This is a genomic window from Lachnospira eligens (genome assembly GCF_009680455.1).
GTDB lineage: Bacteria > Bacillota > Clostridia > Lachnospirales > Lachnospiraceae > Lachnospira > Lachnospira eligens_A.
In genome coordinates this window covers 57,672-111,918 of the sequence record NZ_WKRD01000007.1, presented here as the reverse complement: position 1 = coordinate 111,918, position 54,247 = coordinate 57,672, and the positions used below count along the sequence as shown (strand labels likewise).

The following is a 54,247-nucleotide window of genomic DNA, read 5'->3' as shown; positions in this document are numbered from 1 at the left end:
GCTCATCATTGCTTAAGTCAGATACATCCATTCCCTCATCATCCATCACTTCTCTTAATTCTTTAATATCCTTGCAGTATACCGCCATACAGTCCTCTAAGAATTCCTTAGCTTCCTCTAAATCATATGCAACAGGCTCATCGAAAAGCTGTTTCTGATCTCTTAAAAACACCTTCGCACACTCATCAATATGTTTATCCATAACTTAAATCTCCTTATCTTATCTCTTTAAATTGCTCTCTTAATGTTCCTTCTACCCATCCTGTTACGAAACGCCCGTGTTTCTTAACATCTTCTACAGCTTTCTCCATAACATATGAATAATATACCTTATCCAACATAGCGATATCATTATAATTATCACCAAATGCCATGCATTGTTCAGGTTTTAGTCCAAAATACTGCTGAACCTGCTCAATTCCTCTTCCTTTATTAACATTAGTGTCCATAAGGTCTAAGTAAAGTTCTCCCGATACAAGTACTGAAGCCTTATCACTCCATTTGTTAATAAAATGTTCTTTAGAGTTCTTAATTCCTGTCATATCACACACAGCTATCTTTAATATATCCTCGTCAATGTCTGTGAACTTATCAACTAATGTAGTATGATAATTGACCACCTTGGTCATCCTGTAATAATATTCTTGAGACTTAGGCTTAATATATGACGTATGTTCTCCTGATACAAGCACCTCACAATTAGGCTGTTCAATTACATCCTCAATTATCTCTAACGCAAGCTTCCTATCCATCGCAGTCTTTCCAATAGTTTCACCCTTGTATTCCACAAGTGCACCATTCTCTGCAATATATGCAAGCTTATCACTGACAGCCCCAAAAAGTCTCTTAAGACTCGTTATCTGCCTGCCACTAGCCGGTGCAAATATAACGCCTTTATCAACAAGTTTATTGATATACTGTATCGTAGATTCATCGACGCTCTGTGCTCCGTTAAGAAGCAATGTCCCATCAAGGTCACTTGCTACGAATTTAACCATATATTTTCTCCTTAAAATGTTTTAAGCTCATGTACAAGTCTTGCAACAGGCAGACCGACAACATTATTATAGTCGCCTTCAATACCCTTAATGTATGCTGCGAATTTTCCCTGAATACCATATGCACCAGCCTTATCCATAGGCTCTCCTGTGCTTATGTAATCCCTGATTTCCTCATCAGTCATATCATATACCCACACATCAGTCTTTTCATAAAAACTTACATTCTTATGTGTGCTGCATATAGTTACACCTGTATACACCTGATGTATCTGACCTTCTAAAGACTTAAGAATTCTGAATGCATCCTCTTCATCCTTAGGCTTGGTAAGAATCTCTCCTTTATGATAAACAATAGTATCTGCACCTATAACGATTACAGAATCATCTTTATCTGCATATTGCTCTAATACAGACTGTGCCTTAATAGAAGATAATTCTCTTACATAATCTTCAGGCTCCATCTCTTTAATATTCTCATCTGCATCACTTGTAACAACAGTAAAATCAAGTCCTACCTGACTCATTAATTCTCTTCGTCTTGGTGAACCCGATGCAAGTATCAAATGTTTCATAAAACTTCCATCTCCTTGTTCTTCACTGTATTTTGTGTTCAAAGCCTACTTCGACTCATACATATTGCATTATAGCATAAAAAAGCAGAGTGCTTCAATACCACCCCAATAAAAAAGGCACAACATTACTGCTGTGCCTCTCTGATATCATTAACATTTATTATCTTTTATTGCTCTTTTTGCTTATCACAATAACAGTTCCAGAAATAACAGCTGCTGCTACAAGAATCACAATATATACCCATACATGATTATTGTCACCAGTCTTTACAACCTCTTCATCAGCCGCAACTTCACCAGCTTTTCTGACTCTTGAGCCATCAACAGTCTCATCTTCTTTTCCTGTAACTAATTCTTCATCTCCTGCAACTTCACCAGTCTTCTTTGTGACCTGAGTTGATGAAGTTGTATGTTCTTTTGTCTGTTTATTAGAATCTACTGTTGTTTCATTTGACTTTGTTGTCTCATTAACAGCTGTTGTTTCGTTTGATTCTGGTTTTGTCGGCTTAGTTTCCTTACCAGCATCAACTGTTGTCTCATTCGACTTTGTTGTCTCCTGCGCAACTGTTGTCTCGTTCGACTTTGTTGTCGCCTGCGCAGTTGTTGTCTCATTCGACTTTGTTGTCTCCTGTGCAGTTGTTGTCTCGTTTGACTTTGTTGTTTCCTGTGCAGTTGTTGTCTCGTTTGACTTTGTTGTTTCCTGTGCAGTTGTTGTCTCGTTTGACTTTGTTGTTCCCTGTGCAGTTGTTGTCTCTTCTGACTTTGTTGTTTCTGCTGAAGACTGTGCTACAGATGTTGTTTCCTTTTGTGTCGTCTCCTGCTGTTGATTATCTGATATAAAATGCATTTGTCCATTGACATTAACAAATGACTTAGAAATTGCTCTTCCATTACATGTAGATGTTAAGGTAATATCTGCTTTTGGTGCAACAACTATACCACATACCTCACCTATATTAATATTACCAGTTACATTAACAGCATTGAAAATAACCGTGTCTGATACATCAACATCTGTTAATCCGCCTGTATTCTTTCCATTAATGCTGAATCTTTTAATGTCTGCATCACCATCACCGCCAAGCAGATTAATGATAACAAACTGTCCCTGTGCTTTATTTGTTATGTTGAGCTGTCCTTCTCCATAATAAGATGAAACTTCTTTTCCCTGCCAGTCAATATAATTATTAGCATACATATTTACCACTACAATCTGCTTATTCTTAAATGAAGCAAGATCAATCTTTCTATCATCATAAGCACCAATAACTATATCAGCCTCCGAATCTGGTGTATCTGAATACGCCTTGAAATTATCGTATACATTATCAAGTGCTGCAGTTACATCCATATAATCCTCTGCATAATAAACATTGATTGTATCCTTGCAGTTAGCAACATTAATAACAGCACCTGTTCTTTTTCCGTTAGCATCCTTAATATAATATTTATTCTCTCTGGGTTCATAATCATAATCAGTTCCAAGCACAAGATTATTAAATGCATTCCTATCCACATTAACCTCTGATGAACCAGAATTATCAAAACTCTTGATATATGTTGTTCCAACGCTCATATCAAGCCATGCACTCATCCACTGATCTGTTATTACAAGCTTGTTAGTCGCGAAACATGTCTGATTGTGATTACCATTCTTAAATTCTTCAGCAACTACACCGTAAGGTTTTGCTGCTCCTAATAATTCATTAAGGACATCCTGTGTTTTTGAATATGCTCCAGCTCTTAAAGACGTACCAGCAAACACAGAACCTGCAACTATTGCAACCAAAAGAACGCCAACTGCAGTTTTCTTAATCTTTACATCCAAACCACTTAATCGTTTTCTAAAAAACATTACTATCCCTCCAAAAATGTCTGAACCAATAGTTTCCCCTTAACTATATTTCCCTCTCTCAGCGTATAATAGCATTAGTACCAAAGTACTGCTTCCCCCTTTTTTGGGGGGGTTTAATTCTACATTAATAAAACAACCCATATCCTGAATCAGTATCATTCTAGTATACGTTCCGGACATGGGTTATATTACACATTATTCAATTTAAATATTATGCTTCAAGGCTTCTGTTCATAGCTGACTCTAACGCATCAATAGAAGCTCTGATGATATCATGGTCAATACCAATACCAAAGTAATTCTTTCCATCCTCTCCTGTAATACCAACATATGCAATGGCACTAGAATCAGAACCCTTCTTTAATGAATGTTCTTCATAACAGAAGATATCACAAGGCTTTCCAAAATGACTGGCAAGAGCATTACTTACAGCATCAAGACGACCATTACCACCATCTTCAACATTGTACTTCTCACCATTCTCATTAATAGTTACGACTGTCTGTATTCCATTAATCTGCTTGAAATGTACTTCAGAAATCTTGAATACTGGTGTGTATTTCTTATATCTCTTCTCAAATATTTCAAGAACTTCATCTGCTGAAAGCTCCTTATGATTAACATCCGATACATCCTTAACAGCATAACCCAGATCTTCTCTCATAGCCTTAGGTACAACCATTCCATAGTTATGTTCAAGAACATAAGCAACACCACCCTTACCAGACTGGCTATTAATTCTTATAACATCTGAATCATATGTACGTCCTACATCTTCTGGATTAATTGGAAGATATGGAACTGTCCATTTATTAGGATCATTTTCAATTCTGTAATGCATTCCCTTAGATATAGCATCCTGATGTGAACCTGAGAAAGCTGCAAAAACAAGCTTACCACACCATGGATGACGGTCATCAATCTTCATCTGTGTAAGTCTTTCAAATACTTCTGCAAGATGTGGCATATCAGAAAGATTGAGTTCAGGATTAACACCCTGCATATACATATTCATCGCAAGTGTAATAATATCTACATTACCTGTTCTCTCACCATTACCAAAAAGTGTTCCCTCAATTCTGTCTGCTCCTGCAAGAAGTCCTAACTCTGCATCAGCAACACCTGTCGAACGGTCATTATGTGGATGAAGAGAAATAATAACATTTTCTCTGTTGTGCATGTACTTAGACATATATTCAATCTGGCTTGCAAATACATGTGGAAGTGACATCTCAACTGTAGCAGGAAGATTGATGATACATTTCTTATCAGGTGTTGGCTGCCAGATATCAACAACAGCGTTGCATACCTCAAGTGCATACTCTGGTTCTGTTCCTGTAAAGCTCTCTGGACTGTATTCAAAAAGGAAGTTTCCTCCATCAGCTTCAGCAAGTTCCTTTAATAACTTAGCACCTTCAATAGCAATCTGCTTAACTTCTTCCTTAGATTTCTTGAATACCTGTTCTCTCTGTGCTAATGAAGTAGAATTGTATACATGAACTATTGCTCTCGGAGCACCCTTTACGGCTTCAAATGTCTTCTTAATAATATGTGGTCTTGCCTGGGTAAGAACCTGAATTGTAACATCATCAGGAATCATATTCTTCTCAATAAGTGTACGGCAGAACTCATATTCTGTCTCAGAAGCTGCAGGGAAACCAATTTCAATTTCTTTAAATCCAACTTCAACTAACATCTGGAAGAATTCAAGCTTTTCATCAAGACTCATAGGTTCAACAAGAGCCTGGTTACCATCTCTTAAATCAACCGAACACCAGATTGGTGCCTTATCAACATACTCCTTGTTAACCCAGTCATTGCACTTAACTGGTGGCATAAAATAGCCTCTTTCATACTGTCTGTAATCAAACATTCCTAAAACCTCCTGAAAATATAAATATGTATTGTTAATAAGTAAAGGCTTCCTTAAAGATAAGCATAAAAAAATCTTTCGTCCATGGGCAATTCCACCCAAAGAGACGAAAGATAAATCTCACGCGTTACCACTCTTCTTCATAGCTATGCTATGCACTCACTGAATACGTACAACAAATGTGCTGCATTATATTCTGTCCACTATAACGGTTGGCTTCCGGCTACTCCTACTTCTCATAATGATTTCAGGTAGCAGCTCCAAGGCGAGTTCAATAAGTTCCTTCGACTGCCTCGCACCACCCGGCAGTTCTCTGACTCTGGTTCCTATCTAATAGTCCTCTTCACAGCATTTACTTATTATGTACGCTTATTATACTTGTCATTTTTTATAAAGTCAAGCATAAATTCAAGTTCTTCTTTGGAAATATTCTTATCAGAATATCTTGCTTTCTCATAACTTGCTGTAATTCTGTCTGCAGCATCAGCATCGTTAGTTATTCTGTTTATTGTTATGTCCTGTGGCTGCATATTTTCAAGTGATTTACCATCCGAATCCCTGGCTGCCTTTGATGATTTTATTGCTGCTTTTCTGAATGCCTTCCTGTACTGCATATTAACAGGCATATTCTTAGCTTCTTCTGCTCTCTGACGTCTCTTTATCCTTGCTTCTGTTCTTCTGTCATTGCCAATGAATTCAATCTCATCACCATTATTATCCTGTGACTTTTTGAAATTCTTGGCATATCTGATAATCATATAGACAATAAATACAACAAGTGCAATTACAAGAACTATTGCAAATGCTGTAAATAATGCACTCATAACAGGATTATCAGTAAATGCAAGGTCGTTATCTCCCTTTACCACATCATCATCAGTGACTGGATTCACGGAATCTTCGGGCATCGTAGAGACTTCTTCTTTCTCTCTTATAAGTCTTAAGAACAGCTTCAGCACTATCCTTACAACTGCTACAAAACCTGAACCAATCAGTGTAAATATATTGCCATAATCCCCACTATAGAACAGAATCATGCCAAGAATCATAAGTCCTGACACAACCATGACCATTATCATGTTAATTCCTGTAATTCTCTCAGCAGGAAATTCTGATTTGCCAGCATTACTTATAAACAGAGAATTAAGCTCTTTTAACTGGTTTGCAAGAAAAGCAAGCAGAACAAACAGCACAAATAATACTGTTTCATAGTTAACAAGCAGTCTGTTGCCTGCTGAACCGCCATAAAGACTTCCTGCGACCATAACCACACAATACAGAGGTGACATTCTCTCTCCTGCCTGCAAGGCAGCTTTCTTATCTTCCTGAGTCACATCAGCAAACTGATTCCCATAAAGCGGTTCATTCATATATTCAGTTTTTCTTGCATTAGCCACTCTTATGCTTACAGACCTTATACACACAGCAAGTACACTTACAAAATATGCTGTAGACTCTGCATCTCCATTACCAATTATAATGGCTGTTATAAGCAAAGCAGCATGAATCAGCATAAATAGAAAATTCTTATGTATATTCTTTCTTGCCACATAAGTTATAATAACCGGAACTGCCATAAGCAGTGTTGCAATAATATAACTGTCAGATTTATTCGTAAGTCCCAATATAACAAATGCAGAAAATGCGAACGCTACAATACACTGGCTTATTATATCTGTCAATGTTCTTATTGTTCTCAGTTTATTATACTTATAAACTTGTCCCGACTCATTCATATGTTATCTCCTGATAAACTTATTTCACTTCCCAGCCCTCTGGTCTGATACCACAATAATCAAGGCTGTATTCTCCACCAGTCATATATGGAACAATCCATATAACCTGTCCATACTTTTTCTCAAACTTCTGCATAGTCTGCTGCAGCTTCTTTCTTCTGCTCGCTGATATAACAACATATACACTGTTGTCACTACTCTGGACAGAAACATTTTCTATAAATGTTCTGTTAATAAGCGCTGCAAACTCTTCTTTTTCAAGCTTTAAATCCATTCTTGCAAGTACAGTATTAATACTTCCAAGATGTCCAACTCCTGCTCCTTCTCTTATACCAACTGCTTCCTTTGTGTCAACATCACATGCATTACTAATTAGAGAGACATTAATTCCCTGTCTGATGAACTCTTCTGCCACAGAAGCTGCAAGACTTATTGCTTCTTCATTAACCGAATCATATGTAAGCATTCCATCATCCTCAAGATTAAGAAGAATACATACATTACGGCTGACTGACTCATTATATTCATTAACACACAGATTACCTGTTCTCGCTGTTGCCTTCCAGTTCACATTCTTTAGGCTGTCGTTGCTTGTATAATCTCTTATTCCTCTGAACACAAATGGATCTTCAAGCATATATTTCTTACATTCTGCTTCTCCTGATATTCTGCTTCTTATAAAGCTGAATCTCTTACTATCCACAGTCTTAGGATAAACTGTTATCTCACAGGTACTACCCACTTTGAGAACATTAATCTCATTCATAAATGGTCCGGCAAATGTAAGCTGTACGCCTGATATTTTGAACACACCTCTGTGATTGCATTTAACAGGAATTCTTCTTGTAATTCTCTGATTAGCCAGAAATGAGAACACATCATTGCGGTATGCAAGGTCCGACACACTTGAATTAGTATCTGTTCCAGGAAATTCAAGTTCCCTGTCCACCTGAAACTTAAGATTCACACATGGCAGCGGCAGACGTTTTTCGTTGGATATAACCTCAACAACATTAACTGTTTCGCCATTTACAACATGTTTTTTCTCAAATTCAAGAGCGACACCCAGCCCCTTATTCCAGTTATAACGAAATACAAGCTTAATTGCCAGATATACTATAAGTACACCAATAAGCATCAATAATACATTCATTATCTCTTCCAATCTTCAGTAGGAACTGCTGTGTTATTAACAACATGTTCTATAATCTGTTCTTTATTATCCATATTCATGTAACCTGTCTGTAACACAATTCTGTGTGCCCATACTACAGGTGCAAGTATCTTGATGTCCTCTGGTACAACATAATCTCTGCCTGCAACATACGCATATGCTCTCGCCGCATTGAGCATACCAAGAGTTCCTCTCGGGCTTACACCGATTGATACATTATCCTGCTGTCTTGTCATCCTTGCCAATTCAACAATATAATCAATAAGCACCGGGTGAACATATACATTTTTCGCTTCTTCCTTCATTACAGCAATATCCTCACATGTTGCAACTGTTGAAAGTCCTTTAGAAGGATCTTCTTTTAAGAATCTGTTAAGAATAAGTACCTCATCATCTTTCTTTGGATAACCCATGTTAATCTTCATAAGGAATCTGTCAAGCTGTGCCTCAGGAAGCTGATAAGTTCCTGCTGTCTCAATAGGATTCTGTGTTGCAATTACAACAAATGGTTCTTCTAACTTAGAATATTCACCATCCACAGTAACCTGATGTTCCTCCATACATTCAAGCAATGCTGACTGTGTTCTAGGTGTTGCCCTGTTAATCTCATCTGCAAGAATAACATTAGCGAATACCGGACCTCTTCTGAATACGAATTCACCCTCTTTCTGGTTAAACACATGCACACCTGTAATATCTGAAGGAAGCAGATCTGGTGTAAACTGAATTCTTGAAAATTGTCCATCAATGCTCTTTGCAAATGCTTTCGCCATCATAGTCTTACCGGTTCCTGGAACATCTTCTAGAAGAACATGTCCACCGGCAATAATACTTGTCAGAACCAGTTCTGAAACATTTCTCTTACCCACAATCACCTTACTTACATTATCTAATATATCTGAAGCCTTACTCATAATACCTCCTCGTAACACGAAATTTAAACTCAGATAATTATAACAAAAACACTGCCAGAACAGCAAGTGTCTGACAGTGTTAATAGGTTAAATAATTATGAACTTTTGATGAATTTAATTATCTGTAGGCATCTCCTGATTAACATCAATACCTCTTGGAGCAACAGGTGTTGAGAACACAATCTGTGTACTTGTTCTTCCGAACTTCTGAAGCTGGCCGATAAATGTATCAAGTTCCATGGTACTTGGGAACATAACTTTTAATAGCATTGAATAATTGCCTGTTACACAGTTACATTCAACAACATTAGGGCATGACTTGATAAATGGATAGAAATCCGGTTTCTGCACAGGAGCAACTTCAAGATTAATAAATGCTGTTATATGATATCCCAGCTTTAACTGATTAATCTTAACTTCATATCCTTCAATAATCTCTTCCTTCTCAAGTCTCTCAATTCTTGCTGAAACAGCCGGTGATGAAAGGAAAACATTCTCGGCGAGTGCCTTTAATGGCATTCTTGCATTCTGCTGTAATAATGTAATTATCTTCTTATCGATTTTATCCATGGCGTGAACCTCCAGATTATAATATTCGTTGTAAATGCTATTAATTTAACCAAAAAGGGGACAATCCTAGCGTTGTTGCTAAAATCGTCCCCTTTGACTTAAATTATTAACTTATACATAATATACACCTTACATAATAAAATGACAAGTGTTTTTTCTTTATTTTCATTGCTTTTATACATAATATTTGTTAGAGTAGAGAAAATACTAAAGCCATTACTGGCAGAACGGAGACATTATGGAGAATAATAATCAGGAATATAACACAGTAACTCTTATGCTTGACGATAACACAGAATGTGAATGTGCAATAATACGCATATTCCCTGCTGGAGATAACGACTATATCGCACTTCTTCCACTTGAGGGTGAAGCTGCAGACAACGATGAGGTATATCTTTACAGATACAAGGTTGAAGGCGACAACGAACCTATACTTGAGAATATTGAATCTGATGAAGAATATGAGCTTGTATCTGAAGCATTTGACGAAGAATTAGATGCTATGGAGTATGAAGATCTGTACGAAGAAGAGGATAACGAGCAGTAAGAAGTTCTTCTATAAAGCGTGAACGGGTTGTATCTTTGTTGTACCTCTGCTTGGGGTACAGAAGATACAACTTTTCTTTTGCCCTTGTCATTGCAACATAAAAAAGTCTTCTTTCCTCTTCTATCTGCTCATCAAGAACTGCCTTATTATACGGTATTATCCCCTCACATACATCCATCACCATCACAATCTTATATTCAAGCCCTTTAGAGCCATGCATTGTAAGCATATGCACACCTTCCACCGTGTTGTTCCTACGCTGAGTATCACACTGCTTAAGGTATTCTGTAATACCATCAAGCCATTGTGAGAGGCTCATATACCGCGACGCCCTGTGTGCCAGTTCATCAAGCACATTATATAATTCTTCCTTATCAGCCTTATGTTCATATATATAATTTCTTATATATTCATCGTAGCCAATACCCTTTCTTATATAATTAACAGCTGCAAATGGAGACATATTTCTTATCATGTTAATATCAGATGCCAGCTTTTCCACCTGTTCACTCATCTGTTCATTCCCCTCATAGCCTCTCTTCAATGCATTAATATCTGCCGGCTGTGTAATATATGAACGGCTTATATATCGGAGCGGCTTATTAATAATCCGCAGAAAGTCTATTCTTTCCCTGCTGCCAAGTGCTATCCTTATATATGTAAGAATATCCTTACTTATCCAGTGCTCATATATATCCTGTACTACTGAATAATCGCAGCATGGAATTCCATCACTTTCAAGCCTTGACATATACATATTCCCAATTACATTAGTTCTTGATAACACAGCAATGTCATCAGCAGCTATTCCAGTATCAATCAGTCTTCTTATCTCTGATACAAGAAATGCTTTCTCATCATTCAGACTGTTAAATTCATATACAGACACAGTATCTCCTTGTGAATTGTACGTCGTTATATCTTTATAATAACGATGCTCATTCTCCTCTGCTACAGCCCTTGAAGCAAACACAATATTGCCCGTTGACCTGTAATTAATACACATGTCAATTCTCACTGCATCACTATAATACTTATTGAAATCTAACATTATCTGTGGAGCAGAACCCCTGAATCCATATATACTCTGGTCATCATCCCCCACCACAAAAAGATTTCTGTATTCATCAGCAAGAATCCTCACGACATCAAACTGTGCCTTATTAATATCCTGAAATTCATCTATCAGAATGTACTTATACTTATTCTGCCACGCCCTCCTGTAATCTTCTCTCTGCATCAGAAGCTCGCGGCACTGTACAATCATATCATCAAAATCAATCAGATGTTTTCTTACAAGCATATCATCATATGCCCTATACATTATTCTAAAACTCTGTGGTGGAATACATCTGCTCTCATATTCATCTATATTAACATCTTCACCCTTAACACAGCTTATCTCAGATAAAACACCAGCTACAGCTTCGTTCTCATCATCATACTCCAGTTCAAGCCTGCACATCTGGTCTTTCACGAATTCATGCTGTATCTGCGGCTTAATAATACAGTGTGCAGAATAATTATATGCTGCCTTAAGTATTGTAAAAAATACTGCATGAAATGTGCCAAACGTCACTGCAGAGTTTCTGCCCTCTGACAACCCCTTAAACTTAAGCTTCATCTGTTCAGCAGCAGCCTTAGTAAATGTAATAACAAGAATATCTGATGGATTAACGCCGTACCTCTCAATCAGATATCTCACCCTGTGTGTAAGAACCGTTGTCTTTCCTGAACCCGGTCCTGCAATTACCATGCACGGTCCTGTATTATGTTGTATAGCCTGAATCTGTGCTTCATTAAACTGCAAAAGCGGCACCCCTTATAATAATCTTACACAAACAAATGTATACTAAGATTATATAAGCATGCCGCCATTATGTCAACTTAATAATATATTTTTTATTTATTAATAACTTGTTATATTATCATCAGAATCATCAGTATTAGATATACTCTTGATAACAACATAATATTCAACCTGTGGATTTACCTGTACAAGCACCCTGTCACCCTTCTTATGCCCAAGAAGAGCCTTGCCAAGAGGCGACTCTATGCTGATCATACCGCTTAATGAATCAGCTCTGATTGTAGTAACAATCTTAATAGTCTCAGTACTTTCATCATCCTCATACAATACCTCAACCGTATTATTAACGCCAACCTCATCATCTGCTGATGAATCATCAATAACAGTCGCATTCTTAATCGTTCTCTGCAGATATCTTATTCTGCTTTCATTCTTATTCTTAAATCTTTTCGCTGCATGATACTCAAAATTCTCACTTAAATCCCCCTGAGCCCTTGTCTCCTTGACATCATCAAGTGCAGCCTTTCTTACCTCATGTATCCTGTACTCAATCTCTTCTTCCATCTTTTTGATATCATTCTTAGTAAGTTCGTGTCCCATATCTATCCTTCTTTCTTACATTTAATCAATGAAATAATACGAGTATATTTTGCCCTTTTAAGATACATTTTGCAAGTTTATTCTGTCTCGACTTTATTACTTGTCGGCTCATCAAGAAGCACGAATGGCGCGTCATGTAAAATGCTTTAGCAAGCCCGATTCTCTGCTTCTCTCCGCCTGATAACATATCTCCCAGTTCACCGACATTAGTGTCGTATCCATCAGGAAGCTTTGATATGAAATCGTGTACTGAAGCCTTTTTGCACGCCTCAATTATTTCCTCATCTGTTGCGTCAAGCTTTGCAATTGTTGATTTACCGCTTCCGCTTCTTCCTGAAATTCCAATAATGCTTGCTTTTAAAACCGGAATTGATACATCAGAAATTATAGTTTCCTCACCATATGAGAATGTAACATTTTCAGTAGCTGCACCATTAAATTCAACTTCCTCACAACCTGTGATATCCTTAGTTACCGGCTGTTCATCAAGAATATCCAACACTCTGTTTCCTGCTGCAAATGTGTTCTGCAATGTACTTCCAAGATTATCAAGTGCAACAACCGGTCCGAAAGAACTCATCATTGCAACTACAGACACTAATTATTTATCAATAGCCTTTATCGCTGCTTCAGCTTCTTTCACATCTTCTATCGATATCCCTAACATGTCTGCCGCTTCCTCATATGTTCTTCCTGATAGGATATTCACTATTAATCTATAATTTCTTTCAATTGCTTTGCCAGCTCTGCTCTCCGCTTCTTCAGCTTTTCGTTTTTCTTCTTCAGCTTTTTGTTTTTCTTCTTCAGCTTTTTGTTTTTCTTCTTCAGCTTTTTGTTTTTCTTCTTCAGCAAGTTTCTTTGCTTCATCTGCCAGTTTCTTTGCTTCATCTGCCAGTTTCTTCGCTTCTATTGCTTCCTGTATTGAATTCTTTGCATATTCTTTAGCATAATCTTCTACTATCTTGCACATTTCACTCTGACCTCCTTCTGTCTCCTTGAAATAGCTTATCGCATTGCTAATCTGTGGAAACTTATCATTATAAAATGCTTCTTTATTAAGCATTAACTGCAATAGTTCTGATTTGTCCGAGCCATCATTAACACAAGTGTTTGCAAATATTATATCTTCTCCATCTTTCACTGGAACGTAACTTTCATCATTCTTCATACACCTTGTTACATGCGTCACTGTCTGATTATTCTTTAAGACATCATACTCAGATATATATACAATTGTAACATCTGGAACATTCTTAAAATCAGCACCTTTAGGTGTATATTTTGCTGTCAACGCTGCCGCATGAAATCTTGTCCTTCTGATATCATCATTGGAATTTCCCTTCTGCACCTCAACATTGCAATATCTTCCATCTTGTGTCATGCATAACGCGTCTAATGTTATTTCTCTTTGAAAGCTCTGGACCACACTCTGTACAGAAACCTTCACAACCTGTAAATGTGGCATATCAAGAAGCGTTCTTAATATTTCTTCACATACACCCGGCTTTTCTCCCATCAATCTAAACAGTGCGTCATCTATAATTCTAAGATTAGCTGCTGTTTCTTTTATTTCTTTTGAATATTCTTTTAAATTCCCCATACTCTTCCCCTTTTTACTTACGGCAGGTAATACCACATATAAGGATAGAGTGATTTCATTTGTCTTATATATTTATTATATACTACTCTTAAACCTATTTGCAATAGCATTCCCACCTTATTATCGCATTGCGTAATGTTATTTATATAGTATATATCATATATCATTTCTAAAGTCAATACAGCAGTTATTTTTATCGTATAAATATATATAAATATATTTTATTCTTTCTCTTGCACTTCCTCATAAATACGCTATAATATATAAGTCACATTTAAATATCGGCGTGTGGCTCAGTTTGGTAGAGCGCGTGGTTCGGGACTACGAGGCCGCAGGTTCAAATCCTGTCACGCCGACTTATAAAAAGCTCATGCAGATTGAAGTAATCACATTTACCACAATCTGCATGAGTTTTTTATATTATTTATCCAATTATTCTATACAAGATTATTTTTAACATATGCCAGTGCTTTATTAACAGGAGGTAGGGATATAACTACAAGAGTTACCACTGCTTCAAGTCCAATATACGAGCCATTGTAAACAACTGAATAAAGTATCGCACTATTAAAAAAATCCGGTGTATACACGGCAAAGAATATCCAGCCAGACAAGAATGAACATATAAATCTGCCTATAACTCCTATAATATATCCCTTCACAAGACCGTGTTTTGATTTAGAAAATATTCCTGACAACCCAAGTGCTCCAAAGCCTAATATATAATCAAGAAGCACCTGAGGAATATTCAGGATATATGGATCAAGTAATAACTGCAAAACTCCATATGCAATAGCTGCTGTCAGACCAGTCTTTATTCCATACCAGTATCCTATAAGCACTATGAATAACATACTGAACAGTGTTACAGAACCTCCCATTGGCAGTTTAATAACTTTAATCATGGAAGTCGCAACCGCAAGAGCTATAGCCATTGCTGCAAATGCAATATGTTTTACATTCAGTTTACTATTATTATCTCTTGCAAAACATCCTATAGTCATTAATAAGACACAGACAATTATTAATACCACATATCCTGAGCCTGTAAGACCATATGAAACGCTGCCATCATCAAGTATTTTATTAACTAAAAAATTCATAATCTTCCTTTCATTATCTCTCAATATTTTTATTCCGTAAAGAATATCCACATTTCCACTAAAAGTCAAGCATTAAAAAAGAGAGCAACAGGTTTTTATCACCTGTTGCTCTCCAATATTTTGTCAATTACTTTTTATTAGAACTTACCGTTCTTAGCAGCTTCCTCAATGTAAACTGTAGCCCCGCTATTTACTAGGTTTACAAGCCCTTTTGCGTGTTACGTGACTATTACCCAGCCGCAGCGGTGCTATTCTGTACTTACTCGCTAAGCTGTCCTCGCAGCGTTATAAGTGCCTCTCTAACACTCTCTGCGTTAATAGCCTCTTGGCATATGATTACCCCATACGCTCGTTTACGATAGCCTGTGCCGCCTCATACGCTGCCGCTCCGTACTGCGCTGTGATATTCTCGCGGCGTTCTGGGTTATTTCCCCATACGCCGTTAATAATCTCGTCTGCCAGTTCTTCGGCTGTTTTACTCTTAATGGTAGAGCCTGCGCCCATAATCTCATTTACGCGCGCCTGTGCCGCCTCATACGCTGCCGCTCCGTACTGCGCTGTGATATTCTCGCGGCGTTCTGGGTTGCTGCCCCATACTCCGTTAATAATTTCCTGTGCCAGCTCTTCGGTGCTCTTACTTGGCTGTGCTGGTTCTGTCGCTCCTGCTCTCTGATTTACGATAGCCTGCGCTGCTTCGTATGCCTCTGCGCCGTACTTGGCTGTGATATTCTCGCGGCGTTCTGGGTTATTTCCCCATACGCCGTTAATAATCTCGTCTGCCAGTTCTTCGGCGCTCTTGCTTTCCGCTGGCTGTGGCTCTGCGTTTCCTGTTACCACATAGTCGTACTGTGTTAAATTATCGCCGTTAATTACATCTATAACATTTTCTATATATGTAGGACTTGTAGCATAACCACCGTTTTTTATTGCTGTTATGGCTGTGCGTACGTCTGTTACATTTACCGCTGCTGCGTAGCGTGCACTACGCGTAATAAGGTTGTAGTAATCTTTTATGCTATCATCTGGCGTATCATATGCTCTAAATGCGTCTGTAATATCTTCGTAGTCAATTCCATTATAACATTCCTGCGTTGCAGAGTTATATATTTTCCCTTTCCAGCTCTCGGTCGCCTTTATTCCAAAAAAAGCATTAGCTTTTGTCATTATTGCAGATTTGCCCCAGCCTGTCTCTAATGCCGCCTGTCCGATGCACACACTAGGAAGTACAAAGCCTGTGCCTGCGTCCTTTCTTCTTTTTGCCTCTGCCTGTGCAAGTGGTACGATTAACTGTAAAAATTCCTGTTTGTTCATAATGGTTTTACCTTTCTTTATAAGCCCGTGTTAATAGCTTTCTTGGGTAAAACTCTTTTGTATATCTCTTTAGTTTATCGCTTTTACTCTTTCTTGCCTTTGTTCTGTAATACGTCGATAGCCTTAGTAATAGCTGCTGGCATAGGCACGCCCATAAGTCCCGCATTTTCTACAATGCTTATAAGCTCATTGGACATAAAGCCGATAATTACAGCCTCGCGTATGTAGTCTACTCCTGTCGCAAGATCTAAGCGGTATGCAATTAATACGCATAATAAAATCATACCTTTTTTACAAAGCCCCTTTGCTCCTGCTACGCTCTTTAAGCTGCCGCTTTCGGTTTTTTTGCTCTTGTGGAATACTCCCGCTACAATTACCCCGCTAATATAATCAATAATCATAAAAGCTACAAGCGTTGCAAGTGATGTAGTCCAGCCGCCCAGCAAGGCAGCAACAGCCCCGCCGAGTGCTCCAATAGTTGCACAAATTTTTACTTTCATCTTTTCGCCTTTCCGCGCTGCCGCGCCTTTTATTTTTTCTTTTGCGCAACTCTTTTGTTAATCTCTTATGCTTCGGCGTCGTCCTCTTTTTCTGTGTAGTCGTCGCCTGTAATTTCCTTGTACTCTTCTGGTGTTAATTTTCCCTTGCCTACGAGGTTTTTAAGCATTTCCTCGTTATACCAGCCTGCTACGTAATAGCTCTTGTATCTCTTTGCCGCTTTACTCATTCTCTGCCGCCTCGCTTTCCGTATGCTCTGTGTCCTCTGCCAGCGTTGGCAAGTCAATGTCTGCCATAGTTGCTACATACTCGAGTAGCGCCGCCTGCTCCTGTACTGTAGCTTTTAAGCGTTCGTTTTCTCGCTGCTCTTTAACGCTGGTTTTTAACTTCTCAAAAATCATGATTTCGCCCCTTTCCATAACTCTTATAACATACATTTACTTTTTCTTTTGTTATCTCGCCGCGCTTGCATTTATTAATAAGCCTGCGCAGCTTTAAAGTTAAAACTTAAATGGTATACACTTGCCTACGCTATCTTTCCAGATAGCGCCTTTTCTGCACTTCTCCATTGAACTTTAGAGGGTGTCTGCAGGGCATTAGTGTTATTTTGCTATGGGTGCCCCCGTAATTGCACAAGCGGGCGCGCAGCGCGCAGAGTTGTTCGCGTGGTAGTAGCCGACGCCGCCGCTCGAGTACACGCACCACGTACCGTACGAGGTGCCACGATAAGCGCCACGCAAGCGGACGTACTGTGCTGAATTATGGTTCTCTATGGCGTATGTAATCATTTCTGGGTATGTCTGCCCTTGTGCGCAAGGTGTTGTACGCCCGCTGGCTCTCTTCCAGTACTCCCAGTAGTCACCCTCGCCGCTTTCCTGTGGTGTGCAGTACATCTGCTCCATACTTGGTAAAAAGATTTTGTCGTATGTAACTTCTGTCGGTGTGTTCTTATCTGGCTCGCTTATGGTGTTCGGTACTGTTACGATTTTAATAGGCGTTAAGCAGCTCAAAAAATCGTCGTCAAAACCCGTTAAAAAGCCTGCCTTTGTTGCAAGCTCCGCGGGCTTAACGTCGCCTTTGTGTTGCGCAGTCCACCAAGCATTTACGCCCGCCTTGCTGTTAAGCCACTGCCTTATAGCGCTATGACTCCAGCGGTTGTAACCATATCTACAAATATTGCCGCTCGTGTCTTTAATTGCGCTGTGGTAATATGTTGTGCCCGCAGGAATAGCGCCGCCTGTTGTTACAGTCGCAAGGCTAAAGCTGCCGTCGCTGTTTTTTGTGTAATAATTATAGTCTGCGCTAAATGTCGCCTCTGTTGCCACTTCCTCCTCTGCTGCGTCATACTGTACCCCGAATGGCGTACAATAATGCCATTGTAAAAACATAGCGTTCGTGGTTTCGCCGTCTTTAAGCTCTACGTCTCCAAAGTGCACGACGTCCATAACTGCCGCGTATGTTACATTTGTTGCCTTATCCGTCCAAGGTACTGTGATCTGGTCGCCTATTGTAAATACTTCTTTTTCTTTTTTGCCCTCTACGATAGCTTTTACCTGTTTCATTGTAACGAGATCTGCGGCTGTAAAGCCTGCTATTACTCGCAGGCTCGCCGCTATATCTTTCATAGTTGTATCGCGTGGTAAATCAATGCTTTGTACTGCCATTATTGCCCTCTCTTTCTTACTGCTCGTTGTTATACATAAATGTTACTGCGCCGTCGTCGTCTACAAGTAAATTGTAATTTCTGTCTGTGTAGACTGCTTTCGCTGCGTCCTGTGCTGTCTTTGCTGCTGCTGTAGCTGTGTTGGCTGCGTTGTTCGCGTTAGTTGTTGCCGTGTTCGCGTTCCCTGCTGCCCCGTTTGCTGTTACGGCTGCGTTGTTCGCTGCCGTTGCTGCGCTATTCGCTGCTGCCGTTGCTTTTTCTGCTGCGCTTTTCGCGCTCTGCGCGCCGTCTCTTGCCTGCGTGGTCTCTACGAGCAACTTAGTAAAACTCGTGCTTTCGCTGTCGCTTGTAATAGTTCCTGCGCCGTTTACGCTCTCTGTAATCTTAGTGTAAAAGCTCGCACTTATTAATACGCTGCCGTCTTTGTATAGCTGCACCTCTGCAAAGCCGGTACCAGCGGCGGCTAACATTTGCTGCGTGTATGTTACTATTACTTTATTGTCGCTTATTGTGCAGTCGTTAATTACTTTATTGCCGTCTGGCTTATAATAATTAACTCGCGCTGTTGCTCCGCTCGGTATTGTGTATACGGCGTTATTCTGTAGTAACGTTACCTCTACTTGTCGGCTGGATATTTCGCCCTGCTTGGCTATAATGTACTCAAACGGCGGCGCGCCGTCTATTGGTACTTTTATGCTCTGTACGTTCATAATAACCATTGTTAATTACTCCTTTCGCTTATTTGCTTATAAGCTCCTTGTTTGCGCAGTCCCTTATGTCTGAAAGACAGGCGCTTACTATTACGTCTGTAATGTACGCTGGCAGCCCGTAGGCTCTCTGTACTTCCAGTATTGCAAGCGTCATATCTCCGCGGGCGGCTGTTAGCAGCTCTGCGCTAATTGTCGGCGCTTTTGGCTCTGCCTGCTGCTCTTCCTGTAGCGTTTCTTTTGTTTCCTGCTTTTCTTCCTGTTGCATTTACTTTTACCCCTTTATAGCCGCCTGCATAGTTGCTAGTGCCTCTGCTGTTAGTAGTTGTATGCTCTCTGTTGTGCTTGTTGGTTGTTTTTCTGTCTTAGGTTCGTCGCCCGTTGGTATGATTAGTCTGTTTCGCCTGCTCTCTTCTTTTGCTGTTGCCATATTACGCCTCTCTTTCTAAATTTCGGTGCTGCTGTCTGGCACCCCTGTTATTGATCCGTCTCGCACTGTTATACTCGAAGTTGTCCAGCCTATAGTACCGTCGCCGTTGTTGTGTATTTCCGTTACTATGCTTACTCTTTTGTTGTCTGCTACTGTATAGCCGTTTGCGCTACTATTTTTGTGATTTGCGCCGTTTATCTCGAACCCGTGCGCGTACAACTTAGCTCCTAAGTGTAAGCCCTCGTCTGTGTATATGCTGTTTGCCCTTGAATAGCATAATACAGTAGTATAGCTGCCGCTTTGTGCCTCTGCTTGTCTAGCCCACGCCATATACTTACCTTGATATTCCAAATCAAACACTAAGCCCTTGTGTGCATTGTTACCGCTCCACTGGTTCGTACCTATGCAGCCGACGTAATAGTTATCTCTCCAAAATCTGTTACCAACTTCATCAAATTGGCTGCGCAAGTGCTCCGCGTCCACTTTGCCGTTGTAAATATTTATTTCGCCTGCTTTAAGCTGCACATATTTACTACTGTTGTTAAACGCCACTATTACGTTGTTGTAGTACTGCGTTATGTAGCTGCCTACGTTATCTTTTGTTACGCAGCTCGTAATATTGTCTGTGTTTACCTTTATGGACGCTTTTAACTCTTTTTCTGCGTCCTGTGCCCTTTTAACCTCTGCCGTAATGTTGTCTGCGTTTACTGTAAGCTGCGCCTCTGCGTAATCTCGTAGCAGCCCCAGTACTTCCACGTCTTTAATTAATACTGTTGTACCCAATACTGTCGCGTAAAAGTATATATAGCCGTCATAGTCGCTGCTTAGCTCTATATCGCGTTCAAATGTTGTCCACTCGTCCGATTTAAGCGCCCCTGCTGCCGTTGTCGCTGTTGTCTTAAAACTACATTGTACGCGTGCTGTGTTTTCCTGCCCTGCTATGGTCGCCGCTTTATAACGTACTCTGTAAGTGCCTGCGGGCGTTTTCTTTGTGTTGCAGCGTATGTAACTGTTATAATTTGCGCTTGCTTTTACTATTTTCGCGTATCTTCCAAGCGTTGTGCTGCTTTCTACTACATTGTTTGCCGAGCTTGCATACCAAGGTGTGCTTAAATCGTCCGTAAAGTCTGTTGCATAATTGTGCATAGCCGTCTCGCTTATTTTCTTACATAATAGCGTAATCTCTTCGGCTGTCGTTTGTATCTTACTTAAGCTGTCCTCGTATGCCTTATTTGCGGCGTCGTCTGCGTACTTTGTTACTGCGTTCCTGTATTCCACGTCTAGCGCCTCTGCGTATACTGTGCCCGCTTTAAGTATTGCGCCCGTGAGCTCGCCCGCTGTAATAAAGTCTGCTACGATTTGACCGTCTGCCGTTATTGCTGTGGTAAATTTGCCATTTACTCCTGTGCTGCTGTGCCCCAGCCCTGCAAGGTTCCAGCGCCAGACGTTTTTAGCTTTGCTAAGCTCTGGCTGGTCTAGTATGTAGATCTCCTGCGGGTTTTTTTCTGGGTAGAGCACTACATAGCCGCCACTGTTTCCTGTGATAGCTGCTGTAGTGTCTGCTATTGTCTGCTCTATCTGCTTTTTAATCTGCTCGGCTCGCGTCTGGTTCTTTTTTATGCTCTCTGTTACCTCTTGCTGCGTCGCTGTAAGCTGCTTAGTTAAGTTTGTACGTACGCTGCCTATTTCCATAGTGTCGTAGTGCTCTTTTAAGCTGTCATACTTCACTTTTACTATTTTCGCTGTCGCTTCTATTTGTAGCTTGTCTATGCGTACTGTTACTGTATCGCATAGCGCGACATTTTCCATAACCTGTATATTTTTATAGTCCTTAGTCTTTTTAAGCTGCGCGTACGATAGTGTAATATTAATATCTGGCTCGGTGCTTATTTTTTCTAAGTATGCCTCTGCTTTCGCTCTTAACATATCCTCGGTTATAATCGTGCCGCTTTCCCACTCGCTGCTAAAGTCCACTATCTCGCAACGCTTATATGCGTAATCTGCTGCGCCTGCGTGTACTAGCGTCTTTTCTTTTAGGCTTATGTATACCTCGTTTTCTTCGCCCTCTGGCGTGTACTTTGCATATGGGAATATAGCCGTTACTATATTTGCTATGTTGCGCTCTTGCTTTGCGTCGGTTAAGTTCTTGCCGTATTCGATTGTTACGCCGTTGTCTGCGCCTCTTGCTTTTAATAGCTCTATTCTGTAGTTATTAAAGTGATATTCGCCGCCCCACGTATCTAATATGCTGCCCTTTACACCGCCGAGTGCCTTACGCACGCTTACCACGTCCGCTATGCTCGTGCTTTTTACTGTTGTAATGTCGCTTGTGCCCGTATATTTGTGTTTAAATACTGCTGCTGCTAGCAGTCTGTTAAGCGCCTGCTCTGCGTTTACCCCGCTTACACTAAAACGCTCTACAGGGTTTCCCGTGAGTTCGTAGCTTATGTGCTCTGCATTCCACGTTGTATTACTTCCTATCTGTTTACCGCTTTTGTATATTCTAAAAAGCTGTGGCTCGTCTGTGTCGTTTGCTTTTGCTTTAATGATAGCGTCCTCTGCTATATATTCCGCTAAGTGTCCTCCTACTGGGTATACAAGCGTCGCCTCATATGCTCCGTTTCTCTCTTCTGTTACTGTGCAGCTTGCCGCGTCTGTAAGTAAGCCTATGCCGTTTGTTGTAAAGTCCGTCTCGCTGGCAGCGTATAATATCGGTATCATAATTTGCACCAGCGCGGTACTATTTCGATTTTTGTTACATTACCCGCCCAGCTTATGTTATTGTCTCCTGCTGCCAGCTTAGGAAACGCCCCCACAAGCATTTTATTATTCTGCAATGTATCGCCCTTGTACGCGTTCATATTTTCGCTGTCTACCTCTATATATCCGTCTATATTTTTAAAGCCATGCGCGCGATTGTTTATATAGAGTGTTACGTTACCGCTACCATATATTTTCATATATGGCGTTGCTGTAAAGCCCTCTGGGTTTGTGATCGTGGCTGCTTTTGTTATCGTTATTGTTTCGTCTCCCTTTAGTGCTCTTTTATATGCCTTGCACGTAAACTGTATCTCTATTTGTCCCAGTAGGCGCTTAGCAAGCTCTGACACGCTCGCGCCGCTGCTTACATATGCAAGCGTGTAATAGTCTCTATCGTAAGTATCATATAGCTTTTTATACTCTATACCGCTGCCATAAAGCCAAGCGTAAAGCCTGCGGGCGTGTTCTTCTAAGTCCAGCTTAAAGGCGTCTGCGTCTACGCAGCATACATATTTACGTGCATAGTCGTTAAATTGTTGATTGTCCAGCTCGTCTATGCGATTGTCTATTATAAAATTACCGCGCGCTGGTACGTTTATAGTCTCTATTACGGGCTTGGCGGCGTTATCTGCGCCGCTCTGTTTCATAATAAAAAGCCCCATATCGAGAGAATTAACGCCGTTATATGTAAAGCTATTAGCTGCATTGCAATAATTACTAAGCATATACTCTGTCGTCCCTCTCTTTCATTTCTTCCGCAGTCTCTAACATTTCCTCTGTAAGTTCTCTTATGTCTGCATCTCTGTTGTTTTCAAAGTGTTCTATATTTACGTTAATCTCATTTGTAATTTGCTGCGCCCTGCCGCCTTTTGCGGTGTCTATAGCTGTGTTTCTCGCCGTATTTGTAAGCGGTGTTACTACAGCTTTGCCGTTTACCATTTGTACGAGCTCTGGTCCCGCTTCTGCTACCATAGCGCCGCCGTTTCCGATAATACCGCCGTGTGCAAGCCTCGGCAGGCTTAAATCACTCATTTTGCCAATGCTTACCCCTGGTATTTTGTTTATAAGGTTAATAGCTCCGTTTATAAGTCCTATAGCTCCGTTTATGGTGTTTTCTATAATGCTAATTACGCCGTTAATTCCTGCTTTTACCGCGCCGCCTATTGCGTCTGCTATGCTTGCGCCTAAATCCGAAAACGTATTTCTTATAGTGTCCCACAAGCCGCTAAAAAAAGAGCCAAAATTAGAGAATACGCCCTTTACTGCGTCCCAAGCTGCCCCGAATGTGTCTCTAAAAAATGAGCCGACAGCCGAAAAGATACGCTTTACGCTATCCCATAATGTACTAAAGAAGTTTGCAAAACCCGCAAATATGCTTTCAATCCCGTCCCACGCGCCTTTAAAATCCCCTGTAAGTACGTCTTTTACTACGCTAAATACTGTTTTTATAGCGTTCCATACCGCAGCAAAGTAAGCCGCTACAACGTCCCAGACTGCTTTAATAATCTCCCACGCGTTACGAAAGAATGAGCCCAGTACTTCACCGACAGCCGAGAACACTACTTTTATGTTTTCCCAGATAAGCGTAAAGTAAAGTACTGCTACGTCCCATACGCCCTTAATATATTCCCATGCTACCGAGAAAAAGCCGCCCAGTACTTCGCCAACTACCGAGAATATAACTTTTATATTTTCCCATAACATAGAAAAGTACGGCTCTACTAAGTCCCAGACTACTTTAATAATCTCCCAGCAGTCGCTAAATATCTGGGCTATATCTGCGCCTAGCTGTTGCAAAAAAGCAAAGGCAGCCTGTAGGTATGGCTCTATAAAGCTCCATATCTCTTGTATCTTATCCCAGATAGTGCCTATAACGCCCTTTATTACCTCAATAGCTCCACCTATAAACTCTTTTACATTCTCAAAAATTTCGTTTACTGCGTCTCTAAACCATTCGCATTTATTATATAGCGTTATAAATATTGCTATTAGCGCCGCTATTGCCGCTATGACTAATATAATGGGGTTTGCTGCAAGCACGGCATTTACTGCTGTTATTGCAGTCTGTAGCGTCTTAATTACGTTTATCATAGTTGATATAACGCCCGCTACTTTTCTTATAATTAGCAGCGCGGGGGCTATTGCTGCAACTATCATTACTATTGTCGCTATCATTTCTTTTTGATTGTCGCTTAGCCCTCTAAACCATTCTGTAGCGCTCTGTACTGTGCTTGTTACTTTTTCTATCGCTGGCTGTAATGCCGATAACGCAGTACCCGCTAAGTCGCTGCCTGCAAGTTTTAAGTTGTTAAGCATTACTTTAGCGTTGTCCCACGGGTCTAATGTGCTCTCGTATGTATCTTGTACTGTAGTGCTGTAGTCCTCGAGTGAGCCGCCTAAGTCGTCTACGCTTAGCTTGCCCTCTCTTATAGCCTGTGCCATTTCTGCAAAGCCCTTAGAGCCAAAAGTCTCTTGTGCGATACTTAACGCCTCCGTCTCTGTGCTTGCGTTTTTAATGCTGTCTATTGTCTTTTGTAGTGCTTGGTCTGTGCTTAAGCCCTCTGCTGTATAATTCTTTACAGCTTTCTTTAAGCCTGCCATAGCTGTAGTAGCGTCTACGCCGTTATTTTCAAACATAGCAAGCAAGTTTACGCTTTCTGTAATGCCTAGCCCCATTTCTTTTAAGGTGCTGCCATTCTGCATTAACGAGCTCTCTAATGTGTCCATAGATAGCCCCGTATCTTGTCCTACTTTTGTTAGCAGTCCTAATACGTTGCCCGCCTGTCCTGCGTCTACATTGAATTTATTTAAGATTGTATCTACATTGTCAATGCTGCTATTTAAGTCTGTCCCGTTTATTTCCGCAAATTCGATAAACTGCTTTGATAAGCTCTCTAACTCGTCGCCTGTAAGCTGGAAACGTGTATTAACCTCTCCTATTGCTGTGCCTGCCGTCTCTGCGTCTGTCGGTATATCCTTAAAAATGTTGTTCATACGCTTGTTGAGGTCGTCTAACGCCTCGCCCGTAGCGCCTGTTTTGGTTATAATTATGTCGTAGCCGTCGTCTAAGTTCATAGCAGCAGCTACGGCTCCTGTGCCTACCGCTGCCGCTGTTGCCGATAAAGGCGCCATAGCTTTAGCTGCTTTGCCCGCTTTATCCTCTACTGTATCGAACGCTTTCGCTGCCGTGTCAATTTTGCTTACGCTCTTTGCTGTCTCTTCGGCTGCCTTTCCTGTGTTTTCAAACTCTTTATTACTTTCCTCTGCCTGTTTTTCCAAGTCGCCGAGTTTGATTTCTGTAGAGGCTATCTCTCTTTGTAGTGCTCTGTACTGTTCCTCTGATACTTCGCCATTTTCAAATTGTTCTTGTACCTGTTTTTCTGCCTCTTTTAAGGTTTCTAACTTCTCTTTTGTACTTCCTATAGCCTCTTTTAATATCTTCTGTTTCTGGGCTAATAGTTCCGTGTTTGTCGGGTCGAGCTTAAGCAGCTTGTCTACTTCGCGTAACTCTTTCTGCAAAGAGCTGCACGAGCTATTAACGCCAGAGAGCGCCTTAGATAGCTTAGTAGTATCGCCGCCTATTTCGATTGTAATACCTTTAATACTGCCTGCCACTTATTACGCTCCTTTCTGGTTCTTAATCTTTTCTCGTATCTTTTTGCGGTCTGGCTTGGTCTGCGTCATTCTGTAGCAGTCCTCTAAATACTTTCTGCCCTTTTCCGTCTGGCTAAGCGTATATATATAGCTTTCTCGCATAAAGTATAAGTATAGGTCTATCGGCATTTCCTGCACGTCAAATATGCTTATATTTAAGTAGTCTATAACTAGCTTTTCTGCTCGTGTGTCTGCGGTGTACGTATACTCTGCCGCCTCTGTCTGCCCGTTCGGGTAGTGCGGCAGCTTTAGTTTGGGTTATTCTTAATACTGTTTACAAAGTCTGCATAGTCGTTAATGTACGTTATGATCTCCTCTATATCGTACTCTTCCTGCTCTAAGTACTCCGCTGTAATAACCTCTTTGCCTCTGTTATTGCTTAAGATTTCTGCTAAAAGCTCTAGCATTTCGTCGTATACCTCGCCGCTCTTAGCCTCGTCTGTGTCAATGTCGTTTATAATCTGCATTTTTTCAAAAGTGCGCTTTTTTGGCATTTCAACCACTAAAGTTTTGCCGTCCTTTAACTTAGTAGGATAAAAGCTGCGCTTTAATTTTCCAAAATCAAAACTTTTATTTGCCATATTCTAACCTCTTTTCTATCGCGGCTGCTTTTGCGCAGCCGCTTTAATCTCTTATACGTTCTGTACTATTTCCTCGTCGAAAATTATAAGTGTGCCCTCTTTGTCCATTGGATAAGCCGTAAATGTCGGCTCTAGTGTTGTCTCTGCGTCTGTTGCAAACGTAAAGCTAAAGCCCGCCTCATTCTTTCCGACGATTGTTACTCTAATATCGCCGTCCTCGTCGTCCTCATGCAAAAATCTAATTAGATACTTGTCGCTTTTCTGGTTCTTTAAGCCGCCAATTTTTACAGTACGCTTTTTTGCTGACGTTGTAACTCTTGCTGTTGCGCATAACTTTTCTAATGTTGTGGCACACCAAGTAAGTAACCCCGCCTTAAGTGTCGCCTCTTCTTTTGTTACTTTAGTTTTCTGTACTACGCCTAAGTCGTCTTTAGCTGTGTAGCTCTCTGCTGTATACTCGAGTGACGCGCCGCCTTTAATGTGTGCAAGCTGGTTGTCCTCTGTTTCTATGGTTGCGTCGTCTGGGATTTCTCCCGTAAATTTAATGCAGTAAAGTTTACCGCTGCCGAGTGTGATTCTCTCGCTATCCATATTGTTACTGTCCTCTCTTTCTTATTTTTTCGTATATGGTAAATTCGTATGCCGTCTGCACCATATCTTCGCTTTGTATTGTCTCTTGAAATTTGTTAAAGCCTACGTCGTATAATACTTTTTGCTCTATATCTTTTTCTAAGCTGCTGTCGGCTATTTTGTCTGTGTAAAGCTCTATAGCCGCCTGTATCGCCCTAACTCCTACTGTGCCGTCGTCGCTTTTGCTTACGTTGTCCTGCGGTGTTATGTATACCAGATACGGCAGCTCGGGTAGTGGTGTCTCTTTTGTCTCTCTGAACTCGTCCTTTGCCAAGGGTAGCCCCAGCGCGCGGGTGCGTTCTATAATTGTCTCTAATCTCATTTGCTCGCTGCTGCCTCTATCCTTTCCTGTAGTGCCTCTATAGCCGCCTGCTCTACAGGCGCTATATGTTGTATAGCTCTAACTCTGCCGCCGTTCCTGCTGGCGTGTCCATATTCCAGCAAGTGGGTTAGCTGGTAGTCTGTCTCGTTATATACAGTATTCCGCTTTGTTCTCTTGTCTGCATATGATTGTTTTTTACGCCAGCCCTTGCGGTAGCTGCCTGTAAGTTTCGGGCTGCTCTTCTTAAGATCGTCTACAGCCTCTTTTGCTACTTCGTCGGTTATTCGCTTTGTTGCGTCTGCTATTTCTTGGTCATATTCTGCCAACGCTTCGGCTATAGCTGCGCCTGCTGTGTTTATGTTCTCGTTGCTCAACGCTTGCCCGCCCTCTTTTCTGCGTACAGTTCTAACTTTTCCTCGTTTGGCTTTTTATAAGTCCTATAAATAGTTAATCGCTGCCCGTTGTACTCTAACTCTGTCTGGTCGTTGTATTCGTGCGCCCATACAGTAAATTTATAGCTTGGCTTAATGTCCTTAACGCCTGCTGTTGCGTATTCGCTCTGGGTTATGCTGTCTACCTCGCAGCATATAGTTACACTCTCTGTTTCCGTTGCGTTTAGCTGCGTTTTTAATGTTATTTCTCCATACATTATTTACCCTCGCTTTCTTTCTCGTTATACTCGCCAGATAGCGCTAAAGACATCTTAAGAGCGTCGTAGCTCTGTCTGTATTTGTCTGCAAGGTTGTTATAGTTAAAGTCTGCTTTTGTAAAAAGCTGTGCAGCTCTAATAATAAGCGCGTCGGTTTCGTCTATCTTTTCCACGCCTGCAAGCTGCAAGTCTTTAAAGCAAGCCTCTATACAACCGCTTATATCGTCCTCGATAATAGCCGAGGCGGTAGACATACGCATACTGTCTTTAATTGCTTTTATTAGTGCTGTCCTCATGGCTGCCCCCTACTCTGCTGCTTTTGCTACGCCAGCCTCTATAAGCTGCGCTGCGCGCTCTTTTGTTACCTCGAACGTGTCGCCCGCGTGCTGTGTAATATCGCGCTGCAAGTCTTTGTATGTCTGTGTTACTATAACCTCTACTGTTGTGTCCGTTTCGGACACATTAGCGTCTGCTGCCTGCTGCTCGTCGTCGTCCGATACGTCTACCTCTGCTGCCGCGATACGTTCTACAAGCTCTGTCTTTCTCCCGTCTGGGCTTAATCCCAGACTTTTAGCAAGCTCTCTAAGGTCGTCTACCTTGTACTCTTCCTCGAGCTGCTTTTTATCTAAATGCCCTTTCATTGTTTCGCCTTTCTTTAGCAGGCAGCTTTACGCCGCCTGCCTATAAATTGCTAGACTGCCTGTACTTTCTTAAGTGGTACGTAGCTGCCTGTATCTACTACCTTGCCGTCTGCTAACATAATGCCCTTTGTTACCATATCGTCGGTGTCGTTGTCCTCATACTTCTTAACGCCCATAGCGTAATTAGTATTAAGCACATAGTCTTTGAAATTAAACAAAAAGCCTACAATAGAGTTGTTCTCTGCGTTGGCAAAGCTTGGTAAGTAGTCGCATACGTTTACTGGTCTGCCTAAGAGTGTATACTCTGGCTTTCCTGCAAGCCCATAGTTAATACGTCCGATAGGCTGCCCGTTACTGTCAGTTAAGCCGTAATAGTTCATATATGTTTTTTTAGACATGCACCACTCGGCGCCCTTTTCGTATGCTACCGGTAAGTTACCCTCTGCTGCAATAAGATCTGCATACGCTGGCTTTGCTGTTTCTACTGTCTGCCCTGCGTCGGCTGTTTCTGCTGTAATTCCTTTTGGCTGTCCTACGCCAGTACCGCTAATAATTGCCTGCTCGAGTGCTTTTGTCATAGCCTCAACAATGTTGTTAATTAACAGGTTCTCAAATGCTGTAATAGCCATTGTATCTACTTCGAGCGATACAGCTACAGTGCAGCGTAACTTGTGATATGCAAATGTTACAGTACCGCTTGTGTCCTGTTTCTGCTTGTCGCTACCCTTTCCCTGTGTTGTCCAAGTTGCAACTGGCTTAACTGTTGACTTAGGAATAGTTACGCCGCCCTTGTATGCTGTACGCGTTACCTTTGCCAGAATGTTACCCACGCTTTCGAGCTTTGTAATGATCTGGTTTAATACGTTTGTTGGAATAACTGCGCCTACGTCTGTTGTCTGGCTTACTGCGTCCTGTCTGTACTCTTTAGGAATTGTTACGCCCCTTGTGACGTACTCCATAAACGCTTTGCGGTACTCCATTGTTTCGTACTTGTTTACTGCTGTACGCTGCTCTGCTCCACTGCCGTCTGCTGGCTTGATACTTCTAAGCACTGTAGGCGCTGTTGGGTTTCCGTTTGCGTCCGTTACTTCTCCTGCTGCGATAGCTGCAAGTAAACTTGTGCGCTGCTCCTGCTGCTGGATAATTGCCGTTCTCTCTTCCTGTAAGTCTTTTACTTCTTTCTCGTACTTTGCCAGCTCTTCGGCTGTAAGCTGTGCGCCTCTTTCCTCTACGTCTTTCTTAATAGCCGCAAGTCTTAATTCGATCTCTTTTAATCTCATTGTTTTGTTCCTTTCTTTGCTTTAAATTGTTGTTAAAATCCTTAACATAGCTGCTCGCTTTTCTAACGTCTCCCGCTGCTCTGCTTCGCGTCTCCCGCTTGCGTAGCTGCGTGCTGCTATACTGGTGCCGTCGTTTGCTGGTGTGCTTACCGCGCTAACGTCGTACACCTTTTTGATTTTTAAAATAGTGCGGGTATGCGTCGCTCTGTCGTAGCTATCCTCTGCGACTGTGAACGCCCAAGACATTTTTGTAATCATTCCCGCGCTAATATCTTCATACAGTCCCCTTGCTAATTCTGTTTTACTAAGGTCGGCTGCAATAAGAAGCCCTTTTGTATCTGCTGTTAATTTAAGCGTGTTGTTGCTGTTGCGGGCGTACACCCTGCCCGTATGGTCGTACTGCATAATAACGTCGCTTAAGTCCGCGCCGTCTAGTGCGTGCCTGTCTATTTTTTCGTAGTATTTGTCGCCGTCCTCGAACTCATAGAGCACGTACGGCGTATCGAATGTTGTAGCGTAGCCCTCTACGTAATAATCGCTGTTAAACTGTTTTACGGCGGCTGCTGCCGATAAAGGCGCCGCTACATTTCTGTACTCTCTTTCTTTTACTACTGGCATATACCTACTCTTCTCCTTTCTCGCCTGTCTGCTGTGGCTCTGGTTCTTGTCCTGCTGTCGGTTCTGTTTGCTGCGGCTGCTGCGTTATAATTACTGGCTGCGGCTCTTTGTTGTGTTTATCCAGCTCGCTAACCTCTGTATATTCTTTTCGTATGTAATATTTGTCGCCGTCCTCAACGTGCGCCATATTCCATATATCCATAACCCCATTACGATTAAGTAAGCCTCTATCGAATAGCTGCGTACTTACCTGTAGCTTTGTGTTATTGCTGGCATACTGTAGTCTGTTTGCGCTAAATGTAATGGCGTTGCCGCGTGCAAGTTCTCGCGGCGTAAAGGTCATATTTGACATTACAAGCGATAACTGTATGGCGAATGGTTCTATTTTCCCCTCATAGTAAGCGTTCCAAGTGTCCTCGTTGAATTTGTTTTGCAATATGTCCATATTGGTACCAAAATGCGTACATACATTTTCTTGTATCTGCTGCATTTGTAGCGCGTTCGGTGTATACGGTTTACTTTCTACTGGCTTAACGTCGCTAAACTTGTTGTCATATATGATCATTCCGCTTTTGTTGTCGCTGCTTAAATTGTCCTGCGTAAATCTGTCGCGCTCTTTTTTAATATCCTCTGGCTTAAGCATATTTGCCACTTTTGCCAGAAAACGTATATTTGCCGAGTTCTTTACGGCGTTAATAATACCCTCGTTGCTCGTATGTATGAGCTGCATAGTTGGTTTCATTGTCTTGTTATCTTCGCCGAAAATGTCGTCTTTATATTGGTGTGTCGTCAATATTCCGACGCGCTCAAACTCAATAGCCGCACGCTCCCCGTTTCCAAACGTATAGCGCAAAAAAACTTGCTTTTGATATTCTATTATTTCGCAATTCTGCGGCAGTAGTGGGTACCAGCCTGCAAGCTGTCCGTATTGGTCCTCTATCGGTATAATAAAGGCTGTGTGCTCACACTCTAATATAGTTGCCACTCTCGCTATAAACTTTGTTGTGTCCATAAACGCGTTGGGCTTAAACTGTAATGTACGCTCTAAGTTTTTTAGCGCGCTGCCCTCTACCTCTGGCTTTAGTTTGCTACAATGCGTAGCAAAGCTATTAATTGCCGTGCGGGTTAAATCCATTTCATATACGCCGCCGTCGTAGGTAGAGAATACAGGGCTATAGCCGTTAAGCAGCTTAAAGTATTCGCCTATTATTTCTTTGTTTTTTCGTCCTTTGAAAAGGTAATCAAAAAGCCCCGTTTTCCTCACTCCTTTCTACTTATGCTGCGTTTTTAAGCAGCTCGCCCAGCTCCGCGTTGTACTTCTGGCGTACTGTCATAGCGTCTATTACGCTTACAAAGCCGTCTATATGTGCGCGCTGTTCTATTTTTATAGGTCTAAATTTTCTTGTTTCTAAATTCTGCTTAAGCGCCACGTTTAAGAAGTGGGACTTAAGCAAGTTATTGCTTGCAATCTTAAAGTTGCCGTCTTTAATAATTCCCTCAAATTCTCGTATAACTGGCGTTAGATTCTCGCCCTGGTATACGTCGTCGGTGTGGAATCCGTACGCCTTGAGGTCGTCTATTAAGTACTGGGCGCTGTATCTGTCGTAGCCTATCTGTAATACTCGTATGCCGTATGTGTTAAGCAGCTCTACATACCAGTTAAATACGTCCTTGTAGTCTACGTAGTTGTCGCCAGATAGCTTAAGTACGCCCTTTTTTACAAATACGTCATATGGTACTCCGTCCGTTGCTTGCAGGCTTTCCAGTCTGTTACGTGGCATAAAGAATTGTGTGAACGCGTGTAGTATTCCGTCTTTTTCGACTACGATACTTGCGGCTGTTAAGTCTGTTGTCTGGCTTAGATCAATACCGCCCACGGCGTAGCAGTCTCTAAAGTCCTCTAGCGTGCTTTCTTCGCTTGCTTTGTCTACAAGTGTGTATTCTAACCACGCTACACTACTGTTTTGCTTAATGTTGCAGTATTTCGTAAGAAACTCTGCTTTTTTGCTTAAGCTGCCCTCTGCTACTGCTATCTCGTCTTTAAAGAAGCCCTCTTGTACGCTTACGCCCATATTTGGGTTGGCTTTCTTTAGTTCTGTTATATCGTTCCATTTCTCTACGTCGTCTATGATGTATAAAAATGGCAATAGCCTGCGCTCTTTACTGTTGCCCTTTAAAAAGCTGGTAGCACGTTTCATTAACTCGTCGTAGATACTGTCGTTAATATAGCCTGCTGTAGATATACTAAGTATCATAGGCTGCCGCCTTGCACCCAGTGCCGACTTCATAACCTCATATTGTTTTAAGCCGCCGTCGCCGCTCCACGCTGCCATTTCGTCGCATATAACTAGCTGCGGGTTAAAGCCGTCGCTTTTCTTTGCGTTAAATGCAATAGGCTTAATAGTCGTGTTCGTCTCTTCTAGGTAAATATCGCTGCGCCTCTTTTTAGCAAGCTCTTTTAACTCGTCCTCTGCTTCTACCATTTTGTAAAAAGCGTCGTAAACGAGCGCCGCTTGGTCTAACTTTGGTGCTAAACAATAGATCTCTTGCCCGTACTCTGGCTCGAGATACGCCATATATGCAATAATGGCGCTTGCAAATAAACTTTTGCCGTTTTTTCGTCCAATAACTATAAAAATTTCGCGAAAAATTCTTATGTTTTGGTCGTCTACAATGCCAAACATGGCGCATACTATAGCTTTTTGCCATAATTCCAGCTTTAACAAATCGCTGCGCCCTTTGCTGTGGTGGCAGAAATTTTCAATAAACTTTATTGCCTTATTTGCCTTTTTTGCATTGTAAAAAAACTCTTGTTTCTCCAGTCCGTCTACAAGTATTTTGTAAATTGCTAATATCCATTTACCCGCTACAATTTCGCCGCTTGTAATCTTTGCGTAATACTCGTAAATGTAATTTTTATACGGCACTCTGGGGCTATTCCTCGCGCAGCAGGGCTAGCTTGCTTTTCTTGCGCTCTGCTGCTGGTACAAGCTCGGTTAATTGCTTTATAACTGCCGTATAGTTCTTGCTTAGCGCTATATAGGTGTCTGCCTCTGCGCTGCGCTTTTCGCCCCACTGGTTCGCGCCGTTCTGATACTCCGACGTCCAGCCGTTTTCTTGTATGCTATCCTGCAATATATCGAGCTCGACAGACATAAAAGCAGCCTTTTCGATAAGCGGCGTAACAAGTTTCTTTTTGTTTTCGTCGAGGTTCTTAAAAATGCCTTTAAGTCTGGTTTTTTCTTTCTTAATTTTCTCTTCTTTCGTGTACTCTTTCTTTCCTGCCATATCTTTGCCTCACTTCTCGCACACCACACCCCCTACACCACGTACGCGCGCCCCTGTAGAGTTTTTTTAAGCTCCACCCCTCGGTCTCCGCTGGACTATTCAAAAATTTTGAATAGGGGGGGATATGTTCACGGCGTTGTCGCTATAACGTTGCCGTCTGCGTCGAATCTGTAGCGGCGTGTATCTGCTGCCGCGTGGTGTTCCTTGTTGTGGCAGTCTTGACATAACGCCTCGAGGTTGTCCCAGTTAAGCGTTATGTCTGTGTTGTTAATATTTCTCTTTGTCAAGTAGTGCTTGTGATGTACTACTTTAGCAGGCTCGCCGCAGCGTTCGCATAAGTAATGCTGCGCTTTTAGATAAGCCAGCCTTGTATCTTTCCAGTTCTTGCTGTGGTAGAACTCTTTAGCCCATTCTTTCATAGCCTGCCTCTTTTTATTTGCCTAGCGTCCTAGGTTTCATACGCTAGGCTAGGAGGCTAGAAAAATGCAATAAAAAAGAGCGGCTAGCTAATGCTGCTTAAGTAGCTTAGCTTTCCGCTCTTTCTCACGCTATCATTTTACCGCAGGCAATACCCCACGTAAACCCCAGCTTTTTACCACGCTTTTACCTCTGCGTTATAGCGTCCTCGTCTATTCCCCAGAGTAGTACGCTTAACTCGTTTATTATTCCGCTGATCCAGCGGCGCGGTGTGTTCTTGCCTGTGTTCAGTTCTTCGGCTATGTCCGCATAGTCTAAGCCCTGCATGAAGTATAGCTCAAACGCTTTATATTCTACCTCGCGCCCCTGCTGCTGCCTGCGTCTTTCTATCTCTTCTACTGCCTTGTCTATGTGATCTAACATCAGTATAGTTTTAAAACGAGTGCGTCGTATGCTGCGCAAGTATGTAGCCTGCTGCTCCTCTGTTAATTCTCCCTGCTGTTGTAGCTGTGCAGCTTCGCTTACTGCATTATCTCTGTGAAAAACTGCGTCTCTGTAGCACCTCATAAGGCTAAATGTGTCGTGGTATTTATCCGCTTTGTGTTTCTTCTGTTCCTCTCGCTTGTAAATCTCTACGCCTCTTTTTGCGGCTGTTGTTATTATCTGCTCTAACTCGTCCTCGTTTAGCCTTATTTTGCTCACTCTTAATTATTCCTCGCTTTCTGCTGCCGCGCTGCTTTTTAGTCGAATGGTAGCCCGTCGTCGTAGCCGTCTGGTATGTCCATAAAGCCGTCGCCGCTGGGTGTTGGTTGTGGTCTGTCGCCTGCTGCCTGCTGTCTCTGCTGCGCCTCTGCTTTTGTTTCTCCAAAACTTACGCCACTTGCCAGTACTTCGGTGTAGTAAATTTCTTTGCCGTCCCTGCCTGTATAATGCCCTGTTTTAATCTTTCCGACCAACTCTACCTTGTTGCCTTTCTGTAGCCATTTCTCTACCCATTCTGCCGTTTTGCCAAGTGCGCGTATATTAATAAAATCTGTGCTTTTGTAATCGTCCACCGCCAGCGTAAAGCGTGCTATTGCTACGCTGTTATTTTCGCCGCCGTAGCGTACGTCTGGCTCTTTTGTCAATCTTCCGCTTAATGTTACGTTGTTCACTTTTTACCCTCTCTTTTCTTCCTGTTGTATTCCTGCAAGTATTTTATTTGTTCCTCGTCCTCTGCCTGTCTCTTTTGTCTGTCCGCTAGTTCCTTTTCTTCTCGTCGTTTCCGCTTTGCTATAATCTTTTGTGCTTTCTTGTGAATCTTACAATTTTCGCAGTAGTCCGCTTGTGTTATCCCCTCTCGTAGTGATAGCGGTATTTCGTCGTAAGAATGGCAGCCTATGCGCTCGCGTATACCGCCGTCGTCGTCTACCTCGACTGTAAACAGGAAGCGCAGCAGGGCTATAATAAGCCCCGCCACAACCACTAATACACATATCGCCGCTGCGATTATGAACGGCGCTATTAATATCCCCGCTACAAGCGCTATTGTTTTAAATATCTCTATTGCTGTCATTCGCTGCCCCTTTCTATTCGTTCCGCTACGCTTTGTGCTGCGTCTGCTGCCACTCTGAATCCGTTGCTTAAGCCTCTGTATATCCCTGCAATAGCCCTTGTTATTGCGTCGCCTATATTTTGTACTGCTGCCGTTATGTCGTTTATAGTTACGCTTGTATTTCTCATAGTCTTTTTAAGTACCTTTGCCCGCTGCCGCTTATCAGCCTCAAGCGGCGGGTTATACCCGTGCCGCTTTTTATAGTTCTTTTTCCATTGTCTGTAATTCATATTACGCCTCGCTTTCGCTTAAGAAGTCTTTTATATCTATCTACCCGTCTATTTGTGTGTCCGTTTCGGGCACCTTAGTAACCTTTATGCCGAGTATACAATAACCCTCTTGTAAGCCGCTGTAATCTTTCAGCATATATACTATATCTGCCTCTATGTGCCTGCCTGTCTCTTTGCCGTCGACATACTCGTTAAGGCGTAGTGCGTCGCCAGTCTTAAAGCCTCTGTCGTTCTTTCGTAGTTCAAAGCTCTTTTTTCCTGTCGCCACGTCCTTAAAATACATAGCAGCTAACTTAAGCTCGTGTACTTTTGGCTGTAGTGCTCTGTCTAATGCCGCCTCGCGTTCTCTAGCCTGTAGCGTTTTCTGTGTCTGCTTATCTATCGCCGCCTGCTGCTCGTCGTAGCGCTGCTCGTCTGTTTTTTCTGCCTCTGCCTTGTTAATATACTCGTCGCACTTTTCGCACGTTCCCGTTTTTACGTTGCAAGTGCTGTAATTTAAGCAGCTATAACATAAGCTCGTAATACTTTCTGGGTGCGGTGTCCTGTAATCGTCGCCCGCTTTCTTTTCTGCTACCTTTGCGGCTATCTCTTTTGCTCTTATATCCTCGCCTGCTGCTGCCTGCTGCGCTATCTCGTTTTGTTCGTCCTCGTCTAGCTTGCTTGTCTCATAGGCTGCCGTTATGCCTAAGTTGCCCGCCTTAAACTGTTCTTTAGCCTCTGGCGTAAGATTGTTGTTGATCTGCTCCATGCGTCCTATGTTTGTTGCGCTCTCGCCCAGTGCGTCGGCTATTAAGCTGCGCAGGCGCCCTTGTATTTCTAGCCCGTCCTCGTCTCTGGCTCTTATAAGTGCTTTTTTTAACCTTGCCGCCTGCTCTGTCTTTTCGTACGGCGTAAGCTCTCGGTTAAATGCGTTGCCGACTAATAAGCTAAGCTCTAGCCCTGCGGGTGTTATGTCTTTGTAGAGATAACGCACGCTTTTATATTTTTCGTAGCCTCTGTCTATAAGCAGCCTGTTAGCCTTGTTACGCCTGTGCCCGCTTATAATTTTATATTTGCCGTCTATCCTGCCTAATACTGTCGGCTGCTGCTGTCCTACGGCAAGTATAGCGTCTGCAAGCTCTTCTATGCTCTCTTGACTGTAAAAGTTGCTTTCTGTTTCCTCTACGTCGTACGGGTTTAAGTATATCTCTGTGTACTCTGTTACCGCTGCCGTCTTTGCGTCCGCTTTACTTTGTGCGTTTAATATATCCATAAAGCTAAACTTATTTGCTGCTGCCATAGTTTTACGCCTCGCTTTCTTCCAGATACTTTGTTATCAGTTTTTTGTAGTCCTGCGCAGCTCCGCAGCGTGGGCTATACTCGTATGCCGCTTTATTAAAAAACGTGCTTTCTGCTGCCTTATCGGTGTAGCGTATCTGCCCCAGTATTTTAACCTTGCTTTTCTGCTGTAACCATTCCAGCCCCGCTATGTTCGTGTCATTGTTTTTATACATTGTCACAAGCGCGCCGAGTAGTTCTATGTCTGGGTTAAGCTGCTTAGCGTCCTGTATCTGCTCCGCTATAATGTCCAAGCCCTCTAACGCCCACTCGTCTATTTTCACGGGTACTATAACCTCGTCTGTAATCTTTAGCGCTGCTATTACGTTAAAGGCTATGTCTGGCGGGTTGTCAATAATCATATAGTCGTAGTAGTCGTTTATTGTATCTGGGAATGGCAGATCTAGGTTGGCAATAGGCGTATGTATTAATTTGTCGTAGCTGTCTATCTGGCTGCCGCTGCTGCCTGCCATTGTCCATACTGCCGACATAAGCGACATATTAGCCGTTATTATATCTACGTTGTTGTGTTGTGGGTGCTCTGTTATTAGCTCTCTTAATGGGTTCTTGTATTCGCCTAACAATGCTTTAGCCGCTGCGCACTCTCCCGCTGCCTTGTATGCCCCTGCTGCCTTGCTTAAATTGCCCTGCTTGTCGTTGTCCAGTAGTAATACTGTCTTGCCTCTCTTTTGCAGCTCGTAGGCTATGTTATACGCTGTGTACGTTTTCCCTACGCCGCCCTTAAGGTTAATAATGCTTATTACTTTCATAGTCTGCCTCTCTTTCTCTCCGTTGGTTCTGGCTCTTTTTATCTATCTCGGCTACATGCTCCCTTAATACCCGTATTGCGATATTTAAAGCTCTTGCATAGTCGTTATAGTCGTCTCGTGTTCCTGTAAGTACTTGTAGCGCCTCTGCCTCTGTCATTTGCGGCTTGTATCTGCTAGTCTGCCTCTCTGTTAGTAGGTCTTCTATGTTTGTTCCCAGTGCTTGCGCCATGCCCTCTAACGCAGGCAGCCTCGGTATGCGTTGCCTTTTCATGTATCTACTAATGCTTACTTCTGTTGTCCCTGCTTTTTCTGCAAGCTCTCTTTGCGTCATTCCTTGCCTTTTCAGTAACGTTTTTATTTTTCCCGTGTCTAGTATGCGCCTTTCCATGTTGCCGCCTTTCTTATGTCGCAGGCATTAACCCGCCTTGCGCTGCCCCGTTGTCTATGTTCTTTATGCCGCCTGCTGCCGTTTCCAGCTCTAGGTAGTTTATTAACTGGTCCGCTGCCTCTTGCCAGCCGTAACACACTATCGCTAAATAGCCCTGCTCGTTTAAGCTGCTTAGCCATTTCTTTTGTAGCTGCGTCGGTTTATTGCTGCCTACTTTTAGCTCTATATATAGCCCATGGTAGCCGCCGCGCGCTACTGGCAGATGCAAATCTGGTACGCCAGCCTTTACGCCCTGCCTCTTTAAGTTGACTGCTGTACATGCATCTCGCTTGCCGCCGTTTGGTATGTGGTATAATAGCTCTAGTTCTGGGTATCTCGCGTACCGGTACTGCGCCCAGTTAAATAGTGTTTCTTGTGCTCCTGCCTCGTTGTCAATTCTCACATTTCGCATATATTCGCCTTTCTTGCTTTACTCTAGCTGCACCAGCCTATAGCGATAATAGCCGTAGCCGTAATACTCTGGGCTTACTATGCCCTTTTCTTCGCTGCCTTTTTCCACGTAGTAGCCTGCTGGCGCTTTTGCCTCGCAGCGATACCACGAGCGGGCAGTTACATACTCATACTCTGGCTCTGGGTGCATTAGATTTTTACTTGCAGCCCAGCGCTTGCCCTGTAGCCTCTGCTCTGGTGCGTCCTGTATGTGTCTATCTGTATATTTAATAAAATACGCTGCCAAGTCTCCGTATTGTCCGCTATCGTCTAGCGGGAACACTTTAACGCGATTATGCCCCTCGTACGCTTTATACCAAGCCTGCTGCAACAAGTTTGTATCTATGCGATTTACTACTAGGTGGTGGTGTCTTGCGCCTTTCTTGCCTATCTCCATAACGTGTATGTATTTAAACTCTAACCCAGCTTTTTTATATAGCTTTCTACACTCGCGTAAGAATACTTGTATATCTTTTTTCATTTCCTCGCGTGTTCTGTCTGACTCTCCCTTGTGCCTTATGTAGTCTAGCACTAAGTGGTAATCTCCATAAGCAAAGTTAGCGTTCATTAAGAGCCTTAACTTTCTCTCTGCCTGCTTAGTGTTTACTTTTTTCTGCGCCTCTGGTGTAGGCTTTACTTTGTCTCTTCTTTTTGCACCCTTTTTATTCAGCCTGGACGTATAGAAATATTCTACCTCTATCGTCTTGCCTGCCTTGGTAGTCCTCTTAACATACGGCATATATCTTTACCTCACGTATATATATTTTTGTGTATCTCTGTCGGTAAGCTAATACTTTTATCAAGTGTTTTTACGGGACAGCGCCCCGTTATTTTCCTTGCCTTTTTGCCGTATGCAGCGTATAATATAAACGTAGTAGTGCTATACGCTTCGGCTATAGCTTAGCGCCTATGATATTGCAGTATCGTAGGCGCTTTTCTTATGTCTTTTTATATAGTGCCCTGTAAGCGTACAGGGCGTATTATTTATATTTATCCTATTGCACAAGCGGGCGCGCAGCGCATAAAGTAGTACGCACCGAAGCCGCCGCTGACGCCGCCGCCCGAGTACACGCACCACGTATTGCACGAGTTGCCACGATAAGCGCTACGCATTCTATGCCAGTCGTTAAAGTCGTCCTTTGCGTGCTTGGCTGCTCTGTATGGCTTGTCTTTGTAATACTCGTATGGTGTGTCTTTAGCGTCGTACTCGCCTACAGATAACAAGAAAAACGTATCTACTGTCTTTCTGCCGTTTGTGTTCATTTTAGTAACTGGTATTGCATACTCAGCCAGCTCTGCGTAGCGTGCCGCGTATGTCTCGCTGTTAAGGTACTCTCTAAGCTCGCTTGTTTCCCAGTCGTTAGAGCCGTAACGTCCCTTTGTATCAAATGGGTGTTCTTCTATAAGCTCGTGTGCCTGTATAGTAACTGTGTGTTTAAGTTCTTCGGCTGCTGGTGTGTCTGCGTCAATGCCTATTACGTCGTATGGTACTGCTGCGTCGTCAAAATCAATATAGATCTGGTCGCCTACTGCCAGTACTTCCGCAGCGCGTCCCTCTCTTATAATCTTTCTAAGCTCTTCGAGCGTAACGCTCTCTGTTAATATTGTCTTTTTTATCTGCATTTTTCCGCTTTCCTTTCTTTTACTCTTTCCCTATCGCGTATATAGATACCTCGTACGCTGTCCGCTGCTCTTCCTGCTGCTCGCTTATGCGTTTAGTGTAAGCTCTGCTCTGTAGCTTGCCCTTTAAGGTTACGCGTTCGCCCTCGTGCCATTCCTTAACCATAGCCGCGGTATCGTTCCAAGCGATGCAGGGTATATAGCAGCCGTGTAGGTCTTTTAGTCTGTTCTCTACTAGTACGCTTATATCGCTTATGCGCTTGCCTAGTGGTGTCTCGCGGTATGTAATGCCGCTGCCGAGTGCTCCGCTTAACTGTATCTCGTTTTCGTAGTCCCAGTGCTCGCCCATAATCTGCTGCGCTGTCTCTGCCAGTACGTATACAAGTACCTTGCCTGTTATAAAATTCTTGTAAGCCTGTAAGCTGCCAAGTATCATAACTGGCATATTTACTCCAATACTGTCTACATTATCGCCCTGCACGTATACTATAGCCTCGTCATGCGCTCCGCTGCGTCGTTCGGTAATAACTGTAAGCTCGTAGCCGTTAAATGGCAGCGTGTTAATGTTATCTACCTTGCGCAGCTCCTTTAATATGCCCTGTAATGCTACTGCGTTGTCTGTCTCCACGTTTTCGCTCTCCTTTCTTCTGTTTTTAGTGTCCTATTGGACAGATACGCCCCGCAACCCTCGAAAGTTGCATATACAGCGCTGCGGCTGCTGCTTTGCCTTTAAGCTAGAGGCGTTTATATGTAAATGTCGTAATACATATTTATGTGCATATCTCCCGCTATGTACTGCGGCGTGCTCTCTTGATCGAGCGGCGGCATAAGTCCCAGCTTACGCCAGTCTTTATGTGCTACGTCCAAGTGTGCCCTAAAGTCTGTTACTATCTCGTCGCCTGTAAATCCTTTTTCTTGGTAGCACTCTTTTAAGTAATACCCCCAATCCGCAAACACTACGGCGCCGTTTTTTATTACCCTTGCACGTTCCGACGAGCTTATAAGCGCTGTAAGTGCACTTAGTGTTACTTGCTGCATTGTGCTTGTCTCTCTTTCATTATTTTTATTTTTTTAACCCTGCTGCCGCCTGCTATTCCCTCTAGTCGCAGATATGGCGGCAATACTATTACGTTACCCTTGTTTAGCTGCGCCTGTATCGTTTGCTCTAGATTCGCGTATGTTTCTTGTTTACATACCATTTCGCAGCTAAATATAAGTGTTAAGCCTTTTGCGTCTTTCTTCTTTCTTTGTCGCCTGTTCATTTCCGCAGCTCCCTTATTTTTTTCTCTAACTCTTCTACTGTTACGCCCTGCCGTCTGGCAAGCGCAGCCGCGCTTATGTTGTATGTCCATATTGACGACATCTTAATAGCGTCGCCTATGTCTAACTTGCCCTGCTGTAGCCCTATGCGGACAAACTGCGGACTACAGCCCATAATAGCGGCTGCCTCTGCTGGTTTAATCTTTACTGCCTGCATATCCTGTTACCTCGCTGTGTTCTGCTGCGCCTGTGCCATAGCAAGTACACCCTGCGAGTAAATCGCAACAATATTACGCTTGTCCTCTGGCAGCTTTGCTACTTCCTGCATAAGCTCGCTAAAATTTTCTAAACTCTGCTGCTCTTTCGTTCTCTCTAATGTCTGCTGCATACTGTTTTACCTCTCTTTCTTCTTAGTCTTTAAAACGTCCGTAGCTGTCAAGCTGTATATAGTGGTTATTTACTTTAGCCTGTCTGCTGCCGCGTGCTACTTTCATCACTTCTAGATCGTTCGCTCTGTATATCTTTCTCTCGCATACCGGACACGTTACAGTCTCGCCATAGCCGCTATTAAGCATTACTTTAATCTGGCAAGTCGGGCAGGAATACGAGTATATGCTTATCTCGTCGAGTATTACCGCTGTGCCTTGCGCGCGTTCCAAGCCCTGCAGCTCTTCTATAAAGTCCTCTCGGCGTTTCTTTGCTTTCTCAAACTGTGTGCACCAGCCACCCCCGCCGTATACTATTGCGTTGTCTCTTATTTTTTGCTCGAACTCTTCTATTTCTTTGTTGCACTTTGCTATTTCTTTTTGTATAAGCTCGTGTATGCGCTGCTTAACGTCCTGTATTGTGTGTATTTTGTTCATTTCCTGCCGCCTGCCTTTCTTTCGTCTGATAACTGCCGCATAAGTTCTACTACTGCTGTGTATTCCAGCTCTAATACTTCCTGCTTATGGTCTTTTGTTTTGTGTTCCTGCGTATGCTCCTTTATACGCTGTTATTCCTCGTAATTGCTTAGATCCTTTTTCGTGAATATTGCATATATGCCGAGTGGCACTATTAATATAGCCGCTGTTATGTCACGCTCTAGCAGCGCGCTTATTATGCCGCACGCTATAAATATCATTCCTGCTATTTTCTGCTTAATCATTTGCCGCGCCCCCTTTGCTATGTAGTGCTATGTATTTCTCTGTTATCTTCTTTATCGCTAAGTATTCTTTTTTAGTAATACGCTCGCGTACTGCCTTGCCGTGCTTTTTATACTCTCTGCTTCCGCGCAGCATGTAATATCTATCGTACTCTACGTCGTGCTCGTATTCTGTGTAGTTGCAAGTAACCTCGTGCGCACGTACCCAGTATTTAACTACGCCGTCTTTGTCTTTTACCATATTTGCCATACTTGCCCCCTAGTCGTTAAGCCCCAACCAGCACTTTACGCTTGTGCCGTCGCTGTAGTAGTACTTTTCGTATTGCTCGCCGTCCTCTGCGTACTGCTCCCTGTATATCTCTACTACTTTGCCCTCGTCAAAGCTCTTTAAGTTAATCTCTGTTACAAGCCCGCAAAGTCTTGTGTAGTAGTGATCTGCACCCCATTGTATCGTCTGTGCTTCTATCTTTGTGTTATACAGCTCTTGCAGCTCTTCGCGTGTGTATGGTTTCCTCTCCTGCTGTCTGTATGGTTCTAACTGCTGTATACCACAATGGTATACATACGGCGGCTGCGATTTTTGTTGCTCTATTGTATCTGTCTCTGGGCTATTAAAAAGAGCCTTAAAGTCTATATTTTCCATATGCTACCTCTCTTTCGTTAGTCCAATACCTCTAGTATCTGCTGTAGCTGCGGCTCCATATCTCGCCAGAATTGGGCGTTGCTGGCTGCGTTCTTAAACTTAGGCGCGCCGTTCTCGTCCGTTTCCTGTGCCAGCTCTTCCCACGCCTTAAGCTCGCCCTCTCTATGTTTCGTTGTCATTAAGATATAGCACTGTAGCGTGCTGCATAGCTCGTTAGTAAGTGTTACTGTTTTTGGCTGCTGTTCCCAGCTTATAGCCTCTGTATCTATCTTTTTAAAATTGTTGTTCTTAAAATTCTCGTACGTGTCGTGGAAATAATCGCCCTTGCTGGTTAATTCCTCATACTGGGCTTTTATAAAGTCCTCTGTTACTTCCTGCTGTGTTAAGGCGTCATAATATTTTTGTTCTGTCATTCTTTCGTTGCCTCTCTTTCGTTGTTGTATTTCGTTATAATTTCCAATCATTTTCTCTTACATTAAAAGCGTCTCCGCGTTCTATAATGTCTGGAAAATTATTTTTTGCTACTTTTATTGCAGATTTTTCAATCTCATACGCATAGTATTTTATATTTTTAAACCCTAACCGCTCTAAGCAGTATCTTCCTGTTGCTATTCCGTCGTACATACTTAATACTATCAGCTCGTCGTCTCTGTTTATGCCTTTAAGCCCTTTTTGTAACAAATATCTTATAACTTCCGCAGTCCAGCCGTTGCCTATACATTTCTCTTGTTGGCTTCTCGTAATTCCGTCTGTATATCCTTTTGGCAGTGTCTGTAATTGTTCTAGCTCGTGCGTTGTTAAATATCTGCAAAAATCTTCAAATTCTATAAGTCCTGCGTTATTACTTCTGTCTTGTTTTGTTGTTACTGCGTTTGTTTTTGTTGCGTTTGTAATGTTTGTGCAGCTATGGTTTCCGTTTCTTCCCTTTCCGTCGTTCCACATTCTTTCTCTTGACGGCGTTCTTTTTACTTTAAATTTTTTGCAATATTCGTAATCTGTATCTTTTATATCCTGGAATGATATATTTTTATCTTCTGGCTGTTCAGCCTCCCAGTTAAACCAGTATTCTCGCTTTCTCGTTTGCGCTGACAGCAAATTGCTATTTATACAAATGTTTGCAACTCCTAAATTTTCCGTTATGCACTCTTTAATGGTTTTAGAAATTGAGTTATTGTTTTCATATAAGAAAAAGTCTGGTTGAAACTTTTCTTTTGCTATTAGATAGTTTCTAAACAATTCCCAGCCTAAGCCCTCTGGCTCTGTTTCTCTATCAACTTTATTATTCTTTTGCCCGGTTCTCGCTATGCTCCAATATGTGCACGGGCTCCCGCCTATTAATAGCTTTGTCATTTTGTATTGTTTCCTCGCTTTCGTGTACCCCGCTTGTACTGTTGTTTGAGAGTTTCATATCTCTCATCGAGATTATATTACCTCTCTATGAGAGTTTTGTCAATCGTTATTTTTAATTTATATTGACTATGAGAGTTTTTTGAGGTATTTTATAATTGAAATATAAAAGAAAGTGAGGTAATGCTATGAAAAGCAGAATAAAGCAGGTGCGAAAAGACGCAGGGCTTACGCAAGTGGAGTACGGCAAACGCTTGGGCGTAGCTGGTAATACTGTTACTAATTACGAAAATGGTATGCGCGAACCCTCTAACGCTATTATTGCTGCTATTTGTCGTGAGTTTAATGTTAATGAGGAATGGCTACGTACTGGTAAAGGTAGTATGTATGTAGAAATGAGCCGCGCCGAGTTAGCCGCTAACATTGTAGGCAGCGCACTTAACACAAACGACGAGTTTATACTTAATACATTTATTGCCCTAGGGCAGTTATCCCCTGCAGAGTGGGAACTTATTAAGAAATTTGTTGATAAGATTAAGTCTGATAATTAAATAATGTTACAAAGGAGATGTTACATATGAGAGATAGTAAAGGGCATAGTTTATTAACTTTTCCAAATGATTATACCGTAGTTGATATTGAAACTACGGGCTTGTCGCCAGAGTACGACGAGATAATAGAAATATGTGCATTTAAGTATCGCGGTAGTGAACTTGTAAACAAGTATAGTACACTTGTTAAGCCAGAGCGTGAGGTAAACGACTTTATTACGCAGCTTACAGGCATAACAAATAATATGCTTGCTAGTGCTCCAAGTGCTGCAGATGTTATGCAGCCGTTATATGACTTTATCGGCTCTGATGTTATAGTCGGTCACAATGTTAATTTTGATATTAACTTTTTATATGACTATTGCACCAGTATTTTATCTAAACCACTCTCTAACGACTTTGTAGACACTATGCGCATTGCTAGACTTTTGCATAAAGAAAATAAACATAATCGCTTATCTGATTTAGCAACGCAGTATAATTTATCTTATGAGGGGGCGCATAGAGCTGGCTTTGACTGTGCTTTGACTAATTCTATATATGAAATATTTAAGAGAGAGTGTGCGGACGGCGCAATAGAATTAAATACGCTTGCTAAACATTCGCAAGTAAAAGCTGCTGACATCAGTGCTGCAGTTTCAGAAATTCCAGCAGATAGCCCGCTACTTGATAAGGTAGTTGTATTTACTGGCACACTTGAAAAAATGCTACGCAAAGATGCTATGCAGCTCGTGGCAAATATGGGCGGTATAAATGGCGATAATGTTACAAAGAAAACTAATTATCTTGTTCTAGGCAATAACGACTATTGCACCACTATAAAGAATGGCAAGAGCGGCAAGCAAAAGAAAGCCGAGGAATATAAGTTAAAAGGTTATGATATAGAGGTTATCCCAGAAAGTGTATTTTATGATATTGTAAATATCTCTTATGCACCTGCTCCGCAAGCCCCAATCAGTCAATTGTATAAAGATTTTTCTTTAAGTGACAGAGAGGTAGAAGTTATAGAGATTGTAAAATCCTTTATTTCTTCGAGTGAACTATATTCCGATTTTGGAATAGCGCGCCGTAGCGACAATTATATATCTTTGTTGTGTGGCGAAAATGATTTTATGCGTTTTAAGGCTTCGCCGCGTGCCTTTTGGGTATCTTTGCGACTGCCTTTTGCTCTTGCAGATAAAAACAGGGATAACCCTTTATTTGCTGCTCAGATAAATAAAAATCAATTTCATTGGAAAAGCTCTATTGCTTCTGTTGATGAATTGGAAAAAATAAAAGATTTTATTGTGGCGTCATATTTTAAATAAGCAGCTAGTCGCCTAGCTGCCCTTAATTCCTCGTATGAATTGTAATATTATTCTAAGTACGTGCTCGTCGCTTATGCTGTCGAGTAGTTCGCGTATCTGCCGCCGTAGCTTATCCACTAGCTCGCCCTCTTTCTTGTGTGATGTGGCAATTATAACGCTAGTCGGTAAGATATGTAAGGCTTTCGGTTGTTTTGTCCATTATGTCGGACGTATGCCCCGTAGCTCTTGGCAGCGGTAACTTGCAATATTATAATTTTAATAGATCGAATAGCTCTACTTCTAGGGCTGCTGCAAGTAAGCGCAGGGTTTCTATGGTCGGGTTTGCTTTTCCATTTTCAATATTGTTTATTGTGGTCTTGCTTACCCCGCTTAACTCTTCCAGCTCTCGCAGGCTGTAGCCCTTGGCTGTTCGTATCTGCCATAAGTTGTATGTCATTATGTATGTAAGCCTCTCTTTTAGTATTTATTATACTTGACGGCTGCGCATATGTCTTATGGTAATATTTGTAAAATTCAATATAAAAATAGCCGCCCCTGTTGGCGCAGGAACGGCTACATAGACACACAACTAACGAAACTTAAAAGGCTCCGCTTGTTATGTACCCCGCAAGTACTATTATAGCATAAGCCTAAGGTTTCCGATAGGCTTATTTTTTATACCCTTTTAGGAAAATAAGCCGCCATAATAAGAAAGTGAGGTTATGCTATATGAAACTTGCTAATGGAATGGGTAGCGTATATAAACAGGGTGGTAAACGCCGTAACCCTTGGATAGCTCGAAAAACTAAAGGCTGGGATATTGACGAGGCGACAGGCAGGACTAAGCAGCGTTATTTAACTATCGGATATTATCCGACGAGGCAAGAGGCTTTAACTGCTCTTATGAATTATAACCAGAATCCGTACGACATAGAGACAAGCTCTATTACTTTTGCTGAAGTATACGAGCGTTGGAGTAAAGAGCATTTTGTAAAGGTTACTCCCAGCTCGTGCCGTTCTTGGGTTGCTGCCTTTAATCACTCTAAACCACTACACAATATGCGTATGCGTGACATACGCCCGAACCACTTAGAGGGTACCATACACGACGCTAAAGTAGGCGACAGCACTAAGCAGCGTATGAAAAGTATGTATAACTTAATGTATAAGTACTGCCTTAAATACGACATTGTAGAAAAGGACTATGCGGCATTGTGTGAGGGTGTAAAGCGTGGCAAACCTAAAATTGTACGTATTCCGTTTAGTTCCGAGGAGATACAAACACTTTGGGATAACGTGAGCTTTCCTTTTGTCGATATGGTGCTTATAGGCATATATAGCGGCTGGCGTCCGCAAGAGTTGGCAATACTAAAGGTTGCCGACATAGACTTAGAGGCGCGTACAATGTTCGGCGGTCTTAAGACTGACGCAGGACGTAATAGGGTTGTGCCTATACACTCTGCTATATATGATCTAGTCGCAGCTAATTATAACAAAGCTGTTGCTATGGGTAGCGACTATCTGTTTAATGATGAGAACGGGCAGCAGGGCACGCACTTAACATACGATAAATACCGCGGACGCTTCGAGAAAATAAACAAACGCTTTAATATGTCGCATAAGCCGCACGACACACGACATACTTTTATAAGTGCTGCCAAGTCTGCAAATATGAATGAGTATATTCTTAAGCTGATTGTAGGACACGAGATAGAGGACGTTACAGAAAAGGTATACACACATAGAAGTATGCAAGAGCTCACCGACGAGATAGAAAAGATAATATACTAAATTGCTGCATATTTGCGGCAATTAAAAAGAGGGCTACAGGTGTTTTTATACGCCTGCTGCCCTCTTATATTTTGCAAGTTACATGTGTAAGTTACGCGCTAGTTACGTGTAAGTTACCTATACTTTTCCGTAGGTTTCCATACTTCCGCATATCCGCGTAAATACTGGATTTCCTAGAATTTACCGTTCTTAGCAGCTTCCTCAATGGAAACAGCAACAGCTACAGTAGCACCAACCATAGGGTTATTACCCATTCCGATTAATCCCATCATTTCAACGTGAGCTGGAACTGATGAAGAACCTGCGAACTGAGCATCTGAGTGCATACGTCCCATAGTATCTGTCATACCATAAGAAGCAGGACCTGCTGCCATGTTATCTGGGTGAAGTGTACGTCCTGTACCACCACCTGAAGCTACTGAAAAGTACTTCTTTCCAGCTTCAAGTCTTTCCTTCTTATATGTACCTGCAACTGGATGCTGGAATCTTGTAGGGTTTGTTGAGTTACCTGTGATAGATATATCAACATTCTCCTTCCACATGATTGCAACACCTTCTGTTACATCGTTAGCGCCGTAGCAGTTAACCTTAGAACGAAGACCATCTGAATATGCTGTTCTAGAGATTTCCTTTACTTCGCCTGTTGAATAATCCATCTCTGTCTCAACGAATGTGAATCCGTTAATTCTTGAGATAATCTTAGCAGCATCCTTACCAAGACCGTTAAGGATAACTCTAAGAGGTTTCTGTCTAACCTTGTTAGCCTTCTCTGCAATACCGATAGCGCCTTCAGCAGCAGCGAATGATTCATGACCTGCAAGGAATGCAAAACATTCTGTCTCTTCTTCAAGTAACATCTTTCCTAAGTTACCATGTCCAAGACCAACCTTTCTCTGGTCAGCAACTGAACCTGGAATACAGAATGCCTGAAGACCTTCACCGATAGCTGCAGCAGCTTCTGAAGCCTTTCTTGCACCCTTCTTGATAGCGATTGCTGCACCTACTGTGTAAGCCCAGCATGCATTTTCAAAACAAATTGGCTGGATACCCTTAACCATAGCATATACATCTAATCCGGCATCCTTAGTAATCTTTTCAGCTTCTTCAATACTAGCTATACCATAGCTGTTAAGAACTGAAGTAATCTTATCTATTCTTCTCTCATATGATTCAAATAAAGCCATTCTAATTGTCCTCCTTACTTAACTTCTTCATCTGTTCTTGGGTCAATAATCTTAACAGCATCTGCAACTCTTCCGTACTGTCCGCAAGCCTTCTCATATGCTGTTGTAGGGTCATCACCCTTCTTAATGAAGTCTGTCATCTTACCAAGGCTGACAAACTTGTAACCGATAATCTGGTTGTCCTTATCAAGGGCAATACCTGTTACATAACCTTCAGCCATCTCAAGGTAACGAGGGCCTTTCTTTAATGTACCATACATAGTACCAACCTGAGAACGAAGTCCCTTACCAAGATCTTCAAGACCAGCACCAACTGCAAGTCCACCCTCAGAGAATGCACTCTGAGTTCTTCCGTAAACGATCTGTAAGAATAACTCTCTCATAGCTGTGTTAATTGCATCACAGACAAGGTCAGTGTTAAGAGCTTCCATAACTGTAAGTCCTGGTAAAATCTCTGCTGCCATAGCTGCTGAATGTGTCATACCTGAACATCCGATAGTCTCAACTAAAGCTTCCTGAATGATACCTTCCTTAACATTAAGAGTAAGCTTACATGCACCCTGCTGAGGAGCACACCAGCCTACACCATGTGTAAAACCTGAAATATCTTCAACCTTCTTATTCTGTACCCATTTACCTTCTGTTGGCACTGGAGCTGCTCCGTGATGAACGCCCTGTGCTACTGGACACATATTCTCTACTTCCTGTGTGTAAATCATCTTATTACTCCTTTCGTAATTCATAGTGTTTACTATAAATGAAACGACGGCCAGAAGCCGTCGTCCAAGCCTTGACTATTTTCTCACAAACTTTTGCATTAGTCAATGTGAGACACAACATTTTTACATTAATAAAACAAAAATTTCACATAATTATCTCTTAGTTACTACTTCGCCCTGCTTCTTATATATGGAACCTGCCGGAATAAAGCCTCTTACGCTTGAAAGCGGATAAATATTACTCTCTCTTCCAACAATTGTTCCAGGATTAAGTACGCTGCCACAGCCAACCTCAACATTATCTCCAAGAAATGCACCAATCTTTTTGATACCTGTATCAATATTGCAGTCAGGTCCTTTAATAGTAATAAGCTTCTTGTCAGACTTAACATTAGATGTTATTGAGCCCGCTCCCATATGAGCCTTGAATCCAAGAATTGAATCTCCAACATAATTATAATGTGGAACCTGTACCTTATTAAAAAGAATTACATTCTTAAGCTCAGTTGAATTACCAACAACAGCGCCTTCACCTACAATAGCTTTTCCACGGATAAATGCACAGTGTCTTACCTCTGCATCTTTACCGATAATTGCAGGTCCTGCAATATAAGCTGATGGAAATACATTTGCAGTTCTGTGAACCCATATATTCTCCCCACGCTTCTCATATTCATCTTCTGGCAGTGAATTGCCAAGTTCTACAATAAAATCACCAATCTTTGCAAGTACTTCCCATGGATATGTACAGTCTTCAAATACCTTTGCTGCAATAGTCTCATTAAGGTCATACAGATTACTTATCTTTAATGCATCATTATTCATATCAAATATCCTCTTTATATCAATTATTCAACAGTAACAGATTTTGCAAGGTTTCTTGGCTTATCTACATCGTTACCCTTAAGAACTGCTGTATAGTAGGCAATAAGCTGTAATGGGACTGCCGCAACCATAGGCATAAGAAGCTGGTCTGCCTGTGGAAGCTTAATAACAATATCTGCCACTCCATCCTCAATATCAAGCTCTGGTTCTGCAATAAGCACTACAAATGCTCCTCTTGACTTAACTTCCTTAATATTACTTATAGTCTTTTCCTCAAGATTCTTCTGTGTTGCTATTGCAATTACAGGCATCTGTTCTGTAATAAGCGAGATAGTTCCATGCTTAAGCTCTCCTGCTGCATATGATTCAGAATGAATATAAGATATCTCCTTTAACTTAAGAGAACCTTCCATACTGAGTGCATAATCAAGACCTCGTCCTATATAAAGAAGACTGTCTGCATTAATAAGCTTGGATGCTGCAAACTGACACTTACTCTCAAGTGCAATGGCTTCTTCAATAACCTCAGGTATTTCTTCAAGCATCTTAGTATATCTGCTGCATTCTGCCTCATCCATCTTACCATTAGCATAAGCTAATTCAAATGCAATTAAATACATAATTGATACCTGAACCATATATGCCTTCGTTGAAGCAACTGAAATCTCAGGACCTGCATGTGTATATACAACCATATCTGCTTCTCTTGCAATTGATGAACCCTTGACATTAACAATTGCCATAGTATCAGCACCTGCCTGTTTTGCAAGTTCAAGTGCAGCCTTAGTATCAGCAGTCTCACCTGACTGTGATATAACAATCATAAGGTCATCTTCACTAATAAGAGGATCTCTGTATCTGAATTCTGATGCAATATCAACAGTTACAGATACTCTTGCTATCTTTTCTATTATATATTTACCGACCATTCCGGCATGCATTGCAGTACCACAGGCAACAATATATATATTCTTATAATTCTTTAACTTATCAGGATTGAATCCTTCTGCACTGAAATCAGGCATATCGTCCATGATTCTTGGCACAATTGTTCTCTTTACAGAATCTGGCTGCTCATGAATTTCCTTAAGCATAAAGTGCGCATAACCGCCCTTTTCTGCAGCATCAACATCCCAGTCAGCAGTATTTAATTCCTTATGTATCTCATTACCATGAACATCGTATATCTTAACTGAATCCTTCTTAATAACTGCAATCTCATTCTGGTCAAGAAGGTAATAATCTCTTGTGTAGTGAATAATAGCCGGAACATCAGATGCTATGAAATTCTCATGTTCTCCAACGCCAACAATAAGAGGGCTGTCCTTTCTTACTGCAAATATCTCATCAGGGAAATCCCTGAACATAATTCCAAGTGCGTATGAACCCTTAATCTCTGACAGTACCTTTGCAATAGTCTTCATCGGGTCACCATCATAATAGTAATCAAGCAGCTTTGCAGCAACCTCAGTATCTGTTTCACTTGCAAAGCTATATCCCTCTCCGACAAGAAAATCCTTAAGCTTCTTATAGTTCTCAATTATACCGTTATGTACAATAGTAACTCTCTTATTGCCATGTGGATGTGAATTAATGTCTGATGGTTCTCCATGCGTAGCCCATCTTGTATGACCAATTCCAACATGTCCTTGTGGTTTTCCTTCTTCATCCATCTTCTCAACAAGGTTGGCAAGTCTTCCCTTGCACTTCTTGACCTTTATATTACCATGATCAAATACCGCAATACCTGCTGAATCATATCCTCTGTATTCAAGCTTAGATAATGCATCTACAAGTACATCTGCGCTTTCTCTGTCCCCTACATATCCTGCAATTCCGCACATATATTTAATTCCTTTCACTCATTTACTTATAATTCTTAGCGGTCTCGTTAAAAAGTCCTATAAGCCCCGCCTGATTCCTTAATGCCATAACAGCCCTTGTTCTTCTCGAAACAAAACCATCAAGCTTTTCCATATACTCATCTGCTGTAATATTCCCCTCTGCTACACCTGTAAGTCCTTTTTCCCAGCTTGCCGTAAGCTCCGGATTAAGCAGATGCCTGATAGAATTATCTACAACATCATATATTATCTCACCTAAAAATGTAGGCGTAATAATCTGTGTCTTAGAATTAATAGAAATATACTTAATAGTATTAAGTTTTTTAAGGATTTCAGCTCTGGTAGCACTTGTTCCTATTCCACTACCCTTAATCTGGGCACGCAGCTCCTCATCTTCAATAAGCTGTCCTGCATTCTCCATTGCAAGAATAATAGAAC

68 protein-coding genes, 1 tRNA gene, 1 pseudogene and 1 other annotated feature (2 of these 71 only partly in view) are annotated in these 54,247 nt (G+C 41.8%); of the genes and pseudogenes, 5 read left to right on the top strand and 65 right to left on the bottom strand.

The genetic code is table 11. The features are described 5' to 3' along the window. The 9 genes from GKE48_RS10180 to GKE48_RS10140 form a co-directional block, all read right to left on the bottom strand. Positions 1–202: the 5' portion of a hypothetical protein gene (locus GKE48_RS10180; protein WP_022097195.1), read on the bottom strand. It extends 62 nt beyond the left edge of the window; the window shows 202 of its 264 coding nt (coding positions 1–202); its start codon is at positions 200–202; the stop codon falls past the left edge of the window. Between the two features lie 13 nt (positions 203–215). Next, the gene (locus GKE48_RS10175) at positions 216–998 is read right to left on the bottom strand and encodes a Cof-type HAD-IIB family hydrolase (RefSeq protein WP_022097196.1); all 783 of its coding nucleotides are present in this window, start codon (positions 996–998) and stop codon (positions 216–218) included. Positions 999–1,009: 11 nt separating this feature from the next. Then, positions 1,010–1,573, bottom strand: coding sequence for a Maf family protein (locus tag GKE48_RS10170; protein WP_022097197.1), 564 nt, complete (start codon positions 1,571–1,573; stop codon positions 1,010–1,012). A gap of 160 nt (positions 1,574–1,733) precedes the next feature. Continuing rightward, complete coding sequence (locus tag GKE48_RS10165) at positions 1,734–3,428, bottom strand: hypothetical protein (protein ID WP_154301025.1); 1,695 nt, start codon at positions 3,426–3,428, stop codon at positions 1,734–1,736. A 211-nt stretch (positions 3,429–3,639) separates the two neighbouring features. Then, complete coding sequence (locus GKE48_RS10160; protein ID WP_055215274.1) at positions 3,640–5,301, bottom strand: 2-isopropylmalate synthase; 1,662 nt, start codon at positions 5,299–5,301, stop codon at positions 3,640–3,642. Between the two features lie 99 nt (positions 5,302–5,400). Then, positions 5,401–5,657, bottom strand: a binding site (T-box leader). A 3-nt stretch (positions 5,658–5,660) separates the two neighbouring features. Further along, positions 5,661–7,037: a hypothetical protein gene (locus GKE48_RS10155; RefSeq protein ID WP_022097199.1), complete on the bottom strand. Its 1,377-nt coding sequence runs from the start codon at positions 7,035–7,037 to the stop codon at positions 5,661–5,663. A gap of 19 nt (positions 7,038–7,056) precedes the next feature. Further along, positions 7,057–8,190, bottom strand: a complete 1,134-nt coding sequence (locus GKE48_RS10150; RefSeq protein ID WP_022097200.1) for a DUF58 domain-containing protein — start codon at positions 8,188–8,190, stop codon at positions 7,057–7,059. Then, positions 8,190–9,125 (bottom strand): AAA family ATPase, encoded by a 936-nt coding sequence (locus GKE48_RS10145; RefSeq protein WP_022097201.1) that lies wholly within the window; start codon positions 9,123–9,125, stop codon positions 8,190–8,192. Before GKE48_RS10145 ends, GKE48_RS10150 begins: the two co-directional genes overlap by 1 nt. Positions 9,126–9,239: 114 nt before the next feature. After that, the gene (locus GKE48_RS10140) at positions 9,240–9,695 is read right to left on the bottom strand and encodes an Lrp/AsnC family transcriptional regulator (protein WP_012739463.1); all 456 of its coding nucleotides are present in this window, start codon (positions 9,693–9,695) and stop codon (positions 9,240–9,242) included. Positions 9,696–9,933: 238 nt separating this feature from the next. Between GKE48_RS10140 and GKE48_RS10135 the strand changes: the two genes are divergently transcribed. Continuing rightward, positions 9,934–10,245: a DUF1292 domain-containing protein gene (locus GKE48_RS10135; protein ID WP_055215281.1), complete on the top strand. Its 312-nt coding sequence runs from the start codon at positions 9,934–9,936 to the stop codon at positions 10,243–10,245. Here GKE48_RS10135 and GKE48_RS10130 read toward each other — a convergent pair. The 4 genes and pseudogenes from GKE48_RS10130 to GKE48_RS10115 all read right to left on the bottom strand — a co-directional run bounded on the left by GKE48_RS10130 (position 10,199) and on the right by GKE48_RS10115 (position 14,255). Further along, positions 10,199–12,055 (bottom strand): ATP-dependent helicase, encoded by a 1,857-nt coding sequence (locus GKE48_RS10130; RefSeq protein ID WP_055215284.1) that lies wholly within the window; start codon positions 12,053–12,055, stop codon positions 10,199–10,201. The genes GKE48_RS10135 and GKE48_RS10130 overlap by 47 nt on opposite strands. Before the next feature lie 99 nt (positions 12,056–12,154). Beyond that, positions 12,155–12,655, bottom strand: coding sequence for a GreA/GreB family elongation factor (locus tag GKE48_RS10125; protein WP_022097204.1), 501 nt, complete (start codon positions 12,653–12,655; stop codon positions 12,155–12,157). Positions 12,656–12,750: 95 nt separating this feature from the next. Next, positions 12,751–13,256: pseudogene (locus tag GKE48_RS10120) on the bottom strand (ATP-binding cassette domain-containing protein); the annotation flags it as partial. Next, positions 13,257–14,255 (bottom strand): hypothetical protein, encoded by a 999-nt coding sequence (locus tag GKE48_RS10115; protein ID WP_055215286.1) that lies wholly within the window; start codon positions 14,253–14,255, stop codon positions 13,257–13,259. A gap of 282 nt (positions 14,256–14,537) precedes the next feature. Between GKE48_RS10115 and GKE48_RS10110 the strand changes: the two genes are divergently transcribed. Beyond that, a tRNA-Pro gene (locus tag GKE48_RS10110) sits at positions 14,538–14,611 on the top strand. Between the two features lie 81 nt (positions 14,612–14,692). Here the strand turns inward: GKE48_RS10110 and GKE48_RS10105 are convergent. The 46 genes from GKE48_RS10105 to GKE48_RS09885 all read right to left on the bottom strand — a co-directional run bounded on the left by GKE48_RS10105 (position 14,693) and on the right by GKE48_RS09885 (position 45,612). Beyond that, positions 14,693–15,358, bottom strand: a complete 666-nt coding sequence (locus tag GKE48_RS10105; protein WP_022097207.1) for an energy-coupled thiamine transporter ThiT — start codon at positions 15,356–15,358, stop codon at positions 14,693–14,695. A gap of 336 nt (positions 15,359–15,694) precedes the next feature. Further along, positions 15,695–16,669 (bottom strand): glucosaminidase domain-containing protein, encoded by a 975-nt coding sequence (locus tag GKE48_RS10100; protein WP_154301024.1) that lies wholly within the window; start codon positions 16,667–16,669, stop codon positions 15,695–15,697. Between the two features lie 83 nt (positions 16,670–16,752). Continuing rightward, the gene (locus GKE48_RS10095; RefSeq protein ID WP_154301023.1) at positions 16,753–17,169 is read right to left on the bottom strand and encodes a phage holin family protein; all 417 of its coding nucleotides are present in this window, start codon (positions 17,167–17,169) and stop codon (positions 16,753–16,755) included. 65 nt (positions 17,170–17,234) lie between these two features. Further along, a complete protein-coding gene (locus GKE48_RS10090) occupies positions 17,235–17,396 on the bottom strand; it encodes an XkdX family protein (protein WP_154301022.1) in 162 nt (53 codons plus the stop codon). Continuing rightward, positions 17,389–17,604, bottom strand: coding sequence for a hypothetical protein (locus GKE48_RS10085; RefSeq protein WP_173016919.1), 216 nt, complete (start codon positions 17,602–17,604; stop codon positions 17,389–17,391). Before GKE48_RS10085 ends, GKE48_RS10090 begins: the two co-directional genes overlap by 8 nt. Positions 17,605–17,769: 165 nt before the next feature. After that, positions 17,770–18,831 carry a DUF6273 domain-containing protein gene (locus tag GKE48_RS10080; RefSeq protein WP_154301020.1) on the bottom strand — a complete coding sequence of 354 codons (1,062 nt, stop codon included), beginning with the start codon at positions 18,829–18,831 and terminating at the stop codon, positions 17,770–17,772. A 16-nt stretch (positions 18,832–18,847) separates the two neighbouring features. Beyond that, the gene (locus tag GKE48_RS14585; RefSeq protein ID WP_243138497.1) at positions 18,848–19,540 is read right to left on the bottom strand and encodes a BppU family phage baseplate upper protein; all 693 of its coding nucleotides are present in this window, start codon (positions 19,538–19,540) and stop codon (positions 18,848–18,850) included. Positions 19,541–19,568: 28 nt separating this feature from the next. Further along, the gene (locus GKE48_RS10070) at positions 19,569–19,805 is read right to left on the bottom strand and encodes a hypothetical protein (protein ID WP_154301018.1); all 237 of its coding nucleotides are present in this window, start codon (positions 19,803–19,805) and stop codon (positions 19,569–19,571) included. Positions 19,806–19,811: 6 nt separating this feature from the next. Then, a complete protein-coding gene (locus GKE48_RS10065; protein WP_154301017.1) occupies positions 19,812–19,967 on the bottom strand; it encodes a hypothetical protein in 156 nt (51 codons plus the stop codon). Positions 19,968–19,982: 15 nt separating this feature from the next. Continuing rightward, complete coding sequence (locus GKE48_RS10060; RefSeq protein ID WP_154301016.1) at positions 19,983–22,688, bottom strand: phage tail spike protein; 2,706 nt, start codon at positions 22,686–22,688, stop codon at positions 19,983–19,985. Beyond that, on the bottom strand, positions 22,685–23,374 hold the full coding sequence (locus GKE48_RS10055; RefSeq protein ID WP_154301015.1) for a hypothetical protein: 690 nt from the start codon (positions 23,372–23,374) through the stop codon (positions 22,685–22,687). The genes GKE48_RS10060 and GKE48_RS10055 overlap by 4 nt, the downstream gene beginning before the upstream one ends. 70 nt (positions 23,375–23,444) lie before the next feature. Further along, positions 23,445–26,342, bottom strand: a complete 2,898-nt coding sequence (locus GKE48_RS10050) for a phage tail tape measure protein (RefSeq protein ID WP_154301014.1) — start codon at positions 26,340–26,342, stop codon at positions 23,445–23,447. A 3-nt stretch (positions 26,343–26,345) separates the two neighbouring features. After that, positions 26,346–26,483 carry a hypothetical protein gene (locus GKE48_RS14855; RefSeq protein ID WP_243138493.1) on the bottom strand — a complete coding sequence of 46 codons (138 nt, stop codon included), beginning with the start codon at positions 26,481–26,483 and terminating at the stop codon, positions 26,346–26,348. A gap of 146 nt (positions 26,484–26,629) precedes the next feature. After that, positions 26,630–26,962, bottom strand: a complete 333-nt coding sequence (locus GKE48_RS10045; protein ID WP_154301013.1) for a hypothetical protein — start codon at positions 26,960–26,962, stop codon at positions 26,630–26,632. Positions 26,963–27,013: 51 nt separating this feature from the next. Beyond that, positions 27,014–27,553, bottom strand: coding sequence for a hypothetical protein (locus GKE48_RS10040; RefSeq protein WP_154301012.1), 540 nt, complete (start codon positions 27,551–27,553; stop codon positions 27,014–27,016). A gap of 4 nt (positions 27,554–27,557) precedes the next feature. Beyond that, positions 27,558–27,914, bottom strand: coding sequence for a hypothetical protein (locus GKE48_RS10035; RefSeq protein WP_154301011.1), 357 nt, complete (start codon positions 27,912–27,914; stop codon positions 27,558–27,560). After that, positions 27,911–28,288, bottom strand: a complete 378-nt coding sequence (locus GKE48_RS10030) for an HK97 gp10 family phage protein (RefSeq protein WP_154301010.1) — start codon at positions 28,286–28,288, stop codon at positions 27,911–27,913. The genes GKE48_RS10035 and GKE48_RS10030 overlap by 4 nt, the downstream gene beginning before the upstream one ends. Then, positions 28,285–28,563 (bottom strand): hypothetical protein, encoded by a 279-nt coding sequence (locus tag GKE48_RS10025; RefSeq protein ID WP_154301009.1) that lies wholly within the window; start codon positions 28,561–28,563, stop codon positions 28,285–28,287. The genes GKE48_RS10030 and GKE48_RS10025 overlap by 4 nt, the downstream gene beginning before the upstream one ends. Next, positions 28,563–28,859 carry a phage head-tail connector protein gene (locus tag GKE48_RS10020; protein WP_154301008.1) on the bottom strand — a complete coding sequence of 99 codons (297 nt, stop codon included), beginning with the start codon at positions 28,857–28,859 and terminating at the stop codon, positions 28,563–28,565. Before GKE48_RS10020 ends, GKE48_RS10025 begins: the two co-directional genes overlap by 1 nt. Positions 28,860–28,868: 9 nt before the next feature. Then, positions 28,869–29,204 carry an SAP domain-containing protein gene (locus tag GKE48_RS10015; RefSeq protein WP_154301007.1) on the bottom strand — a complete coding sequence of 112 codons (336 nt, stop codon included), beginning with the start codon at positions 29,202–29,204 and terminating at the stop codon, positions 28,869–28,871. A 50-nt stretch (positions 29,205–29,254) separates the two neighbouring features. Next, positions 29,255–30,484 (bottom strand): phage major capsid protein, encoded by a 1,230-nt coding sequence (locus GKE48_RS10010; protein ID WP_154301006.1) that lies wholly within the window; start codon positions 30,482–30,484, stop codon positions 29,255–29,257. Positions 30,485–30,505: 21 nt separating this feature from the next. Continuing rightward, positions 30,506–31,102: an HK97 family phage prohead protease gene (locus GKE48_RS10005; protein ID WP_154301005.1), complete on the bottom strand. Its 597-nt coding sequence runs from the start codon at positions 31,100–31,102 to the stop codon at positions 30,506–30,508. A gap of 4 nt (positions 31,103–31,106) precedes the next feature. Next, positions 31,107–32,366, bottom strand: a complete 1,260-nt coding sequence (locus GKE48_RS10000) for a phage portal protein (RefSeq protein ID WP_330583121.1) — start codon at positions 32,364–32,366, stop codon at positions 31,107–31,109. A 10-nt stretch (positions 32,367–32,376) separates the two neighbouring features. Then, on the bottom strand, positions 32,377–34,029 hold the full coding sequence (locus GKE48_RS09995; RefSeq protein WP_330583120.1) for a terminase large subunit: 1,653 nt from the start codon (positions 34,027–34,029) through the stop codon (positions 32,377–32,379). A gap of 7 nt (positions 34,030–34,036) precedes the next feature. Beyond that, positions 34,037–34,390 (bottom strand): hypothetical protein, encoded by a 354-nt coding sequence (locus GKE48_RS09990; RefSeq protein ID WP_154301004.1) that lies wholly within the window; start codon positions 34,388–34,390, stop codon positions 34,037–34,039. Positions 34,391–34,518: 128 nt separating this feature from the next. After that, complete coding sequence (locus GKE48_RS09985) at positions 34,519–34,809, bottom strand: HNH endonuclease (RefSeq protein ID WP_154301003.1); 291 nt, start codon at positions 34,807–34,809, stop codon at positions 34,519–34,521. Positions 34,810–34,993: 184 nt separating this feature from the next. Beyond that, positions 34,994–35,509 (bottom strand): hypothetical protein, encoded by a 516-nt coding sequence (locus GKE48_RS09980; RefSeq protein ID WP_154301002.1) that lies wholly within the window; start codon positions 35,507–35,509, stop codon positions 34,994–34,996. 38 nt (positions 35,510–35,547) lie between these two features. Continuing rightward, positions 35,548–35,961 carry a single-stranded DNA-binding protein gene (locus GKE48_RS09975; protein WP_330583119.1) on the bottom strand — a complete coding sequence of 138 codons (414 nt, stop codon included), beginning with the start codon at positions 35,959–35,961 and terminating at the stop codon, positions 35,548–35,550. Then, on the bottom strand, positions 35,958–36,362 hold the full coding sequence (locus GKE48_RS09970) for a hypothetical protein (RefSeq protein ID WP_154301001.1): 405 nt from the start codon (positions 36,360–36,362) through the stop codon (positions 35,958–35,960). Before GKE48_RS09970 ends, GKE48_RS09975 begins: the two co-directional genes overlap by 4 nt. Then, positions 36,359–36,631, bottom strand: coding sequence for a hypothetical protein (locus tag GKE48_RS09965; protein WP_154301000.1), 273 nt, complete (start codon positions 36,629–36,631; stop codon positions 36,359–36,361). The genes GKE48_RS09970 and GKE48_RS09965 overlap by 4 nt, the downstream gene beginning before the upstream one ends. 40 nt (positions 36,632–36,671) lie before the next feature. Further along, positions 36,672–37,910: a ParB/RepB/Spo0J family partition protein gene (locus GKE48_RS09960; protein ID WP_173016917.1), complete on the bottom strand. Its 1,239-nt coding sequence runs from the start codon at positions 37,908–37,910 to the stop codon at positions 36,672–36,674. Positions 37,911–37,914: 4 nt separating this feature from the next. After that, complete coding sequence (locus GKE48_RS09955; RefSeq protein ID WP_154300999.1) at positions 37,915–38,718, bottom strand: ParA family protein; 804 nt, start codon at positions 38,716–38,718, stop codon at positions 37,915–37,917. Continuing rightward, positions 38,696–39,106 carry a helix-turn-helix domain-containing protein gene (locus GKE48_RS09950; protein WP_154300998.1) on the bottom strand — a complete coding sequence of 137 codons (411 nt, stop codon included), beginning with the start codon at positions 39,104–39,106 and terminating at the stop codon, positions 38,696–38,698. The genes GKE48_RS09955 and GKE48_RS09950 overlap by 23 nt, the downstream gene beginning before the upstream one ends. A 13-nt stretch (positions 39,107–39,119) precedes the next feature. Next, the gene (locus GKE48_RS09945) at positions 39,120–39,557 is read right to left on the bottom strand and encodes a VRR-NUC domain-containing protein (protein WP_154300997.1); all 438 of its coding nucleotides are present in this window, start codon (positions 39,555–39,557) and stop codon (positions 39,120–39,122) included. Between the two features lie 18 nt (positions 39,558–39,575). After that, positions 39,576–40,334 (bottom strand): rolling circle replication-associated protein, encoded by a 759-nt coding sequence (locus GKE48_RS09940; protein ID WP_154300996.1) that lies wholly within the window; start codon positions 40,332–40,334, stop codon positions 39,576–39,578. 251 nt (positions 40,335–40,585) lie between these two features. Continuing rightward, entirely contained in the window at positions 40,586–41,218 is a 633-nt protein-coding gene (locus GKE48_RS09935; RefSeq protein ID WP_154300995.1) for a DUF6273 domain-containing protein, read from the bottom strand. 19 nt (positions 41,219–41,237) lie between these two features. After that, entirely contained in the window at positions 41,238–41,843 is a 606-nt protein-coding gene (locus tag GKE48_RS15030) for a single-stranded DNA-binding protein (protein WP_154300994.1), read from the bottom strand. Between the two features lie 116 nt (positions 41,844–41,959). Further along, positions 41,960–42,253: a hypothetical protein gene (locus tag GKE48_RS09925; RefSeq protein WP_154300993.1), complete on the bottom strand. Its 294-nt coding sequence runs from the start codon at positions 42,251–42,253 to the stop codon at positions 41,960–41,962. A 220-nt stretch (positions 42,254–42,473) separates the two neighbouring features. Next, positions 42,474–42,692: a hypothetical protein gene (locus tag GKE48_RS09920; protein ID WP_154300992.1), complete on the bottom strand. Its 219-nt coding sequence runs from the start codon at positions 42,690–42,692 to the stop codon at positions 42,474–42,476. A gap of 6 nt (positions 42,693–42,698) precedes the next feature. Then, positions 42,699–42,863 carry a hypothetical protein gene (locus tag GKE48_RS09915; RefSeq protein ID WP_154300991.1) on the bottom strand — a complete coding sequence of 55 codons (165 nt, stop codon included), beginning with the start codon at positions 42,861–42,863 and terminating at the stop codon, positions 42,699–42,701. 22 nt (positions 42,864–42,885) lie between these two features. Continuing rightward, entirely contained in the window at positions 42,886–43,338 is a 453-nt protein-coding gene (locus GKE48_RS09910; protein ID WP_154300990.1) for a hypothetical protein, read from the bottom strand. Between the two features lie 131 nt (positions 43,339–43,469). Beyond that, positions 43,470–43,622: a hypothetical protein gene (locus GKE48_RS09905; RefSeq protein WP_154300989.1), complete on the bottom strand. Its 153-nt coding sequence runs from the start codon at positions 43,620–43,622 to the stop codon at positions 43,470–43,472. Beyond that, positions 43,615–43,869, bottom strand: coding sequence for a hypothetical protein (locus GKE48_RS09900; protein WP_154300988.1), 255 nt, complete (start codon positions 43,867–43,869; stop codon positions 43,615–43,617). Before GKE48_RS09900 ends, GKE48_RS09905 begins: the two co-directional genes overlap by 8 nt. 9 nt (positions 43,870–43,878) lie before the next feature. Next, positions 43,879–44,262, bottom strand: a complete 384-nt coding sequence (locus tag GKE48_RS09895) for a hypothetical protein (RefSeq protein WP_154300987.1) — start codon at positions 44,260–44,262, stop codon at positions 43,879–43,881. Between the two features lie 17 nt (positions 44,263–44,279). Beyond that, positions 44,280–44,675, bottom strand: coding sequence for a hypothetical protein (locus tag GKE48_RS09890; protein ID WP_154300986.1), 396 nt, complete (start codon positions 44,673–44,675; stop codon positions 44,280–44,282). A gap of 34 nt (positions 44,676–44,709) precedes the next feature. Continuing rightward, positions 44,710–45,612 (bottom strand): DNA cytosine methyltransferase, encoded by a 903-nt coding sequence (locus GKE48_RS09885; RefSeq protein WP_154300985.1) that lies wholly within the window; start codon positions 45,610–45,612, stop codon positions 44,710–44,712. A 185-nt stretch (positions 45,613–45,797) separates the two neighbouring features. Between GKE48_RS09885 and GKE48_RS09880 the strand changes: the two genes are divergently transcribed. Then, positions 45,798–46,160 carry a helix-turn-helix domain-containing protein gene (locus GKE48_RS09880; RefSeq protein ID WP_154300984.1) on the top strand — a complete coding sequence of 121 codons (363 nt, stop codon included), beginning with the start codon at positions 45,798–45,800 and terminating at the stop codon, positions 46,158–46,160. 26 nt (positions 46,161–46,186) lie between these two features. Beyond that, positions 46,187–47,467 (top strand): exonuclease domain-containing protein, encoded by a 1,281-nt coding sequence (locus tag GKE48_RS09875; protein ID WP_173016916.1) that lies wholly within the window; start codon positions 46,187–46,189, stop codon positions 47,465–47,467. A 247-nt stretch (positions 47,468–47,714) separates the two neighbouring features. On the opposite strand, the gene GKE48_RS09870 is transcribed toward GKE48_RS09875, so the two are convergent. Next, the gene (locus GKE48_RS09870) at positions 47,715–47,903 is read right to left on the bottom strand and encodes a helix-turn-helix domain-containing protein (RefSeq protein WP_154300982.1); all 189 of its coding nucleotides are present in this window, start codon (positions 47,901–47,903) and stop codon (positions 47,715–47,717) included. Between the two features lie 272 nt (positions 47,904–48,175). On the opposite strand from GKE48_RS09870, the gene GKE48_RS09865 reads away from it, so the two are divergent. Then, positions 48,176–49,237 carry a tyrosine-type recombinase/integrase gene (locus GKE48_RS09865; RefSeq protein WP_154300981.1) on the top strand — a complete coding sequence of 354 codons (1,062 nt, stop codon included), beginning with the start codon at positions 48,176–48,178 and terminating at the stop codon, positions 49,235–49,237. 173 nt (positions 49,238–49,410) lie between these two features. Here GKE48_RS09865 and GKE48_RS09860 read toward each other — a convergent pair whose 3' ends face one another. From GKE48_RS09860 to GKE48_RS09840, 5 genes are all read right to left on the bottom strand, one after another. Next, complete coding sequence (locus GKE48_RS09860; protein ID WP_012739474.1) at positions 49,411–50,421, bottom strand: GGGtGRT protein; 1,011 nt, start codon at positions 50,419–50,421, stop codon at positions 49,411–49,413. A gap of 14 nt (positions 50,422–50,435) precedes the next feature. Then, the gene (locus tag GKE48_RS09855) at positions 50,436–51,140 is read right to left on the bottom strand and encodes an iron-sulfur cluster assembly scaffold protein (RefSeq protein ID WP_022097694.1); all 705 of its coding nucleotides are present in this window, start codon (positions 51,138–51,140) and stop codon (positions 50,436–50,438) included. Positions 51,141–51,293: 153 nt separating this feature from the next. Beyond that, positions 51,294–51,965 (bottom strand): LbetaH domain-containing protein, encoded by a 672-nt coding sequence (locus GKE48_RS09850; RefSeq protein WP_055215290.1) that lies wholly within the window; start codon positions 51,963–51,965, stop codon positions 51,294–51,296. Positions 51,966–51,988: 23 nt separating this feature from the next. Continuing rightward, positions 51,989–53,809: a glutamine--fructose-6-phosphate transaminase (isomerizing) gene (gene glmS / locus GKE48_RS09845; protein WP_154300980.1), complete on the bottom strand. Its 1,821-nt coding sequence runs from the start codon at positions 53,807–53,809 to the stop codon at positions 51,989–51,991. A gap of 22 nt (positions 53,810–53,831) precedes the next feature. Next, positions 53,832–54,247, bottom strand: the final stretch of a protein-coding gene (locus GKE48_RS09840; protein ID WP_173016915.1) for a DNA topoisomerase. The gene runs 1,600 nt beyond the window's last position; 416 of the gene's 2,016 nt are visible here — the last part of the coding sequence; its start codon lies beyond the right edge, outside the window; it ends in the stop codon at positions 53,832–53,834.

What these genes read in the sequence shown, in the direction of transcription:
- GKE48_RS10015 (WP_154301007.1), bottom strand. Translation starts at nt 29,204, where the DNA reads ATGAAAGGGCATTTAGATAAAAAGCAGCTCGAGGAAGAGTACAAGGTA.
- GKE48_RS10080 (WP_154301020.1), bottom strand. Translation starts at nt 18,831, where the DNA reads ATGGCAGTACAAAGCATTGATTTACCACGCGATACAACTATGAAAGAT.
- GKE48_RS10160 (WP_055215274.1), bottom strand. Translation starts at nt 5,301, where the DNA reads ATGTTTGATTACAGACAGTATGAAAGAGGCTATTTTATGCCACCAGTT.
- GKE48_RS09970 (WP_154301001.1), bottom strand. Translation starts at nt 36,362, where the DNA reads ATGACAGCAATAGAGATATTTAAAACAATAGCGCTTGTAGCGGGGATA.
- GKE48_RS10060 (WP_154301016.1), bottom strand. Translation starts at nt 22,688, where the DNA reads ATGATACCGATATTATACGCTGCCAGCGAGACGGACTTTACAACAAAC.
- GKE48_RS14585 (WP_243138497.1), bottom strand. Translation starts at nt 19,540, where the DNA reads ATGAACGTACAGAGCATAAAAGTACCAATAGACGGCGCGCCGCCGTTT.
- GKE48_RS09905 (WP_154300989.1), bottom strand. Translation starts at nt 43,622, where the DNA reads ATGATTAAGCAGAAAATAGCAGGAATGATATTTATAGCGTGCGGCATA.
- GKE48_RS10140 (WP_012739463.1), bottom strand. Translation starts at nt 9,695, where the DNA reads ATGGATAAAATCGATAAGAAGATAATTACATTATTACAGCAGAATGCA.
- GKE48_RS09955 (WP_154300999.1), bottom strand. Translation starts at nt 38,718, where the DNA reads ATGAAAGTAATAAGCATTATTAACCTTAAGGGCGGCGTAGGGAAAACG.
- GKE48_RS09990 (WP_154301004.1), bottom strand. Translation starts at nt 34,390, where the DNA reads ATGGCAGGAAAGAAAGAGTACACGAAAGAAGAGAAAATTAAGAAAGAA.
- GKE48_RS09920 (WP_154300992.1), bottom strand. Translation starts at nt 42,692, where the DNA reads ATGCAGGCAGTAAAGATTAAACCAGCAGAGGCAGCCGCTATTATGGGC.
- GKE48_RS09880 (WP_154300984.1), top strand. Translation starts at nt 45,798, where the DNA reads ATGAAAAGCAGAATAAAGCAGGTGCGAAAAGACGCAGGGCTTACGCAA.
- GKE48_RS09910 (WP_154300990.1), bottom strand. Translation starts at nt 43,338, where the DNA reads ATGAACAAAATACACACAATACAGGACGTTAAGCAGCGCATACACGAG.
- GKE48_RS10055 (WP_154301015.1), bottom strand. Translation starts at nt 23,374, where the DNA reads ATGAAACAGAGCGGCGCAGATAACGCCGCCAAGCCCGTAATAGAGACT.
- GKE48_RS09915 (WP_154300991.1), bottom strand. Translation starts at nt 42,863, where the DNA reads ATGCAGCAGACATTAGAGAGAACGAAAGAGCAGCAGAGTTTAGAAAAT.
- GKE48_RS09950 (WP_154300998.1), bottom strand. Translation starts at nt 39,106, where the DNA reads ATGGAAAGGCGCATACTAGACACGGGAAAAATAAAAACGTTACTGAAA.
- GKE48_RS09945 (WP_154300997.1), bottom strand. Translation starts at nt 39,557, where the DNA reads ATGCGAAATGTGAGAATTGACAACGAGGCAGGAGCACAAGAAACACTA.
- GKE48_RS10025 (WP_154301009.1), bottom strand. Translation starts at nt 28,563, where the DNA reads ATGTATGGAGAAATAACATTAAAAACGCAGCTAAACGCAACGGAAACA.
- GKE48_RS10135 (WP_055215281.1), top strand. Translation starts at nt 9,934, where the DNA reads ATGGAGAATAATAATCAGGAATATAACACAGTAACTCTTATGCTTGAC.
- GKE48_RS09850 (WP_055215290.1), bottom strand. Translation starts at nt 51,965, where the DNA reads ATGAATAATGATGCATTAAAGATAAGTAATCTGTATGACCTTAATGAG.
- GKE48_RS10085 (WP_173016919.1), bottom strand. Translation starts at nt 17,604, where the DNA reads ATGTATGTTATAAGAGTTATGGAAAGGGGCGAAATCATGATTTTTGAG.
- GKE48_RS10040 (WP_154301012.1), bottom strand. Translation starts at nt 27,553, where the DNA reads ATGGATAGCGAGAGAATCACACTCGGCAGCGGTAAACTTTACTGCATT.
- GKE48_RS10170 (WP_022097197.1), bottom strand. Translation starts at nt 1,573, where the DNA reads ATGAAACATTTGATACTTGCATCGGGTTCACCAAGACGAAGAGAATTA.
- GKE48_RS09965 (WP_154301000.1), bottom strand. Translation starts at nt 36,631, where the DNA reads ATGAATTACAGACAATGGAAAAAGAACTATAAAAAGCGGCACGGGTAT.
- GKE48_RS09890 (WP_154300986.1), bottom strand. Translation starts at nt 44,675, where the DNA reads ATGACAGAACAAAAATATTATGACGCCTTAACACAGCAGGAAGTAACA.
- GKE48_RS10020 (WP_154301008.1), bottom strand. Translation starts at nt 28,859, where the DNA reads ATGAGGACAGCACTAATAAAAGCAATTAAAGACAGTATGCGTATGTCT.
- GKE48_RS09875 (WP_173016916.1), top strand. Translation starts at nt 46,187, where the DNA reads ATGAGAGATAGTAAAGGGCATAGTTTATTAACTTTTCCAAATGATTAT.
- GKE48_RS09960 (WP_173016917.1), bottom strand. Translation starts at nt 37,910, where the DNA reads ATGGCAGCAGCAAATAAGTTTAGCTTTATGGATATATTAAACGCACAA.
- glmS (WP_154300980.1), bottom strand. Translation starts at nt 53,809, where the DNA reads ATGTGCGGAATTGCAGGATATGTAGGGGACAGAGAAAGCGCAGATGTA.
- GKE48_RS10155 (WP_022097199.1), bottom strand. Translation starts at nt 7,037, where the DNA reads ATGAATGAGTCGGGACAAGTTTATAAGTATAATAAACTGAGAACAATA.
- GKE48_RS10115 (WP_055215286.1), bottom strand. Translation starts at nt 14,255, where the DNA reads ATGGGGAATTTAAAAGAATATTCAAAAGAAATAAAAGAAACAGCAGCT.
- GKE48_RS10065 (WP_154301017.1), bottom strand. Translation starts at nt 19,967, where the DNA reads ATGGCAACAGCAAAAGAAGAGAGCAGGCGAAACAGACTAATCATACCA.
- GKE48_RS09900 (WP_154300988.1), bottom strand. Translation starts at nt 43,869, where the DNA reads ATGGCAAATATGGTAAAAGACAAAGACGGCGTAGTTAAATACTGGGTA.
- GKE48_RS09870 (WP_154300982.1), bottom strand. Translation starts at nt 47,903, where the DNA reads ATGACATACAACTTATGGCAGATACGAACAGCCAAGGGCTACAGCCTG.
- GKE48_RS10165 (WP_154301025.1), bottom strand. Translation starts at nt 3,428, where the DNA reads ATGTTTTTTAGAAAACGATTAAGTGGTTTGGATGTAAAGATTAAGAAA.
- GKE48_RS10045 (WP_154301013.1), bottom strand. Translation starts at nt 26,962, where the DNA reads ATGGCAAATAAAAGTTTTGATTTTGGAAAATTAAAGCGCAGCTTTTAT.
- GKE48_RS09895 (WP_154300987.1), bottom strand. Translation starts at nt 44,262, where the DNA reads ATGGAAAATATAGACTTTAAGGCTCTTTTTAATAGCCCAGAGACAGAT.
- GKE48_RS10095 (WP_154301023.1), bottom strand. Translation starts at nt 17,169, where the DNA reads ATGAAAGTAAAAATTTGTGCAACTATTGGAGCACTCGGCGGGGCTGTT.
- GKE48_RS10005 (WP_154301005.1), bottom strand. Translation starts at nt 31,102, where the DNA reads ATGCCAGTAGTAAAAGAAAGAGAGTACAGAAATGTAGCGGCGCCTTTA.
- GKE48_RS10175 (WP_022097196.1), bottom strand. Translation starts at nt 998, where the DNA reads ATGGTTAAATTCGTAGCAAGTGACCTTGATGGGACATTGCTTCTTAAC.
- GKE48_RS10035 (WP_154301011.1), bottom strand. Translation starts at nt 27,914, where the DNA reads ATGAGATTAGAGACAATTATAGAACGCACCCGCGCGCTGGGGCTACCC.
- GKE48_RS09860 (WP_012739474.1), bottom strand. Translation starts at nt 50,421, where the DNA reads ATGGCTTTATTTGAATCATATGAGAGAAGAATAGATAAGATTACTTCA.
- GKE48_RS10100 (WP_154301024.1), bottom strand. Translation starts at nt 16,669, where the DNA reads ATGAACAAACAGGAATTTTTACAGTTAATCGTACCACTTGCACAGGCA.
- GKE48_RS10070 (WP_154301018.1), bottom strand. Translation starts at nt 19,805, where the DNA reads ATGCAACAGGAAGAAAAGCAGGAAACAAAAGAAACGCTACAGGAAGAG.
- GKE48_RS09935 (WP_154300995.1), bottom strand. Translation starts at nt 41,218, where the DNA reads ATGCAGATAAAAAAGACAATATTAACAGAGAGCGTTACGCTCGAAGAG.
- GKE48_RS10090 (WP_154301022.1), bottom strand. Translation starts at nt 17,396, where the DNA reads ATGAGTAAAGCGGCAAAGAGATACAAGAGCTATTACGTAGCAGGCTGG.
- GKE48_RS10150 (WP_022097200.1), bottom strand. Translation starts at nt 8,190, where the DNA reads ATGAATGTATTATTGATGCTTATTGGTGTACTTATAGTATATCTGGCA.
- GKE48_RS10105 (WP_022097207.1), bottom strand. Translation starts at nt 15,358, where the DNA reads ATGAATTTTTTAGTTAATAAAATACTTGATGATGGCAGCGTTTCATAT.
- GKE48_RS09940 (WP_154300996.1), bottom strand. Translation starts at nt 40,334, where the DNA reads ATGCCGTATGTTAAGAGGACTACCAAGGCAGGCAAGACGATAGAGGTA.
- GKE48_RS09925 (WP_154300993.1), bottom strand. Translation starts at nt 42,253, where the DNA reads ATGCAGCAAGTAACACTAAGTGCACTTACAGCGCTTATAAGCTCGTCG.
- GKE48_RS09855 (WP_022097694.1), bottom strand. Translation starts at nt 51,140, where the DNA reads ATGATTTACACACAGGAAGTAGAGAATATGTGTCCAGTAGCACAGGGC.
- GKE48_RS09885 (WP_154300985.1), bottom strand. Translation starts at nt 45,612, where the DNA reads ATGACAAAGCTATTAATAGGCGGGAGCCCGTGCACATATTGGAGCATA.
- GKE48_RS14855 (WP_243138493.1), bottom strand. Translation starts at nt 26,483, where the DNA reads ATGCGAGAAAGCTATATATATACGCTTAGCCAGACGGAAAAGGGCAGA.
- GKE48_RS10125 (WP_022097204.1), bottom strand. Translation starts at nt 12,655, where the DNA reads ATGGGACACGAACTTACTAAGAATGATATCAAAAAGATGGAAGAAGAG.
- GKE48_RS10145 (WP_022097201.1), bottom strand. Translation starts at nt 9,125, where the DNA reads ATGAGTAAGGCTTCAGATATATTAGATAATGTAAGTAAGGTGATTGTG.
- GKE48_RS10010 (WP_154301006.1), bottom strand. Translation starts at nt 30,484, where the DNA reads ATGAGATTAAAAGAGATCGAATTAAGACTTGCGGCTATTAAGAAAGAC.
- GKE48_RS09865 (WP_154300981.1), top strand. Translation starts at nt 48,176, where the DNA reads ATGAAACTTGCTAATGGAATGGGTAGCGTATATAAACAGGGTGGTAAA.
- GKE48_RS09985 (WP_154301003.1), bottom strand. Translation starts at nt 34,809, where the DNA reads ATGAAAGAATGGGCTAAAGAGTTCTACCACAGCAAGAACTGGAAAGAT.